The following is a 56327-nucleotide window of genomic DNA, read 5'->3' on the forward strand; positions in this document are numbered from 1 at the left end:
TTCCACCCCGCTCTGCTCGGAGCCGGCAATCGGATGGCCCGGCACAAAGCGCGGCGGCATTTCGCCAAATGCCAGCTGCGCAGCACGCACCACATTACCTTTGGCGCTACCGACGTCCGTGAGGATTGCCTGCCCCAGATCCATGCCAGCCAACACCGCCAGCAGCTTCTCCATGGCCAGGATCGGCACGGCGAGCTGGATCACATCTGCGCCCTGGCAGGCAATTGCCAGGTCCGCCTCACAGCGGTCCACTACGCCCAATTCCACCGCTAGCTTGCGCGACTGCGGGTCCAGGTCCACGCCCACCACTTCGCCGCATAATCCGCTTTCGCGCAGGCCCTTGGCGAAGGAGCCACCGATCAATCCCAGGCCGACCACCACCAGGCGACCGATCATAGGCATAGCAGGTTGCAATGCAGTGACATCAACCACGGGCCAGAACCTTGGCCAGCGCCTCAAGGAAGCGGCTGTTCTCAGCCGGCAAACCGATGGTGATACGCAGGTGGTTCGGCATGCCGTAGTTGGCCACCGGACGCACGATCACGCCTTCGCGCAACAGGCCCTGGAACACCGGGGCAGCCACCTGGCCGAGATCGACGCAGATGAAGTTGCCCTTGGACGGAATCCAACCCAGGCCCAACTCGCGAAAGCCTTGCTGCAACTGCAGCATGCCGCTTTCGTTGATGCGACGTCCTTCTTCCAGGTACTCGGCATCCTTTACCGCCGCACACGCAGCCGCCAGGGCCAGGCTGTTGACGTTGAACGGCTGGCGCACACGGTTCAGCACGTCGGCAACCACCGCCGTGGACAAACCGTAGCCGACCCGCAGCGACGCCAGACCATAAGCCTTGGAGAACGTGCGCGATACCAGCAGGTTCGGGTAGGTCGCCAGGAAGTCGAGGCCGTCCGGCAGGTCGCTGCCTTCGGCGTACTCGATGTAGGCTTCGTCCAGCACCACCAGCACGTGCTCCGGCACATCCTGCAGGAATTCGTTCAATGCCTGCTCGTCGAACCAGGTGCCGGTCGGATTGTTCGGGTTGGCGATAAATACCACGCGGGTTTGCGCATCGATGGCCGCCAACATCGCCGGCAGGTCGTGGCCCCAGTCCTTGGCAGGAATAACGCGGGCATCAGCCCCCACGGCCTGGGTCACAATCGGGTAGACCGCAAACGCGTGCTCGCTGAACACCGCATTCAAACCCGGCGCCAGGTAGGCACGGCCGACCAATTCAAGAATGTCGTTGGAGCCATTGCCCAAGGTCACCTGATTCAGCTCGACCCGGCACTTGTCCGCCAGCAGGGATTTGAGCGCAAAGCCGTTGCCATCGGGGTAACGGGTCAGCTCGGCGAGCTCTTCCCGAATCGCCGCAAGCACTTTAGGGCTCGGGCCCAGCGGGTTTTCGTTGCTCGCCAGCTTGACGATTCTGGAGGGGTCCAGATTCAACTCACGGGCCAACTCGTCCACAGGTTTGCCTGGAACATAAGGCGAGAGTTGTTGCACGCCCGGCTGAGCCAGGGCGAGGAAGTTGCCACTCATGTCAAAGCCTCACAAAACCGCTTTCGGGTACGAGCCCAGCACCTTGAGTGCTACAGCTTCCTGACTGATTTTCTCCAGCACGCCCTTGACCAGTGGGTCGCGGTGATGGCCGATGAAGTCGATAAAGAACACATAAGTCCATTTACCGCTGCGCGAAGGACGCGTTTCGATGCGCGTCAGGTCAATCCCGTTATCGTGGAATGGCACCAATAGCTCATGCAGCGCGCCGGGCTTGTTGCTCATGGAGACGATGATCGAGGTTTTGTCGTCGCCGGTTGGCGGCACTTCCTGGCTACCGATCATCAAGAAGCGCGTGGAGTTGTCCGGGCGGTCCTCGATCTTCTCGGCCAGGCGCGTCAGGCCGTACAGGCCCGCAGCCATATCGCCGGCAATCGCCGCCGAATTCCACTCACCCTTGACCCGCTTGGCCGCTTCGGCGTTGCTGGACACCGCCACACGCTCCACATTCGGGTAATGTGCATCCAGCCACTTGCGGCACTGGGCCAGGGACTGGGCGTGGGAGTAGATGCGGCTGATGCTGTCGGTCTTGGTGTTCTCACCCACCAGCAGGTGATGGTGGATACGCAGCTCGACTTCGCCGCAGATCACCATATCGTGCTCGAGGAAGCTGTCCAGGGTGTGATTGACCGCGCCTTCGGTGGAGTTTTCCACCGGCACCACGCCAAAATTCACCGCCCCGGCCGCCACTTCGCGGAACACTTCGTCGATGGCCGCCATCGGCTTGCTGATCACCGCGTGGCCGAAGTGCTTCATGGCTGCGGCCTGGGTGAAGGTGCCTTCCGGGCCGAGGTAAGCCACTTTCAGCGGCTGCTCCAGCGCCAGGCACGATGACATGATTTCGCGGAACAACCGCGCCATCTCTTCGTTGCCCAACGGGCCCCTGTTGCGCTCCATCACGCGCTTGAGCACCTGGGCTTCACGCTCAGGCCGGTAGAACACCGGCACTTCACCTTCCGCCAGGGACGCCATTTTCACCCGTGCCACTTCCTGGGCGCAGCGCGCACGCTCACTGATCAGCTCGAGGACTTTCTCGTCCAGGCTATCAATGCGTACACGCAGGGCCTTGAGTTCTTGCTCAGACATTAGCCGTGTTCCTTTTCGAACTCTGCCATGTAGGCCACCAACGCGTTGATCGCGTGGATGTCGACAGCGTTGTAGATGGAGGCGCGCATACCGCCGACCGAACGGTGGCCCTTGAGGTTCAGCAGGCCGCGCGCGTCGGCACCGGCCAGGAACGGCTTGTCCAGGCGATCATCGGCCAGGCGGAACGGCACGTTCATCCACGAGCGGTCAGTGAGGTTGATCGGGTTGCTGTACAGGCCGCTGGCGTCGATGAAGTCGTACAGGGTGCGCTTCTTCTCTTCGTTGCGCTTGCCCATGGCAGCCACACCGCCCTGCTCTTTCAGCCATTCGAACACCAGGCCCGACAGGTACCAGGCGAACGCTGGTGGGGTGTTGTACATCGAGCCGTTATCGGCCGCGACCTTGTAATTGAGCATGGTCGGGCACAGCGAGCGCGCGCGACCGAGCAGGTCTTCACGGATGATATTGACCAGGATGCCACTCGGGCCGATGTTCTTCTGTGCGCCGGCATAGATCATGCCGTATTTGGATACGTCGATCGGGCGAGAAAGGATGTCCGAAGACATGTCGCACACCAGCGGCACGTCACCCACTTCCGGCACCCAGTCGAATTCCAGGCCGCCAATGGTTTCGTTCGCTACGTAGTGGACGTAGGCCGCATCCTTGGACAGCTTCCACTCGTTCTGACCTGGAATGGCGAAGTAGTCGTAGGGCTTGGCGGTGCCTGCCACATTGACGTGACCGTAGCGCGAAGCCTCTTCAATGGCCTTCTGCCCCCAGATACCGGTGTCGATATAGTCGGCAGTGCCGTCTTCCGGCAGCAGGTTCAGCGGCAACTGGGCGAACTGCTGGCTCGCACCGCCTTGCAGGAACAGCACTTTGTAGTCGGATGGGATGTCCAGCAAGTCGCGCAAGTCCTGCTCGGCCTTGGTGGCGATGGACACGAACTCATCGCTGCGATGGCTCATTTCCATCACGGAGAGGCCTTTTCCATGCCAGTCGAGGAGTTCACCCTGCGCACGCTGCAGGACTGCTTCAGGAAGCGCCGCGGGACCGGCACAGAAGTTATAGGCTCTCTTGCTCACATCCAATCTCACTCTGATCTGGTGGTAGTCACGCAAACATATCAGGCGACACCCGATCCAATGTGGGAGCAGGCTTGCTCGCGAAAGCGGTGGGTCAGTCAGCTGATGCGCCGGTGACACTCCGCAATCGGGAGCAAGCCCCCTCCCACAGTTGGATTTTCATCGCTGTCGATATTTCCATCCGGACAAACAACAAGGGGGCGAATCTTCATCCGCCCCCTGTGTGTCCGCTTATTCCTGCGGTTCTTCTTCGTCTGCGGCAGCATCGAGGGTTGGCTCGTCGACGTTGTCATCGCCGGCTGCGATTACCTCGCCGTCGAATTCCTCGCCTTCCAGCTCTTCACCTTCAACTTCCGAAGGCTCCTGCACACGTTCAAGACCGACCAGCTTCTCGTCCTTGGCCAGCTTGATCAGCGTCACGCCCTGGGTGTTACGGCCCAGGCTCGAGACTTCAGCCACCCGGGTACGCACCAGGGTGCCCTGGTCGGAAATCAGCATGATCTCTTCGCCATCGAGCACTTGCACCGCGCCGACCAGACGGCCGTTGCGGTCGTTGCTGACCATGGCGATCACACCTTGGCCGCCACGCTTGTACTCCGGGAACTCGCTGATGGCGGTGCGCTTGCCATAACCACGCTCGGAAGCGGTAAGGATCTGGCTGCCTTCTTCCGGGATCAGCATCGAAATCAGCTTCTGCCCTTCTGGCAGGCGCATGCCGCGCACACCGCGGGCGGTACGACCCATGGCACGCACGTCGGATTCCTTGAAGCGGGTGACCTTGCCGCCGTCGGAGAACAGCATGACTTCACGCTCGCCATCGGTAATGGCGGCGGAAATCAGTACGTCACCTTCGTCCAGCTCCAGGGCGATCAGGCCCACGCTGCGTTGACGGCTGAAGGATTCCAGCGGGGTCTTCTTCACGGTGCCCTTGGCGGTCGCCATGAAGATGAAGTGACCTTCGGTGTACTCCTCGACCGGCAGCATGGTGGTGATGTATTCATCACTGTCCAGCGGCAGCAGGTTGACCAGTGGGCGACCACGGGCGGCGCGGGAGGCTTCCGGGATTTCGTAGGTTTTCAGCCAGTACACCTTGCCCTTGCTGGAGAACAGCAGCAGCGTAGTGTGGCTGTTGGCGACCAGCAGGTGAGCGATGTAGTCCTCATCCTTGACGCCGGTAGCCGATTTGCCTTTACCGCCACGGCGCTGGGCCTGGTACGCAGCCAGCGGTTGAGTCTTGGCATAGCCGCCGTGGGAGATGGTCACCACACGCTCTTCTTCCGGGATCATGTCACCCAGGGTCAGGTCGAGGCGTGCATCGAGGATTTCGGTGCGGCGCACGTCGCCGTATTCGGCGCGGATCACTTCCAGTTCTTCGCGGATCACTTCCATCAGGCGCACGGCGCTGCTGAGGATGCGGATCAGCTCGCCGATCTGGTTGAGAATCTCCTGGTACTCGGCCAGCAGCTTCTCGTGCTCAAGGCCCGTGAGACGGTGCAGACGCAGTTCCAGGATGGCCTGGGCCTGTTCCGGCGACAGGAAGTACTTGCCTTCGCGCAGGCCGTACTGTGGGTCCAGGGTCTCTGGACGGCACGAGTCGGCGCCGGCACGTTCAACCATGGCCACCACGGCGCTGGATTCCCAAGGCGTGCTGATCAGCGCTTCCTTGGCTTCCGACGGGGTTGGCGAGGCCTTGATCAAGGCGATGACCGGATCGATGTTCGACAGCGCAACGGCCTGGCCTTCCAGGATGTGCCCGCGTTCGCGAGCCTTGCGCAGTTCGAACACGGTACGACGGGTCACCACTTCGCGGCGGTGACGTACGAAGGCTTCCAGCAGGTCCTTGAGGTTCAGGATGCGTGGGCGGCCGTCGATCAGTGCAACCACGTTGATACCAAACACGCTTTGCAGCTGGGTCTGGGCGTAGAGGTTGTTGAGGATCACCTCAGGCACTTCGCCACGACGCAGCTCGATCACTACGCGCATGCCGTCCTTGTCGGACTCGTCGCGCAGCTCGGTGATGCCTTCGAGCTTCTTCTCTTTAACCAGCTCGGCGATCTTCTCGATCAGGCGCGCCTTGTTCAGCTGGTACGGGAGTTCGGTGATGACGATCTGTTGGCGGCCACCGACCTTGTCGATGTCTTCGATCATCGAGCGGGCGCGCATGTAAATGCGCCCGCGACCGGTGCGGTAGGCTTCGATGATGCCGGCGCGACCGTTGATGATCGCGGCGGTCGGGAAGTCCGGGCCCGGGATGTATTGCATCAGCTCATCGACGGTCAGCTCCGGATTGTCGATAAGGGCCAGGCAACCGTCGATGACTTCACCGAGGTTGTGCGGCGGGATGTTGGTGGCCATGCCCACAGCAATACCGCTGGAACCGTTGACCAGCAGGTTGGGGATGCGGGTGGGCATGACCGCCGGGATCATTTCGGTGCCGTCGTAGTTCGGCACCCAGTCCACGGTTTCTTTATGCAGGTCGGCCAGCAGCTCGTGCGCCAGCTTGGTCATGCGCACTTCGGTGTATCGCATGGCCGCGGCGTTGTCGCCGTCCACCGAACCGAAGTTGCCTTGGCCGTCTACCAGCAGGTAGCGCAGGGAAAACGGCTGGGCCATCCGAACGATGGTGTCGTACACCGCAGTGTCGCCGTGAGGGTGATACTTACCGATCACGTCACCGACAACACGGGCAGATTTCTTGTACGGCTTGTTCCAGTCGTTACCCAGCTCGCTCATCGCGAACAGCACACGCCGGTGCACGGGCTTCAAGCCATCGCGCGCATCAGGCAGTGCCCGACCGACAATTACGCTCATCGCGTAGTCGAGGTAGGACTGTTTCAGCTCGTCTTCGATATTGACCGGGAGGATTTCTTTGGCCAGTTCGCCCATGAGAAGCCTGATTCCTTTTTCGGGTGAAACTTCGTCGCATCCATATGGGACGAACGAAGCTCGCCGCTGCCGGCACAGTGCCTGACAACGACTTACGACAAATCAACGAGTTATGACACGGATCTGCACGTTATGGGCAACCCCTCGAGGTGGCCCTGGAAACCGCCGGATGTTATCACAATCGCCGCCACGCACCTATCCCCCTGATGCGCATGGAGACTAGTAATTTGACGGATGACAGGCTTGAGGGCGACGAGAGGGGCTCAGAGATGGGGTGGTGCTTTTTTTTGAGGCTGGATCGGAGGTTTTGTTGACTTTAAGGGCCAATCGGGGGCAAGCCCCCTCCCACATTTTGACTGTGTTCACAATCCAAGTGTGGGAGGGGGCTTGCCCCCGATAGCTATTTCACAGGCACCACAGCCCTCAATGCAGCCGCTTACGGCACATCAACCTGGCCAACTTGGCAGTATCCGGCCGCTCGACCACGCCCTTCTCAGTCACGATCACGTCAATCAGGTCAGCCGGGGTGACATCAAACACCGGATTAATAGCATCTACCTTCAAGCGCTGCCCCATCACCTCCAGCAACTCGCCGGGATCACGCGCCTCCAGCGCAACGTCATCGCCAGTAGCCATCATCAGGTCGAGGGTCGAGCTCGGAGCCACCACCATGAAGCGCACGCCGTGGTGCATGGCGCAGACGGCCAGCTGATAAGTGCCAATCTTGCTGACCACATCGCCATTGGCGGCAATGCAGTCGGCGCCGACAATTACCCAGGTCACGCCCTTGGTCTTGAGGATATGCGCCCCCGCCGAGTCGGCATTCACCGTCACCGGGATGCCGTCGCCCGCAAGTTCCCAGGCAGTCAGCCGCGAGCCTTGCAGCCAGGGCCGGGTCTCGTTGACATAGACTTGCTCGACCAACCCTTCAAGGAACGCTGCGCGAATGACCCCGAGGGCCGTGCCGACGCCGCCCGTGGCCAAAGCGCCGGTATTGCCATGAGTCAGGATCGCCTGGGCGTTGCCCTGGTGCTTGCGAATCCGCTCCACGCCTAGCTGGGCCATAACGAAATTGGCCTCCCGGTCGCTTTCATGGATCGCAATGGCTTCGGCTTCCAGCACCGCCAGCGGATCGGCGTGTTTCTTGAGGCGGTCCAGGCGGTCGCGCATGCGTTGCAAGGCCCAGAACAGGTTCGACGCAGTGGGTCGGGTATCGGCTAACAGTGCGTAGTCTTCTTCCCAGGCAGCCTGCCAGTCACCGCCTTGAGCGATGCGCTCACGGGCAGCCAGCACCAGGCCATACGCGGCGCAGATGCCAATGGCCGGCGCGCCCCGTACCAGCATCGAGCGGATGGCATCGGCCACTGCCTCTACGGTACGGCAGGCTACCCAGTTTTCCTGGGACGGCAAAACACGTTGATCGAGCAGATACAGCGCGCCATCACGCCAATCGATGGCCTTCACGTTCTCTGCAGCCAACAGTCGGTCGCGCATCCCTTACCCCGCACTCATGAACAAAAGCCGCGGATTATAGCGATCCGCCAGCCAGGACGCTCGGGTATACTTCGCCCTTCTTTTATAGCTGCCTGGGAAGAAGCCTGCGATGACCACCTCTGCCGCCCCGCTCGACTTGCTGCTGCTGCCGACCTGGCTGGTACCCGTCGAACCTGCTGGCGTGGTGCTCAAGGAGCATGGCCTGGGCATCCGCGATGGGTGCATTGCCTTTATCGGCCCGCGGGCGGCGGCGTTGAAGCTTGCGGCCAAGGAAGTGCGCGAGCTGCCCGGCATGCTGCTCAGCCCCGGTTTGATCAACGCCCACGGCCATGCAGCAATGAGCCTGTTCCGTGGCCTGGCCGACGACCTGCCGCTGATGACCTGGCTGGAAAAACACATCTGGCCCGCTGAAGCCAAGTGGGTCGATGAAGCCTTCGTGCGCGACGGTACCAACCTGGCCATCGCCGAGCAGCTCAAGGGCGGCATCACCTGCTTTTGCGACATGTACTTCTACCCCAAGGTCGCCAGCGACTGCGTGCACACCAGCGGCATGCGTGCACAGATCGCGATGCCGATCCTCGATTTCCCGATCCCCGGCGCCAGCAGCGCTGACGAGGCGCTTCGCCAGGCTATCGAGCTGTTCGGCGACCTCAAGCATCACCCGCGCATCAAGATCGCCTTTGGCCCTCACGCGCCCTACACCTTGAGCGATGCCAATTTGGAGAAAATCCGCGTGGTTGCCGAGGAGCTGGACGCCACGATCCATATGCATGTGCATGAAACCGCCTTCGAAGTGCAGCAAGCCGTGGAGCAGACCGGCGAGCGGCCATTGGCGCGCCTGGGTCGCCTCGGCTTGCTGGGGCCGCGCTTCCAGGCCGTTCATATGACCCAAATCAGCGAGGATGACCTGGCTTTACTGGTAGAAAGCAACACCAGTGTTATCCATTGCCCGGAATCGAACCTGAAACTGGCCAGCGGCTTTTGCCCGGTGGAGCGCTTGTGGCAGGCTGGGGTCAATGTGGCCATCGGCACCGACGGCGCCGCCAGCAACAATGACCTGGACCTGCTGGGCGAAACCCGCACCGCCGCGATGTTGGCCAAGGCCGTCGCCGGTTCGGCCACCGCCCTGGATGCGCACCGCGCCCTGCGTATGGCGACCCTCAACGGTGCGCGGGCCATGGGCCTGGAAAGCCAGATTGGCTCGCTGGAGGTGGGCAAGGCAGCAGACATGGTCGCCTTTGATTTGTCGGGGCTGGCGCAACAACCGATCTACGATCCGGTCTCACAGCTTATATATGCCACCGGGCGCGATTGCGTGAAACACCTTTGGGTCGCCGGCAAGCCATTGCTCGACGATCGGCAACTGACCCGCATGGATGAACAACAGTTGACCGCCACGGCCATTGCCTGGGGCCAACGCATCAGCGGGCACAGCGAATAAGGAAGGTGCTGGCCCCCTGCGTTCAGCACCGACATACCGATTTATCAGATTCTAGAGGATTCACCATGAGCAACGTCGACCACGCCGAAATCGCCAAGTTCGAAGCCCTGGCCCACCGCTGGTGGGACCGCGAAAGCGAGTTCAAGCCCCTGCACGACATCAACCCGCTGCGGGTCAACTGGATTGACGAACGCGTCAACCTGGCCGGCAAGAAGGTGCTGGACGTCGGTTGCGGCGGCGGCATCCTCAGCGAAGCCATGGCCCAGCGCGGCGCCACGGTGATGGGCATCGACATGGGCGAAGCGCCCCTGGCCGTGGCCCAGTTGCACCAGCTGGAATCCGGCGTGAGCGTGGAATACCGCCAGATCACCGCCGAAGCCCTGGCCGAGGAAATGCCCGAGCACTTCGACGTGGTCACCTGCCTGGAGATGCTGGAGCACGTACCCGACCCATCCTCGGTGATCCGTGCGTGTTTCCGCATGGTCAAGCCCGGCGGCCAGGTGTTTTTCTCCACCATCAACCGCAACCCCAAGGCTTACCTGTTCGCGATCATCGGCGCCGAATACATCATGAAGCTGCTGCCCCGCGGCACCCATGACTTCAAGAAATTCATCCGCCCCTCCGAGCTGGGCGCGTGGAGCCGACAGGCCGGGCTGACCGTCAAGGACATCATCGGCCTGACCTACAACCCGCTGACCAAGCACTACAAACTGGCCAGCGACGTTGACGTCAACTACATGATCCAGACCCTGCGCGAGGAGTAAGCCTGTGAAGTTGCGAGCGGTTCTCTTCGACATGGACGGTACCCTGCTGGATACCGCGCCGGACTTTATCGCCATCTGCCAGGCCATGCGCGCCGACCGGGGCTTGGAGCCGATCACCCCGCAGCACATCCGCGATGAGATCTCCGGCGGTGCGCGGGCGATGGTTGCCGTAACCTTTTCAATGGACCCTGAATCACCCGGCTTTGAAGCACTGCGCCTGGAATTCCTCGAGCGCTACCTCAAGGACTGTGCGGTTCACAGCAAACTGTTCGACGGCATGGCTGAGCTGCTGGAAGACATCGAGAAAGCCAAGCTGATCTGGGGCGTGGTCACCAACAAGCCCGTGCGCTTTGCCGAACCGATCATGCAGCGACTGGGTCTGGCCGAGCGCTCGGCTGTGCTGATCTGCCCAGACCACGTGAAAAACAGCAAGCCGGACCCCGAGCCGATGATCCTTGCGTGCGAAAGGCTCGGCCTGGACCCGGCCAGTGTGTTGTTCGTAGGTGATGACCTGCGCGATATCGAGTCTGGTCGCGGCGCCGGTACCCGCACGGCGGCGGTGACCTACGGCTATATCCACCCGGATGACAACCCACGTCACTGGGGTGCGGATGTGGTGGTGGACCACCCGCTGGAACTGCGTAAAGTGCTGGATAACGCGCTGTGCAGTTGCTGATGGCTTGCCGTTCTTACTGACCGATGACGATCCAAATGTGGGAGGGGGCTTGCCCCCGATAGCAGTGTGTCAGTCACTGCATTTACTGACTGATCCACAGCCATCGGGGGCAAGCCCCCTCCCACATTGGATCTTCACTGGGTTCAAGATTGGTGTTTGTGACCTACTGAATTTTGTCGAGGCTATTTATGTTTGATTACTCCGCACCTCCAGAACTGCTCAACGGCCGAGTCATCCTGGTCACCGGCGCCGGTCGCGGGATCGGCGCGGCAGCCGCCAAGACCTATGCCGCCCATGGCGCTACCGTGCTGTTGCTGGGCAAGACCGAAGCCAACCTGGCCCAGGTCTATGACGAGATCGAAGCCGCCGGTCACCCGCAACCGGTGGTGATCCCGTTCAACCTGGAGACCGCCCTGCCCCATCAGTACGATGAGTTGGCGGCGATGATCGAAAAGGAATTCGGCCACCTCGACGGCCTGCTGCACAACGCCTCGATCATTGGCCCGCGCACGCCCATCGAGCAGTTGTCCGGCGAGAATTTCATGCGGGTGATGCATGTGAACGTCAACGCGATGTTCATGCTGACCGCCACCTTGCTGCCGTTGCTCAAGCTGTCCCAGGATGCATCGGTGGTGTTCACATCCAGCAGCGTCGGGCGCAAGGGCCGCGCCTATTGGGGCGCCTATGGTGTGTCGAAATTCGCCACCGAAGGGCTGATGCAGACCCTGGCCGATGAGCTTGAGGATGTGGCGGCAGTACGCTCGAACAGCATCAACCCCGGCGGCACACGCACCAGCATGCGGGCCCAGGCGTATCCGGGGGAGAACCCGATGGAACGGCCGGCGCCGGAAGAGATCATGCCGGTGTACCTGTACCTGATGGGGCCGGACAGCGCAGGCATCAATGGGCAGGCGTTTGACGCGCAATAATAGACATACATAAGTATTAAATGTGGGAGGGGGCTTGCTCCCGATAGCGGTGGGTCAGCCAATAAATGCATTGACTGACACTCAGCTATCGGGAGCAAGCCCCCTCCCACATTTGTATTGTGGTGTTCTCTGGAACCTAGTTTTTCACGACCTCTTCAAGGGTGAAGCGGCCCAATGGATTCTGCAGAAAGTTGCTCACATTCTTGCGTGAGATGTTGATATACGGGCTGTAGTACAGGTCAATCCAGTTCACATCCTGTTTCGCCAGCTTCTGCAACTCCACATACATCTGCTCGCGCTTGGCCGGGTCAGCCTCCACCCGTGCAGCCGCGACCAACGCCTTGACCTTGTCGTTCTTGTAGCGGGTCATGTAGTTCTGGTTGGTGTCGTGGCCCAGGACGAAGGTGGTCTTCTGGTCCGGGTCGAGGATGTCGTTGGTCCAGTACATCACCGAAATATCGTACTCACCGTCCACCAGCATCTGCCAACTTTGGGTCGGGTCGACCTTTTGCAGGTTGGCGGTCACGCCGACCTTGGCCAGCTGGTCCTTGATGATCACCGCAATCTGCTCGTCAGCCTCGTTGCCGGCGTTGACCACGTAGTTGAGCTTCAAGTCCTTGGCGCCGGCCTCTTCCAGCAGCTTTTTGGCCGCAGCAGGGTCATACGGGCGTTGCAGGTTGTTGGCGTAGTGATACAGCGAGCCCTTTGGAATGTAGGAATAGGCCACAGTGCCTTGACCGTATGTGGCGGTCTTCACCAGCGATTGCTTGTCGATGGCCATGTCCAGGGCTTCGCGCACTTGCGGCTTGGCCAGCAGGCCGTGCTCGTGGTTGATCAACAGGTGATCTTCACGTGTGGACGGGTCGGAGTGGATCACCACATTTTTATCTTTCTTCAGCTCTTCAACCCGCGAGAACGGCACGAAGATCGCCGTGTCGAGTTCGTTGTTCTGCACCATGCGCATGCGCGTGTTGTCATCGGTTACCGACACCCACTCCACGCCGTCGAGGCTGACGTTGCTGGCCTGCCAGAAATTCGGGTTTTTCTTGAGGATGACCCGGTCGCCCTTGCGCCACTCTTCCACGGTAAACGCACCGGAAGTCACCGGGTTTTCCGAGTAGGCGTCTTCGCCCAGGGTGGTCATGGCTTTTTCCGACAGGATCGACACCGTCGGCGACGCCAATTGCGAGAGGAAAGCCACCGCCGGGGTTTTCAGGGTCACCACCAGGGTCTTCGGATCGCTGGCCTTGGCGGTGTTGATCAGGCTGAACGGGTCGCTCCACAACGACGCCTTGTTGTCGCGGATGCGCAGCAGGCTGAACGCCGCATCGGCGGCGGTGATCTTTGATCCATCGGAGAACTTCGCCTCGCGCAGTTTGAAGGTGTAGGTCAGGCCGTCCTTGGAAATCTCCCAGCTTTCGGCCAGGCCCGGTTCCATCTTGGTGCCCAGGTTATCCACGCGCACCAGGGTGTCGTAGACATTGGCAAACACCCAGGTGTCGCGGTTTTGCGCGCTTTTGATCGGGTCAAAGGTGGTGCTGTCTTCACGACAGCCGATGGTGAGGACGCCGGCGGCCTGGGCCAGGCCAGCGGTGAGCGACCAAGCGGTGAGCGTAGCGGCGGCGAGCAATTTCAAGTGGCGCGATTGCATATCACAACTCCTTGTTAATGAATGGCAGAGGGTCAAAGCAAAGGTTCTTCAAGCACGCAACTGTACCGATGCTCGTGCAGGAAATGGGTCGGCGGCAACACCACCGAACACATCGCTCGGGCATGCCGGCAACGTGGATGAAAGGCGCAGCCTGAAGGCAAATCCAGCGGGCTCGGCGGCTCGCCGGGCAACGGCTGCGCGGGCAACGGCCGATGCGGATCGATCTCGGGAATCGCCTCGATCAACGCCGCTGTATACGGATGACGCGGCGCGGTAAACACCGCTTCCACCGGCCCTTCTTCGACGATCTTGCCCAGGTACATCACCGCCACGCGGTCGCACAGGCGCCGCACGATGGCCAGGTCATGGGCGATAAACAGGATCGCCAGGTTCATGCGCTGTTGCAGTTCCAGCAGCAGGTTGATGATCTGGCCCTGGATCGATACATCCAGCGCCGCCACACATTCGTCGGCAATGATCAGGCGTGGCTCCACCGCCAGCGCCCGGGCGATGCCGACGCGCTGGCACTGGCCGCCACTGAGTGAGCCTGGTTTGCGCGTGGCCAACTCGGGGCGCAGGCCAACCAGTTCCAGTAGCTCATTGACCCGCGCCGGGATCTGCGCCACAGCCACCTTGCGCTGCACGCGTAGCACCTCGGCAATGATCTCGCCGATGCTCTGGCGTGGGTTCAGCGCAGCGTAGGGGTCCTGGAAAATCATCGCGGTTTCATGGCGCAGGCGGGCGATGTCGATGGCGCTGCCATGGGCCATGTCGACACCGTCAAACAGCACCTGCCCGGCGCTGATCGGGTTGAGGTGCAGAATCGCCCGGCCCAGGGTGCTCTTGCCACTGCCGGATTCGCCCACCAAACCCAGGGTTTCACCGGCGGCCAGATTCAGCGAGACGCCATTCACCGCCCTCACCCATTGCTTGTTGAGGCCGAACAGGCCAGTGCCGGACGCGGCAAAGCGCACCTCCAGGTCCTTGATCTGCAACAGGCTCATGGTCGCCCTCCCAACGGATAGTGACAGGCCACGCGTGCGCCCTGGGGCAACACCTCGGCACACAAGGCACCGGCCTGGGGGCAGCGCGGGTTGAAGCGGCAACCATCGGGCAATGCATCCAGCAACGGCGGCTGGCCGGGGATAGTGCGCAACAAGGCATGGCCGCTGCTATGGGCCGGCTGGCAATCGATCAGGCCAGCGGTATAAGGATGTTGCGGGTGCGCCAGCAGCTCGTATTTGCTGCCATGCTCGCACAGGCGCCCGGCGTACATCACCGCGATGGAGTCGCAAGTCTGCGCCACTACGCCAAGGTCATGGGTGATCATGATGATCGACAGGCCACGCTGGTCACGCAGGTCGAGCAACAGGCGCAGGATTTGCGCCTGCACCGTGACATCCAGGGCCGTGGTCGGCTCATCGGCGATCAGCACTTTGGGGTTGCAGCCCAGGGCCACGGCAATCATCGCGCGCTGGCGCATGCCACCGGAAAACTCATGGGGGTAGTTGTCGACCCGCGCCTGCGGGTCAGGGATCCCAACCTGGCGCAGCACCTCAATGGCCTGCAAGCGTGCGTTTTTTTTCGATGCGCCTTGATGCAGGCGGATGCCCTCGGCGATCTGCTCGCCGATGCGCATCAGCGGGTCCAGGTGACTGCCGGGGTTCTGGAAGATCATACCCAGTTGTCCGCCTCGCACGGCGCGCATGCCGGCATCGTCGAGCTGCAACAGATCCTGGCCGGCCAGGTGTACAGCGCTACCTTGCACGCGTAGATTCGCAGAGGGCAGCAGGCGTATCAGGGCACGACAGGCCATGGTCTTGCCGGACCCGCTCTCGCCAACCAAGCCGAGGATTTCACCTTCGGCCAGGTCGAAGGACACACGATCCACCAGGGTGACATCGCGCCCGGCGTTATTAGCGATCACGCTGAGGTCGCGTACTTGCAGCAGGCTCATGAGCGATCCCCCAACACTTGGGCGACGCCATCAGCCAACAGGCTGAAACCCATGGCCAGGGTCACGATGGCCAGGCCCGGGAACGTACAGATCCACCAGGCGGTGGTGATAAAGGCTTGCCCCTCGGCCACCATCGTCCCCCACTCGGCGGTAGGCGGTTGCACGCCCAGGCCCAGGTAACTCACGGCGGCACCGTTGAGCAGCACCAACACTGCGTCGGACATGGAAAATACGATGGAGCCAAACAGCGCGTTGGGCAGCAAATGCCGGAACAGAATGCGCCCATGGCCAAAGCCCAGGCTCTTGGCGGCCAAGGCAAACTCGCTTTCCTTGAGCACCAGGATCTGCGAGCGAATCAGCCGTGCATACGACACCCAGCCCACCAACGCCATGGCGATATAGAAACTCTTCAAGCCCGGCCCGAGGATGGCCATGATCGCCAGCATCAGCACCAGGAACGGAAACGCCAGGACCACATCGATCACACGCATGCAGATGCTGTCGAAACGCCCGCCGACATAACCGGACACCGCACCGATGAAGGTGCCAATGATGAACGGGAAGATCACCCCGACAACCGCCAGTTGCAGATCGATGCGTGCGCCCCAGATCACCCTCGAAAGGATATCCCTGCCGTAGTTATCGGTGCCAAACGGATGTGCAAGGCTGGGGGCCAGCAAACTCATGTCGGTGTTCTGCGCGATAGGATCAAAAGGTGCGATCCACGGCGCAAACAGCGCCAGGGCCAGCCATGCGAACAGGATCAATAGGCCCCACGCGGCGGTCAGTCGCCCGTTGCGAAAGCCAAAGCGCAGGCGCAAGCGCCATGGGGCAATCAGAGGGCGGCTGCTCATTGCATCTTCACCCGCGGGTCGAGGGCCACCGTCACCACGTCGGCGATGAAATTGACCACCACCGTGGCACACGCCAGCACCATCGCCACGCCCTGCACCACCATGTAGTCACGGGTGAAGATGCCGCGCACCAGCAACTGGCCGATGCCCGGGATAGCGAACAGACTTTCGATGACCACCGTGCCGCTGATCAGCCAGCCAATGTTGACCGCCAGCAGGTTGACCGCCGGCACCAGGGAATTGGGCAGCACATGTCGACGAAACACCGCAGCCTCCGACAGGCCCCGCGCTCGGGCGGCGGTAACAGGATCGGCCTGCAACTCCATCAGCATGCTCGCGCGCAGGTTGCGCACCAGCACCGCCGCCAGCGCCAGGGCGATGGTCAGGCAGGGCAAAACCATATGGTGCGCCTTGTCCAGCCAGGTGCGACCGTAGCCGGACACCGGGAACAAACCCCATTGCACGCTGAGCAGCAGGATCAGCATCAGCCCCAGCCAGAACGCCGGCATGCCCAGGCCGACCGTGGTAAAGACGCGGATCAGGTTATCCGCCCAACCGCCTTTGTTGCGTGCCGCCACTGTCGCCAACGGTACCGCGATCAGCAACGCCAGGACCACGCTGCCCAGCACCAGCACCAGCGTCGGCTCGATGCGGGTCACAATCAGTTTCAAGGCATCGACCTTGTACAGCAGCGATTGACCGAGATCGCCCTTGAGCAAGTTTTTCAGGAAGTAGAAATATTGCAGCCACAAGGGCTGGTCGAGGCCGAACTGGGCGCGGATTTTCAGCAGGGCATCCGGCGTGCTGCGTGAGCCCAGCAGCGCCCGCGCCGGGTCGCCAGGAATCGAGCGCACCAGCACAAAGGTAATCAGGCTGATGCCAAACAGCACCGGCAGCAGTTGCAGCGGCCGGGACAGGACAAAACGGTAACGCGCCAGGTTCATTCTTCAGCCTCGGTGGCGAGCGAGAAAGTCCAGCAGCACCGGAAAGTACGCCTGGGGCTCCTCGTAAAACGGCATATGGCTGCTGTTGGGGAATACATGCAATTGGGCATGCCGGGCCGCCAGCTTCATGCGCATGGCACAGGCGGGAGTGAGTTCGTCGTGCTGGCCGGTGGTGATCAGGATCGGCATCTTGAACCCGGCCATTTCCTCGAGGCGGTTCCAGTCCTTGAGGTTGCCGATATAGAGGAACTCGTTGGGGCCTTGCATGGTTTCGTAGGGGCCCATGTTCCAGTCGTCCAGGGAGCGCTTGAGCGGCTCCGGCCATTGGTCGAGGCGGCACACGTGACGATAGTTGAGCAAGGTGATGGCAGCCTGGTATTGCGGGTGATCGAGGGTGCCCATGGCTTCGTGGCGTTGCATCATGGCCACGGTTTCGCTGCCCAGGGCGCCGCGCAGGCGTTCAAGTTCCTGGGACAAATGCGGGATGTCGCCGACAGTGTTTTCCAGGATCAGGCTTTTCAGGGCATCGGGGTAATGGATGGCATATTCGATACCCAGCCAACCGCCCCAGGAGTGCCCGAGCAAATGCACGCGGCCCAGACCCAGCGCTTGGCGCACGGTCTCGACTTCTTCGACATAACGGCGGATTTCCCACAGGGCGGCATCGGTCGGTCTGGCTGATGCGCCTGTGCCAAGCTGGTCGAATGCAACCACTCGCAGGTTATGCACTTTGAGCCAGCCATGGGCGTCGCGCAGATAGTCACACGGCAGGCCCGGCCCGCCGTTGAGACACAGCAGCACCTCATCGCCTTCGCCGAAGCTGTAGACCACGAGGTTGTGGCCGTCGACTTGCACGTTGTACTGCTGGTCGGGGGCAATTTCACGCCACATGCATACATTCCTTGTGTTGTATCGGCCTGGCGGGTAGCGGCCGTTTATCAGGTAAACACTACCGAGGATGCCGTGCGTCCATAACCTAGTATTTCTTATAGGTTTGGCCTGGCAGTCCTTCGCCGGGGCGTGGCATTCTACTTGCCGCAAGTCGAGATTCAAATGAATTCGGGAGCAGAACGGATGCTGGCCAAGCTGACCGCCTTCAATAATCGCCTCATGCCAGGCAGGAGCCTGGATGAACAAATGGACAATACGTTTATCCTGGCCCAACAACTGGGCTTCGATGCATTGGTGTATGACTACACGCCGGTGCCCATCGACCTCAATGGCACGCTGATCACGCCCTCGGTGTTGCAGCTGCGCAACACACCGCCGGACTGGCATGCCTTGTGGTGCAGCGAAGGGTTCTACCAGATCGACCCGGTGCAGCACCTGGCGTTGAGCACGGTATCGCCGTTTGTCTGGTCCTATGAGGAGAAGACAGAGACGGCGCTGCAGAAGATCATCGACCCGTGCCACGCGCCCGTATCCTCTTACTTGCACGAACGTGAGTTGACCTGTGGCGTCAGCGTCCCTATTCACCTGCCCCGGGGCGGCTTCGCGTCGCTGACCGGGTTGCGCACCGGCAAGGCGCGCACGGTATTGAAGGACGCACAACATACGTTGGCCGATTTCAGCCTGATTACCCATGCCTTGCAGGAAGCGGCCTACCCGTTGTTCAGCAAGGAGCTAAGGGCCTACCCGCATATCCACCTGACCAAGCGCGAACGCGAATGCCTCAAATGGGCCGCCGACGGCCTGACCGCTGCCGAAATTGCCACGCAATTGAGTCGTTCCCTGGCGGTGGTCACCCTGCACCTGGCCTCGGCCATGCACAAACTGGGGGCCAAGAACCGCGTACAGGCGGTGGTGCGAGCCACCCATTACCGTCTGCTGGAAGGTTGACCCACCGGAAAAACCTAGCTGTTTTGCTAGTTACCTAAACTTTTTGTTCAGACTATCGTAGCCCTGATCCTTTTTTCAGAGCGGGGCACGAAATGGAATTCATCGAAAAAGTTCGCGAAGGCTACGCGCCCTTTGGCGCCTATCAGACCTGGTATCGCGTCACGGGCGACCTGACCACAGGCCGTACGCCGTTGGTGATCATCCATGGCGGCCCGGGCTGCACCCACGATTACGTCGATGCCTTCAAGGACGTCGCCGCCAGCGGCCACGCGGTGATTCACTACGATCAGTTGGGCAATGGCCGCTCCACGCACTTGCCGGATAAAGACCCATCGTTCTGGACCATCAGCCTGTTCCTCGACGAGTTGAATAACCTGCTGGACCACCTGCAGATCAGCGATAACTACGCGATCCTCGGCCAATCCTGGGGCGGCATGCTGGGCAGCGAACACGCGATCCTGCAGCCCAAGGGCCTGCGCGCGTTTATTCCCGCCAACTCACCGACCTGCATGCGCACCTGGGTCAGCGAAGCCAACCGCCTGCGCAAGTTGTTGCCTGAGGGCGTGCATGAAACCCTGCTCAAGCACGAACAGGCCGGCACCTATCAAGATCCGGAATACCTGGCCGCCTCGCGGGTTTTCTATGATCAGCACGTGTGCCGCGTCAAACCCTGGCCGGAAGAAGTGGCGCGCACCTTCGCCCAGGTCGATGCAGACCCGACGGTGTACCACGCCATGAGCGGTCCGACCGAATTCCACGTGATCGGTAGCTTGAAGGACTGGAACGTGAACGGTCGCCTCGCGGCAATCAAGGTGCCGACCCTGGTGATTTCCGGCCGACATGACGAGGCCACGCCGCTGGTGGTCAAACCGTTCCTGGATGAAATCGCAGACGTGCGCTGGGCATTGTTTGAAGACTCCAGCCACATGCCCCATGTGGAAGAACGCCAGGCGTGCATGGGGACGGTGGTGAAGTTTCTGGATGAGGTGTGTTCAGTCCCGCACACAGCCCGCAAGGCCGGCTAGATTCCAATGTGGGAAGGGGCTTGCTCCCGATGACGGTGTATCAGTCAATATCTTCAGTGGCTGACACACTGCTATCGGGAGCAAGCCCCCTCCCACATTTTTAGACCTCTGTAGTTTCGGGTTTTGCGGTTTTCTTTGAGGTATCCGCTACCAGGGGAATCTCCTTGCCCTCTGCATCAAACAACTTCCCGCCCCTGTAGTAATCCCCGTCACGCAACGCGGCCACATCGCGGAAGCACAAACTGCGCTCAGTCCCCGCCACAAACACTGACTGCTGGTCCGAGTTACCCGCGGTGAAGTGGTTGAAGGCCAGGTTCAGCAGGATCGCCATGATCGCCGACGAACTGATGCCCGAATGGAAGATGGTCGCGAACCAGCTTGGAAAGTGATCATAGAAGCTCGGCGCGGCAATTGGGATCATGCCGAAGCCAATGGACGTGGCCACGATGATCAGGTTCATGTTGTTGCGGTAATCCACCTTGGACAGCGTGCGGATACCACTGGCCGCCACCGTGCCAAACAACACAATGCCTGCACCGCCAAGCACCGAGGTTGGCACTGCGGCGATCACCCGGCCCATGAACGGCAACAGGCCGAGCACCACCAGGAATACCCCGCCGGTAGCCACCACAAATCGGCTCTTCACTCCAGTCACCGCCACCAGGCCAACGTTCTGGGCGAACGCGCTTTGGGTGAAGGAACCGAAGATCGGTGCAAACATACTCGACAACATATCCGCACGCAGGCCATTGCCCAGGCGCTTGGAATCCACCTTGGTGTCGATAATCTCACCCACCGCCAGGATATCCGCCGAGGTTTCCACCAGGGTCACCATCACCACGATGCACATGGAAATGATCGCTGCCACATGAAAGGTCGGCATGCCGAAATGGAAAGGTGTGGGGAAGCCGAACATCGGCCCCTGGGTCACGCCGGAGAAGTCAGCCATGCCGAGCAGCACCGCGATCACCGTGCCAATCACCATCGCCAGCAGGATCGACAAGCGCGAGATGGTTGCGCTGCCGATTTTGCTCAACAACAGCACCAACACCAGGGTCAATGCGGCCAGGCCGATATTCGACATGCTGCCGAAATCCGCCGCACGGCTATTGCCACCCATGGCCCAACGCGCCGCCACGGGCATCAGGGTCAGGCCGATGGTGGTGATCACAATGCCGGTCACCAGCGGCGGGAAAAACTTGGTAATTCGCGAGAACACCGGGGTGATCAACAGGCCGATCAACGAAGCGGCCATGACTGCGCCAAGAATCGCCGGGATCCCTCCCGCACCGTCACTGCCGACAATCGCCACCATGGTGGCCACGCCCGCGAACGACACGCCCTGCACCAGCGGCAACTGACAGCCGAAGAACGGCAGGCCAAGGGTTTGCAACAAGGTGGCCAGGCCACCGGCAAACAGCGATGCCGCGATCAACAGGCCGATATCCGCTGGCGACAACCCGGCGGCCTGGCCGACGATCAACGGTACGGCGACGATGCCGCCATACATGGTGAGCACATGCTGCAGGCCGTAAGCCATGTTGGCGGCGACGCCCAGATTCTCGTCTTCGGGCCGCTGCGGTGACGCCTTCGGGATAGTCATGGTGAGAGGTTCTCTGTTTTTGTTGTGCGCTCACTGTATGCAATATTAAGACTGTATGTCCATAGAGTTGTATACAATCAATCGAACAAGATACCCTCCCGCGGCGTTACAAAAATAATCCGGCCGTCATGAGCCAGAACGCCAAAGGACCAACAATAATGAAAAAGGCACTACAGGGCGCCACCGTTGCATTGACCCTTCTCGGCGGCGGCGAGGCTGTCGCGGTGGAATGGATGAACAACAGCGTAGGTTTTCGCTACGGCCAGCACTTCACCAACCCAAACAACCCCGACGATTTCAGCAAGCGCATCTACAGCTTTACCCACGCCAGCGGCTACCGCTATGGCAGTAACTTCCTCAACCTGGATGTGTTCCTGTCCGACAGCCGCGACCCACGCAAGGGCACCGACCACGGCGGCAGCGAGGTGTACGCCGTGTACCGGCACCAGTTGTATGCCTCGCGGGTGTTCGATCTGCCGCCGGGCACTGGCCTGGTCAAGGATTACGCGCTGACCCTGGGTTTTGACGCCAACCGCAACAACAACTTCGCCTCAGCCAAAAAGCGCGCCCTGGTGATCGGCCCGACCTTGAAGTTCAACACCGTCGGCGTACTGGACCTGAGCCTGATGTACTACAAGGAAAGGAACCACACCGGCATCCCCGGCGCGCGAGAGTCAAACCATACGTTCGACGACAGCTACATGCTCAACCTGACCTGGATGCGCTCTTTCGAGGTCGGCAACCATGCGGCGAAGCTCCAGGGGTTTATCAATTATGTCGGGGAGAAAGGCGAGGACTACCATGGCCGCGATACCGCGCCAGAAGCGCTGATGCGTACGGCTCTGATGATGGCGGTACGGCCGGGGAAAAGCGTCAAGCCGAACCTGTACCTGGGGGTGGGCTATGAATACTGGCATAACAAATTCGGTGTGGACGGGGGGCGGGGAACCCGCACCTCAACACCCACCCTGAACATGGAAGTGACGTTCTAACTGAGTAAATTCAGCACCAATGTGGGAGGGGGCTTGTTCCCTCCCACATTTTGACCACATTGTCACTTCAGATCAGTTGCCAGCTCGGAGCAATCTGCTTTCGGCCGCGCCAGCCAATACCCCAACACCGCCAACGGCGCCGTCGCCAACATAACAATCACCGTAATCATCAGCGGTTGCTCGATCATCGACGACACCAACAAGCTGGCCAGGAAGCACAGTCCCAGTTGCAGGGTGTTTTGCAGTGCCGCTGCCTTGCCGGAGTTTTCTGCAAACGGCATCAGCGCATTCGCCACCACAATCGGGTAGCTGGCGCCGTTGCACAGCGCCATCAGGCAGAACGGGATCAGCAAGGTGGTCAAGGTCGGCACGCTCAGGGTGGCGACCAGGTACAACGCCACCATGCTCAAGCAATACGCAGCCAGCAGCCACGGCAACAGGGCTTTGCCCGACAGGTGTTGCAGGGCGCTACGGCAACTATAGCCACCAACGAGAAACGCCAGGGTCGGCAACACGTAGCTGAGGCCGATGTCATTCGGGCTGTAGCCCATGCCCCCCAGGATGAACGGCGAGGCCGTAAGCCAGGCGAAGAAGCTGGCTGAGCAGGCAGCGAAGATCATCACATTGCCGGTAAACACTTTAGAGGTGAGCAACTGCCCATAACCGAGGCGCGTGGGGGCACCCTCCTGCTCAAGACGCTTGGGCAGGCTGCGCAGGAACAGCGTCGGCAACAGCAGCAACAGCGACACCACCAGCAACACGCCGAAGATCGCCTGCCAGCCAAAGTGATTCAACACCAAGGCGCCTAACAGGGGCGCCAGGGCCGGTGACAGCGACATCAATGGCATGATGCTGGCGAATACGCGGTGGGCCTTGTCGGCCGGGTAGCGATCGATCACCAAGGCCTGCCAGCTTACGGCGGCAGCACATACGCCAATCGCCTGGATAAAGCGCAGGGCCAGCAGTTGCGGCGCGGTCTCGACCCAGAACATACCCAGGCACCCGAGCACAAACAGGCTCAGGCCAGTGAGCAGGATCGGCTTGCGCCCAAGGCGGTCCGACAACGGCCCCCACACCAACTGCCCCACCGCAAAGCCGGCGAGGAAAATGCTCAAGCTGGCACCCACCGCGCCGGCGCCAATCTGTAACTGCTCGCCCATGGCGCCAAACGCCGGCAAGTACATGTCCATGGCGAGATAGCCGAGCATGCTCAGCCCCGCCAGATACCAGGTAAAACCAAAAGAATTTTTCATCGAAGCCTTGTAGATACTGCCATCAAACTATTTGCTGACTGGCGCCTATTATGAAGCTGACAATGTGTGTGTGAAGCGATAATAATTGGATACTCTTATCAATAATTTTGAAGGCAATCGCCATGTGGTCCGAATATTCTCTGGATGTGGTCGATGCGGTGGCCCGCCACGGCAGCTTCAGTGCCGCTGCCCAGGAACTGCACCGCGTGCCGTCGGCCATCAGCTACACGGTACGTCAGCTTGAGGAATGGCTGGCCGTGCCCTTGTTTGTGCGCAGGCATCGTGACGTAGAGCTGACTCCCGCCGGCCGTCTGTTTATCGACGAGGCCCGCGGCGTGATGAAAAAAATGCTTGGCACCCGCCGCTTGTGCCAACAGGTGGCCAATGGCTGGAGTGGCCAGTTGAAGGTGGCCGTGGACTCCATCGTCAAACCCCAGCGTTGCCGACAACTGGTGCTGGACTTCTATCGGCAGTTTCCCGAAGTGGAACTGCTGCTTGAATACGAGGTGTACAACGGCGTGTGGGATGCACTAGCCGACGAGCGCACCGACATCGTGATCGGCGCCACCAGCGCGGTACCGGTGTCCAGCCACTTTAGCTTCCGCGACATGGGCCTGTTGAACTGGTTGTGCGTGGTCAGTACGCGGCACCCGTTGGCGGCGGTGGAAGGTTTGCTCAGTGATGACCAACTGCGCCCCTTCGCCTCACTGTGCATGACCGACACCTCGCGCAACCTGCCCAAGCGCGACACCTGGACCCTGGATAACCAGCGCCGCCTGGTGGTGCCCAATTGGGCTTCGGCGCTGGATTGCCTGCGCGATGGCCTGTGTGTGGGCATGGCCCCGGCCCATCAGGTGTTGCCGTGGATCGAAAAGGGCGAGTTGGTGGCGCTGCAATTAAGTCGACCGTTCCCGGCCAGCCCATCATGTGTCGCCTGGGCGCAGAGCAAGCTTTCGCCGGCCATGGCGTGGTTGCTGGAGTATCTGGGGGATACACAGACCATGAATCAGGAATGGCTGAATGGCCCACCCTCTGAACCCTACACAGAACCACTGTGGGAGGGGGCTTGCTCCCGATAGCGGTGTAGTCGATATCTTCAGTGGCTGAACCACTGCTATCGGGAGCAAGCCCCCTCCCACACTTTGATCGTATTTCAACCCAATAAGCGGGTGATGGCCCGCACAATCATTTCTACTTCCTGGCGCTGCAAAGTCAGCGGCGGCAACAGGCGAATAATCTTGCCCCGCGTGACGTTAATCAACAACCCATGCTCCTGGGCGGCACGTTGCGCCAGGTCGCGGTAAGGGCCGGCCAGTTCGATCCCGATCATCAAGCCCTTGCCGCGAATCGCCCGTACCTGCGGGTGCTCGTCCAATTCCATGTGCAACCGCGCCAGCAGGTATTCACCCTGGTGTGCCGCGTTCTGTAGCAAACCTTGCTGTTCAATAATCTCCAGCACGGTACAGCCCACGCGACAGGCCAGTGGGTTGCCGCCAAAGGTACTGCCATGGCTGCCTGGCGTGAACAGCTCGGCAACGGCGGCCCGAGCCAGGCAGGCGCCGATGGGCACGCCATTGCCGAGGCCTTTGGCCAGGGTCATCACATCCGGCACGATGCCTTCGTGCTGGAAGGCAAACCAGGCGCCGGTGCGCCCGATGCCGGTCTGGATTTCGTCGAGCATCATCAACCAGCCGTTGCGCGTGCAGTGGTCGCGCAGGGCTTTGAGGTAACCCGGTGGGGCCACCAGCACACCACTTTCACCCTGGATCGGCTCGAGCAGCACCGCCGCGATGCGCGTGCCGTATTGCCGGGTAACCGCCTCCAAGGCGGCCATATCGCCAAAGCCAACCTTAATGAAGTCTCCGGGCAGGCGCTGAAACCCCAGGCGCACCGACGGCCCGTCGCTGGCGGCCATGGTGCCAAGCGTGCGGCCGTGAAAGGCGTTCTCCATCACCACCACCAGCGGCTGTTCAATGCCTTTTTTCCAGCCATGCAAGCGCGCCAGCTTCAGCGCCGTCTCGTTGGCCTCGGCGCCGGAGTTGTTGAAAAACGCACGGTCCAGCCCGGACAGTTGGGCCAGGCGCAGGGCAAGCCGTTGTTGCCAGTCGATGCTGTAGAGGTTGGACGTGTGCAGCAGCAGGCCGGCCTGTTCACTGATGGCCGCTACCAGCCTGGGATGGGAATGACCGACATTGGTCACTGCCACGCCGGCAACTGCATCCAGGTATTCACGGCCTTGCTGGTCCCACAAGCGCGTGCCCAGGCCACGACTGAAGCTCAGGGCCAAGGGTTGATAGGTGCTCATCAGGCAGGCGGCGGTCATGGGGGTGGCTCCAGTGCATCGTTGGGATGGTTTCAGTATCGTTAACCACCCTTGCTGGATAAACTCTGAATTCCTGCAATGACTTTAAACCAGGGGTTGATAATGGACTTGTTCCAGGCAATGTCGGTGTACGTGAAAGTCGTCGAGACTGGCAGCATGACCGCCGCCGCCCACGAATGCGGGATGTCGACCACCATGGTGGGCAACCATTTGCGTGCCCTGGAGCAACGGCTGGGCGTCAGCCTGCTCAAACGCACTACGCGTAAACAGAACCTTACGGAATTTGGCGCGCAGTATTATCAGCGCTGCCTGGAGGTATTGGGGCTGGTGGCCGATTCCGAGCTAATGGCCGAACAGATCCACAGCGACACCCCCAAAGGCAGCCTGCGTATCACTGCGCCGCCCGTGTTCGGCACCGAACGCCTGGTGCCGGCCCTAAGCGAGTTTTCCCAGCGCTACCCGCTTATCGACCTGTACGTGGTGCTGAGCAATGAGCGGATGGACCTCGTAGACAGCGGCTTCGACGTGGCGATCCGCCTGGGCGAACTGGCAACATCCAGCGTGATCGCCAGGCCCATGCAGCCCTACACCCTCACGCTGTGCGCGTCACCTGCGTACCTGGCGCGACGGGGTACGCCGCAGACGCCAGATGACCTGCAGCAGCACGATTGCCTCGCGTTCGCCTACCCCGCGAATGACAACTGGCGCGACACCGATAAACTCTGGCGCATGACCGGGGATGAAGGCCAGGTGGAAGTCCCGGTTGGCGGCTCATTGACCATCAACAGCTCGCAAGGCTTGCGCCAGGCGGCCATCAACGGCATGGGCATCATCATGCTGGCCGATGCCCTGGTGCAACCGGACCTGGAGAACGGCAAGCTGGTGGCCTTGCTAACCACCTATAAACTACCCAGCCGCCCCATGCACCTGCTGTATCGCCAGGACCGCTATCGCCTGCCCAAGCTGCGGGCGTTCGTCGACTTCGCCATGGAGAAATGGGCGCCCTAGAAGGCCACGCCCAACTCCCGCAAACGCGCAGCGGTACGATCGGCCGACACATGGTGGATACCCTGCCAGCCCAAGGCGACAGCCGCGTCGATATTGCCTTCGACATCGTCGATAAACACCACTTCACTCGGCTGGATATCCGGCAGATGGGCACGAACCTGCTCAAGGCTGGCGTGGTAGATCGCCGGGTCAGGCTTGATCAACTTCAATTCGCCGGACACGACGATGTTGCGAAAACGCTGCAGGAACGGGTAATTGGCCCGGGCATAAGGGAAAGTTTCAGCCGACCAGTTGGTGAGGCCGAACAACGGCACATTGGCTTGGTGCAACGCCTCGAGCATCGCCACGCCTTCGGGCAACTCACCGCGCAGCATCTCGTGCCAGCGCTCGTAATAAGCCTGGATCAAGGTGTGGTGATCGGGGTGTTGGTCAATCAGGATGCGGGTGGCTTCAGCCAGGGTACGACCAGCATCTTGCTCGGTGTTCCAGGCCTGGGTGCAGATGTTGTCGAGGAACCACTGCCGTTCTGCATCGTCGGCAATCAGCTTGCGGTACAGGTGCTGCGGGCTCCAGTCGAACAGGACACCGCCGAAATCAAAAACTACTGCACGAATCGTCATCAGATCCTCCGTTAGTGTGACTTGATAGCAGCTGGAGTCTGGCAGATCTGGAAGAGAGAGGCGCGCGTCGGGGCGTAAGAAGTGTCTGAAAAGATTCGGATCAAATGTGGGAGGGGGCTTGCTCCCGATAGCAGGGTGTCAGCCACTGAAGATAGTGACTGATGCACCGCCATCGGGAGCAAGCCCCCTCCCACATTTTGGTCTGGATCAGACCTTAAGCTTGGATCAGGCCGTTGATCTTGACGGTCGGGTTCACGTCCGCATCGTAATCCACACCATCGACTTCAAAGCCGAACAAGCGCAGGAACTCAGCCTTGTACCCAGCAAAATCGCTGATCTCGTTGACGTTGTCGTCGGTAACCTGGTTCCACAGCGCAGCCACGGCGTCCTGCACCTTCGGTTCCAGCTCAGCGAGGTCGGCGCGCAGGCGGCCATCGGCGTCGAGCTTAGGCTCTTTACCGTACAGGCTGTCCTTGAACAGGCCGTAGACCTGCTCGATGCAGCCTTCGTGGGTGCCCTGCTCTTTCATCACCTTGAACAGCAGCGACAGGTACAGCGGCATGATCGGGATCGCCGAGCTGGCCTGGGTGACCACGGCCTTGAGCACCGAGACGCGGGCATCGCCCTTGAGCGCAGCAAGGTTTTCGCGCAGGGTCAGGACTTTCTTGTCCAGGTCTTTCTTGGCTTCGCCGATGGAACCGTTCCAGTAGATATCCTGGGTCAGCTTCTCACCGAGGTAGGTGAACGCAGTGGTCTTGGCGCCTTCGGCCAGTACGTCGGCGTCACGCAGGGCGTCAATCCACAGCTGCCAGTCTTCGCCGCCCATGACCTTCACGGTGCCGTCGATTTCTTCCTGGGTTGCAGGCTCAAGAGTGGTGTCTACCACTACGCCCTTGTCGGTGTTGATACCGCGCAGGGTCACGGCCTTGCCGATTGGCTTGAGGGTGGAGTTGTGCACCACGCCTTGCGGGTCGGTACGGCGTGGCGCGGCCAGGCTGTAGACCACCAGGTCGATCTTGCCCAGGTCTTTCTTGATGGTGTCGATGGTCAGGCGCTTGATCTCGTCCGAGAACGCGTCGCCGTTGATGCTCTTGGCGTACAGGCCTTTTTCCACGGCAAACTTCTCGAACGCCGCGCTGTTGTACCAGCCGGCGGAGCTCAGCTTGCCTTCTTCGCCTTCTTTTTCAAAAAACACGCCCAGGGTATCGGCGCCGCAGCCAAACGCGGCACTGATGCGCGCGGCCAGGCCGTAACCGGTGGAAGCGCCGAGCACCAGCACTTTCTTGGGGCCGCCTTCGATTACGCCATTCTTGGTTACGTAGTCGATCTGCTCTTTGACGTTCGCTTCACAGCCAACAGGGTGGGCGGTCACACAGATAAAGCCACGAACCCGCGGTTTGATGATCATAAAAATTTCTGCCTCTTCCAAGGTGCCGAAGGCCAATGGTGGCCATTCAACTTCAATCGTACCGGTCTATGACGTCCAAAAAACCGAAGCGTCACGATAGTCGCAAATCTTCTGTTCTCAAAATTCAATCCACAAACCTTAGGAGGGTGCGCGGCAACGGTTACAAATTGTGCAAGGGCTTCACAATTTCGCCCTATTTAATAACCCCTCGCGGCTCTATAAACCCTTATGATGACGATATTGTTTCATTATGTTTCAAGGTTGGAGCCGTGTTCCATGAGCAAAAGTGCTGTCGGCAAAAAGCTGGTGTCCCTGGCCTGGGTACTCGGCGTTCTGCTGTTGATCGACTGTTTCCCGCGTACCTGCCTGGTATTCCTGCTGCTGGTGGTGCTGTGCGGTATTTATGATTTCCTGCGCAACGGCCTCTATGACCGCGCCACCCTCAAGAAATACTTCATCGGCAACGGCCGCAATACCTGGGTGCTCGCCCCCTTCAACACCCTGCTCGACCTGCTGAGCAGCCGCAACCGCCATGTCTACACGATGCACGACCTGCCACCCGCCTGGCGCGAAGACCTGCAACACGTGATCGACGATGCCATGGCTCACAAGGATGAAATCATCGGCTACCTGGACGAGCGCATGGCCGAGAAGAAACGCGGCATGTTGTTTTTCCAGTGGTACGGCCGCCCGATCGAGACCACCCTGGATATTCCGCAGTTGCGCAAGAAATTGCCCTTCGTGAAGACCATCGGTGTCTCGGTGTTCAACGAAAACCGGTCCACCTCCTTCCACTTCGGCCCCCTGCGCATGATGTTCCGCGTGCTCTACAACATGGCGCCGGCGCTGCATCACGAGGGGGTGTATATCCAGGTGGGCAAGCACAAGCACTACTGGCACGACGACCCTTTGTTTATCTTCGATGACACCTTGATGCACGCATCCTTCAACAAGAACGACGCCAAACGCTACTGCCTGTTCATCGACATCGTGCGGCCGACCCCGCTGCCCTCGGTGCTCAACGCCGTGATCGCGGGCTTTGCCGGCCTGGTCTTTACCCTGCGTCGGGTTTTCTACAAAAACTGGAAGCTGATTGAGTAAGTTCTGCGGCATGATGGTGCTGGACGGTGTTTGCGCTTGGCCTCTGGCCTGAGGTAAATAACCGTCTCGTGCGACCGTAAACGGCGCCCACCATTCTCAGGCCATCGCAACTCAGTGAGCGCGGTGGCTATGCTTTCAAGGAATCAGAATGCCCCAACGTCAAGTCATCAACGCCTCCGTCAGCCCCAAGGGCAGCCTCGAAACCCTGTCACAACGTGAAGTCCAGCAACTGAGTGAAGCCGGCAGCGGCAGCATCTACACCCTGTTCCGCCAGTGCGCCCTGGCCATTCTCAACACCGGCGCCCACATCGATAACGCCAAGACCATCCTCGACGCCTACAAAGACTTCGAAGTGCGCATTCACCAACAGGACCGCGGCGTGCGCCTGGAACTGCTCAACGCGCCGGCCGATGCCTTCGTCGATGGCGAAATGATCGCCAGCACCCGCGAGATGTTGTTCAGCGCCCTGCGCGACATCGTCTACACCGAGAATGAGCTGGACAGCCAGCGCATCGACCTGAGCAACTCCCAGGGCATCACCGACTACGTGTTCCACCTGCTGCGCAACGCCCGCACGCTGCGCCCGGGTGTGGAGCCTAAGATCGTGGTGTGCTGGGGCGGGCACTCGATCAACACCGAAGAATACAAATACACCAAGAAAGTCGGGCACGAACTGGGCCTGCGCAGCCTTGACGTATGCACCGGCTGCGGCCCCGGCGTAATGAAAGGCCCGATGAAGGGCGCGACCATTTCCCACGCCAAACAACGCATCACCAATGGCCGTTACCTGGGCTTGACCGAGCCGGGCATCATCGCCGCCGAAGCGCCGAACCCCATCGTCAATGAGCTGGTGATCCTGCCGGACATCGAGAAACGCCTGGAAGCCTTCGTACGCGTCGGCCACGGCATCATCATCTTCCCGGGCGGCGCCGGCACCGCCGAAGAGTTCCTGTACCTGCTGGGCATCCTGATGCACCCGGACAATCGCGACCTGCCGTTTCCGGTGGTTCTCACCGGGCCGAAACACGCCGCACCCTACCTGGAACAATTGCATGCGTTCGTCGGCGCCACCCTGGGCGAAGCGGCGCAGCAGCACTACCAGATCATCATCGACGACCCGGCCGAAGTGGCTCGCCAGATGACCACCGGGCTCAAGGACGTGAAGCAATTCCGCCGCGAGCGTAACGACGCGTTTCACTTCAACTGGCTGCTGAAGATCGACGAAGGCTTCCAGCGCCCGTTCGACCCCACCCACGAAAACATGGCCAGCCTGCAACTGAACCACAGCCTGCCCCCCCACGAACTGGCGGCCAACCTGCGCCGGGCGTTTTCGGGGATCGTGGCGGGTAACGTCAAGGACAAGGGCATTCGCCTGATCGAGGAGAACGGCCCGTATGAGATCCACGGCGACCCGGCGATCATGAAACCGCTGGATGAGCTATTGAAGGCATTCGTGGCCCAGCACCGCATGAAACTGCCGGGCGGCGCAGCGTATGTGCCGTGTTATCGCGTGGTGCAGTGAGGTAGCGGCGGTCGGACATAGTTTGTATCTGTTTGAGCCGTGATCAAGGATGTGAAGAGCAAGCGTTCGGACTAGGGTTTTTCATGAGCGCGACGCCCCCCACACCTCAGAGAGCGACCTATGGACCAACGGATATTGTCCTCCATCATTCCTTACCCTATGGTAAGGAATATCACGATGGAGATCTTTACTATGGCGACCGCCACGCTGACCTCGAAAGGTCAAATCACCATTCCTGTCCAAGTCAGGACAGCCCTGGGCCTGGAAACAGGCGACCGGGTTGAATTCGTAGAAACGGAAGATGGAAAGTTTTCCATCATAGCCGCGAGCAAAACGGTGCACGACCTAAAGGGCTTGATCCGCAAGCCAGTCAAGGCGGTGTCCATCGACGAGATGAACCAGGCTATCGCCGCGCAGGGGGCCAAAGCCCGATGATTGGCCTGGATACCAATGTGCTGGTGCGCTACGTCACCCAGGATGACCCGATTCAATCAGCCAAGGCATCCGAACTGATCGAATCATTGACCACTGCTTCGCCGGGCTTTATCAGCCTGGTGTCAGTCGTCGAGTTGGTATGGGTGCTGCAGAGCTGCTACCAGTCGGCCAAGAGTGATGTAGTGACGGTGCTGGAAACCCTGCTGCGCACCCGCGAATTGACCGTAGAACATGCCGAGGTGATCTGGCAGGCGCTACGCAGGTTTGTGGCGAACAAGGCTGACTTCGCCGACTGCCTGATCGAACGCTGCGCCCATGCGGCCGGCTGCGAGTACACCGCCACCTTCGACCTGGACGCGGCCAAGGCAGCGGGTATGAAACGGATCGGCTAGGCCCTCTTTCGTTGTAGGAGCGAGCAAGCTCGCTCCTACAACGAAAGAGGGCGATGGGTCAGCGAACCCAGCCACCTATCTGCCAGTGGTAGCCATCGTTACGCTGCACCCAATGCGGATGCACATAGCGGTAGCCCTCGCGCACCGGTTCCCAGTGACCATGCACCGCGACGTATCGCCCGCCTTGCCAGCGCCAGTAACCACGAGACCAGATATAACCTTCACGTACCGGCGGCTCGACTTCGATCACCTGTACGGGCGGCGGTTGCGGCGCTACAACCTCTACATACTCACGTTGCATCGGCCTGCGCTCATGCACAACACGCTCTTGCACACACCCGGAAGCGGCGACCACCATGGCGGCCAATGCTGCATAACGTAGCAACATACAAAACCCTCGGGCGCGAACGCCCAATACCTGCACTGGTAAAAGTCCCCCCTTGTTTCAGCCGCGCTCCTGCTTAGGCATGGGTACTTTTTAACAGGTGGTGTCTGTCAGCTTGCTGAACCCGCCAGCCTCAGGAAGTACAGGCGACAGTCGGTCGCTTCAGACGCACCAGCACCAACCCGGCCACGACCACGGCTATGCCCGCGTAGGTCGATGCATGGATCACGTCGCCAAACATCAACGCCGCCCACACCAATGTCACCGGCGGTTCCAGATACACCAGCGTCGCCACATGGGTGGCGGTCATCACCCGCAGCAGCATCCACAGGCTCAAATAGGCGACGAAGGTGGAGAACAGAGTCAACCAGACAATCGAGATCAGTACGTTGGTGTCATGGGGAATACTCAGGGTGTCGGTGTAGATCACGGCCGCGGTAAAACCTATCAAGGTCAACAGCGACTGGATAAACAGAGGCAACACCAACCCGCAGTCCTGGGCCTGCACCGAGCGACGCTCGTACAAGGTCGCCAGTGTCAGTCCCAGTGCCGATACCAGGGGCAACAGGTACATGACCAGCCCGACATCCTGCCCGCCACCACCGTACTGCCCGGCAATCACAATCGACACACCGACAAAGCCGATCACCAACCCCACCCATTGCCAGCCGCCACTGCGCTCGGAGGCCATGCCCGTCGACAATGCCGCCGTCATCAATGGCTGCAACGCCGCAATAATCGCCGCGATCCCGGGTGGTAGGCCGTTCTGGATGGCGACGTAGACGCAGCTCAAATAGAGAAACTGCGACAGGAACCCGACAACCGCGTGATGGCGGAGTTGCTGCCAGGTCACCTCCAGCAACCGCCTATTCAGGAACAGCGCCAGGCACAGCGAGACCAGCAGGAAACGCCAGAACAGCAGATTGAACGCTCCACCACCCTGGGTGCCGAGCTTGGCGCCGATAAAGCCTGAACTCCACGACAAAACGAAAACCGCCTGCAACAGCAGCAGCCCCAAGGTAGATCGCTTCATATCGCCTCCCATCGCTGTGATTTGACTCAAAGGCTAAAGGCTGCACATGCTTGCGTATATTTGAATTACACGAACAATAAATCCGAAAAAACCGAATCATGACTAAACAACTGAATATCGAGCTGTTGCGCACCTTTCACGCCGTAGCGCGCTTTAAGCGCTTTAACGAGGCGGCCGAGCATGTGCACCGCAGCGCGTCCACCGTCACCACGCAAATCCAGAAGCTGGAGGATCAGGTCGGTCAGCGTCTGTTCAGCCGCAGTAACCAAGGCGTGGAGTTGACCCTGTACGGCCAGAAATTGCTGGGCGAAACCACCGAGTTTCTCAAGAGTCATGACCGCCTGCTGATTTCGCTGATGCCCCAGCGCATGCAGGGCAAGATCCGCCTGGGGGTGCCGGATACCTACGCGCCCGCCTTCATCCAGGAATTTTTACCGCGACTGATCGCTGACAACCCCCTGCTGGAACTGGAGATCGAAGCGCGCACCAGCGGTGAGTTACTGGACTTATTCATGGCCAACCAACTGGACCTGGCGATCACCGTCAGCGCGCACCCACTCGCACAAGGTGAACGCCTGGGGGCCGTGCAGCCGCTGTGGGTGGCGACCGAAGGCTTCAACTCGCCGCCGAACGTGCCATTACCCATCACTGTGCCCATCACTGGCTGCCCCTATCGCGCCGCAGCGCTGCAGTCGTTGAAGGATCATGGGGTCTACCACCGGCTACTGCTGGAAAGCCCCAACTCGTCTGCGGTCGAAGCCTGTGTACGCAGTGGCGTGGCGGTTGGCCTGATGGAGCAAAGCCGTATGGGCGAAGGGCTGATCCACATGTCAGAACTGCCACCTCTACCCGCGCAGCATCTGTACCTGATGTGCGATACCGGCAATGCGCTGGCGCTGCATGTGCATGAGCAAATCCGCCACTTCAAGGTCTGAACTGCGCCCACAAAAAAGCCCGCTGACCGTCACCGGTTCAGCGGGCTTTTTCGTGGGTGTTGCTTACAGCGCCAGGTCAGACGCCGGCTTGCTCGGCTCAGCCGCAGGCTTGGCAGCCTCGGTAGCCTGTGGAGCAGCCAGTTGCGGGATCGCTGGCGGTGGGGTCAGTTGCAGCACACCGGCGGTATAGGCCCATTCCTTGGCAACAGCCTCAGGGCTGTCGTTCAGCTTGGTACCGTAGCTTGGCACGATCTGGTGCAGTTTTTCCTGCCAGGCCGGGCTGGCTACCTTGTCCTTGAAGACCTTTTGCAGCACGGTCAGCATGATCGGAGCCGCGGTGGAAGCGCCTGGCGATGCACCCAACAGGCCGGCAATGGAGTTGTCGGCAGAGCTGACCACTTCGGTACCGAGTTTCAGCACGCCGCCCTGCTCTTCGTCACGCTTGATGATCTGCACGCGCTGGCCGGCTTGCCACAGGCGCCAGTCGGATTGCTTGGCGTTCGGGAAGTACTCTTGCAGCGCCTTGAAGCGGTCGTCATCCGACAGCATCAGTTGGCCGGCGAGGTACTCGACCAGTGGGTATTCACGAATACCGACTTTGGTCATGGGCCAGATGTTGTGGGTGGTGGTGCTGGTCAGCAGGTCCAGGTACGAGCCTTCTTTCAGGAACTTGGTCGAGAAGGTTGCGAATGGGCCAAACAGGATCACGCGCTTGCCATCCAGCACGCGGGTGTCCAGGTGCGGAACCGACATCGGTGGCGAACCGACCGAGGCTTTACCGTAGGCCTTGGCCAGGTGCTGCTCGGCGATAGTTGGGTTATCGGTTACCAGGAACGAACCGCCTACAGGGAAACCGGCGTATTCCTTGGCTTCAGGAATGCCCGACTTCTGCAGCAGGTGCAGGGCACCGCCGCCGGCGCCGATGAACACGAACTTGGCGTCGGTTTCAGTCTTGGTGCCGTCTTTCAGGTTTTTGTAGCTCACACGCCACGAACCGTCGTCGTTGCGGGTGATGTCCTGCACTTCGCTCGACAGTTTCAGATCGAACTTCGGCGTGGTTTGCAGGTGAGCGACGAACTGGCGGGTGATCTCGCCGAAGTTCACGTCGGTGCCGATTGGGCTCCAGGTGGCCGCGATCTTCTGCTTCGGATCACGCCCTTCCATCATCAGCGGAACCCACTTGGCGATCTGCGCCGGGTCTTCGGAGTACTGCATACCGGCGAACAGCGGGCTCGCTTGCAGGGCTTCGTAGCGTTTTTTCAGGAACTTGATGTTGTCATCGCCCCACACAAAGCTCATGTGCGGCGTGGAGTTGATGAACGAACGCGGGTTCTTCAACACGCCCTGCTGAACCTGCCAGGACCAGAACTGACGGGAGATCTGGAACGCTTCGTTGATCTCGACCGCTTTCGGGATCTCAACGTTGCCGTTCTTGTCTTCCGGGGTGTAGTTCAGCTCAGCCAGGGCCGAGTGACCGGTACCTGCGTTGTTCCAGCCGTTGGAGCTTTCTTCGGCCACGCCATCGAGGCGCTCGACCATTTCCATCGACCAATCCGGTTCCAGCTCATTGAGCCAGACACCCAGGGTTGCACTCATGATGCCGCCGCCGATCAGCAGCACATCGACTTTCTTTGCCTCTTCCGCTTGCGCGGACGTGATCCCCATCGACAAAGCCAGCCCCAGCAGGGCAGTGTTTACTTTTTTAAACATCAGTAGCACCTATGATAAAACGCCATCCGCCCTACCGCCCCCCGTCATGGGCGACCCTCGATCACGCTACGTCAGGCAACGTCGCGCGGGGTCTGCACATGCACATGAGGACTGCAGGGTGGGCACACAAGGCCGGTTGAGCGACCTCACTGTTATGTCCCTTCTGCGCTGACTTCTTATCATTATTGGCTCAGCTACCTGGGCAACAGCCAACCGCTGGGACGTATACGGGTGTACGCACCAGGGAAAGCCTAGACCAAGACGGCGCGCAGAATATCACGCTAAACAGCGTTTATGCGCCGTTTGGCCAATTGACAGGCCCAAATCGCGGCTTTTAATGCGCCGGTGTCAAGCCTGACAGCCGCGACCTGCGGTCACAGGCCTGGAACTCTGGCGCAAATGGCGGTTCTAGACACCTTCGCCGTTGCCTGCGTAGCATCGGCGGCTGTCCTTCGTGCACACCTTCCACATAGAGTTACCCATGACTACCCAGCAAACACCCGGGCACGTACTGCCCGCGCGCAGCGCCGCGAAAATGGAAGCGGCCATGGCCGTAGGCGCCTTCGCGATCGGCACCGGCGAATTCGCCATCATGGGCCTGATGCCCGACATCGCCCAGAACCTGGGGTTAAGCGAACCCCAGGTCGGCCACGCCATCAGCGCCTATGCCCTCGGCGTGATGGTCGGCGCCCCACTGCTGGCCATCCTCGGCGCCAAGCTGCTGCGCAAACACATGCTGCTGTTGCTGATGGGCCTGTACGCCCTGGGCAACTTCGCCACCGCCTTCACCCCCACCTTCGGCTCGCTGGTGGCCTTCCGCTTTATCAGCGGCCTGCCCCACGACGCCTACTTCGGCATCGCCGCCGTGGTTGCCTCCAGCATGGTGCCCACCGACAAACGCGCCGGCGCCGTAGCCCGCGTGATGATGGGCCTGACCCTGGCCATGCTGCTCGGCAACCCCATCGCCACCTTCCTCGGCCAACACCTGGGCTGGCGCTCGGCGTTCGCCCTGGTCAGCGTGATCGCCCTGCTCACCATCGCCCTGGTGTGGCAATTCGTGCCCCACCGCCACGACGAACAACGCAGCGACCCACGCAAAGAACTGCGCGCCTTCACCAAACCCCAGGTATGGATGGCCCTGTCCATCGGCGCGATTGGCTTTGCCGGGATGTTCTGCGTATTCAGCTATCTCGCGCCGACCATGCTGGAAGTGACCAAGGTCTCGCCGCAGTGGATTCCGTTTGGCCTTGCCGCGTTCGGCGTCGGCGGCATCATCGGCAACATTGCCGGTGGCAAGCTGTTTGATCGCATGCAGTTCCGGGCGGTGGGCTTGATATTGGTGTGGTCGATGGCCGTGCTGCTGTTCTTCCCCTTCGCCGCGGCGTCGCTGTGGGGCGTGCTGCTGAGCATGGGACTGGTTGGCACCATGGTTGCGCTGGCAGCACCGTTGCAGATTCGCCTGATGGACATAGCACACGAAGCGCCGAGCTTGGCGGCAGCGTCTAACCATGCCGCGTTCAACCTGGCAAATGCCCTGGGCCCGTGGTTTGGCGGCATGGCCATAACTGCCGGCCTTGGCTGGACCAGCACCGGCTACATCGGCGCCGCAACAGCCCTGGTCGGCCTGGGCCTCTACCTGATTGCCCGGCGTATGAAAGGCGGCCACTAGGCTCTCTGTAGGAGCGAGCTTGCTCGCGAAAATCGCCAACGATAACGCGGGCATCCTGATTCACCACCGCGCCCTCAAGTTTTCCGCGAGCAAGCTCGCTCCTACACGTCATCACTCAAGCGGGCTGCACAGCAGCCCAGCGCGGCATCAATCATCACGCAACAACCCCGAACCATACTCCCCGCCCACTGCCAACAAAATTCATCTTGGCAGCTTCGCTGGAGCTACGGTCGCCAAACGCCTGACCACTGAAGATCAAACTGTGGGAGGGGGCTTGCTCCCGATTGCCATGTGTCAGTCAACACACCACTGACTGCCTCACCACCCTCATCAATCATCATGCAACAACCCCGCCCCATACTCCCCATAACTACTCCCCAACCCACTGCCACCAAAATTCATCTTGGCGGCTTTGCTGGGGCTGTGGTCCCCAAACGACTGGCATCCGCCTGAAAAGCACGGGTCACTGCTCACGGCTGGTGAAGATGAACAAGCACTCAACAGCAACGTGCCGGCGATCATCACAACTTTGACGAGGTTCGAGATCATGGTTTCAACTCCCTATGGGCTGGAGGCGCTGGGGTCCTCTCTTGCAGGCAATCGTAGGCCTCAAAGGCGCAGGGAATTATGAAACTTTGCGGGGGGACAGCATGAGTTCAGGTTGCCGCCTTGGGGTAAGGCGGCGGGGTTGGTTGTCAGGCTTTGACTGGAGCGGTCACAGGCGCAACTTGCTCCTGGGCTCGGTCAACAAGCAGCGAACTCAACTCGATTAACTGCTGAATGCCCAAGGCGATGGCGCGCTGGGAGTCGTCGAGGTCGAACGCCAGGGTGGCGGCCATTTCGTTAGCGGATGCCAGGTTTTCGGTGGCATTGGCCAGGAGGGTTTCAGGGTCGAGGGTTGGGTTTACGAGGAATAGGTTGTTGCTTGGGCGTTCGACGGGCGCAGCTTCGTCGGATGGGGGCAAGTGATGATGGATTGCTCGGTGAGCTGCGGCTTGAAGCTTGGGAACAGAAAATGCAGCGTTTGAAGCATAAGGCGGATTAGGTGTGACCTTGTACATGGCGAAGCTCCTTTAGCGTTTAAGGAACTGCCTATCTCACTTCCACATGAGGGGTGGCAGCTGTACGCAGGTGTGGAAGACCAGGGCTAAAGGACCCGGCGCACCGAAGTGCCCCGCGCACAGCCGCCATAAGCAATCATACAGACGTAAAAAAACGCCGGTAGGTGTTTATGCGCGATTGAGCGCCTTCAGCTTGGTCGGACTTCCACATCCGGCCGCTGGATTGCCAGCGGCTTGAGGAGGTTAGCTAGGGGAGGTCTGAGGGGCAAGCTGAGAAAATCGTAGGAAATCTCTTATGCATTATAGTGAGCTGCACTCGTCTTGTTTTACCGAATTAACCTTAGATACTGAACGTCTCTGTCTTAAGAGCGATAGTTACTGAGTCTACCCAAGCACTTTCACGCACAATTACAAACATCACAAACAAAACGCCTTTCCAAATAGCTCTTGCGCGACAACCATTATGTTACGCCAAGAGGCATCAAGTTCGTTTATATAAATGAACGAGTGTAGAGATACAGCTGCGATAGCAGGAACCCAAGCCAAAAATCTAAGCGCCCAAAGAGATCGCCCCAACATCCTTTCATTCTTTTTTAGTCCCCAAATAGCTGATCGCAAATACAGCCTAAGATCTTCAGGATAAATTTCGATCTTTTTTTCATGAGAGGAAAACAATAGCATTCTAGAGTGACAGATCCGTTTATACTGCAGTCTCTGTGCTGCAATAGTCTCAGCCATTATAAAAGAAGTGAGTGTAACACCCAGCACTAAAACAGTACTCTCAAACACATTTTCAGCTTTCACAATGGCAATCAAGACAATTAGCGAAATAGGAATACTCAAAACCTTACCACTAATATCGCTTATTAGCTTTGACAATTGATCCGCAATACTCAACTCAGCAGAACCAACTTCCTGCTTAGCCTTATGAAAAGAAAATCCACTTAAATAAGTATCCAGATTATTATTATAAAGCCTTAAAAACTCATCCCACTTTAAAACTAAAAGCTTAAATCTTTCTCTCGCATCAATTGACTCTTTAGAAAACTCCACAAGCGAAGCTCGGAAAATAGACCTTTCCTTAACAAGATGCGGATTCTTATCAAAATTCGACTCTAAAAGGGCAGTAATTAAATTTGAGTTTACGCTACACTTCAACAATTCTAAATCTATATTTGGTTGCAAAGCTATAGTTTTTGCGCCTTTAGCCCCATCATCCTCAACAAAAATGAGCTTATACTCTTCACCCCTCAACTTTTCATCATGATAATGAGCAAGATCTGCAAGACACATGATCAGTTGACAGATGGAATTAAGATTCCCTAAACGGGAATCTAAAAACTCTTCACCTTGAGAACAAACATCTTCATCAATTAGATATATTTCTTTTGGAAGTTTACCGCGCGCAATTGCCTTGCACTCAAGCAACAACTGCTGGAAGCCTTGATAAACATCAGCCTCGCCAGCGCCACTTAGCTTATAAGTAAATTCAAATCTTGACCAAACGTCTGGAATCTCGATTGTAGCGGCATCAATTTCTTTTCCATCAATCAAAATCTCATCAAACCGACCAGTTTGTGACGCCACAAGCTCCAATACTGCAGGTCCTACCTCCGCATTGAACTGCTCCGCAAGAAAACAGAACGAGCTTTTCGTTTGTAGCTTTGGTTTACCCAAAGCACGATAGGCCTTTGCAAACCTCACGGAGGAAGCCATTTTACTTATTCACCCCTTCATCTTTCTTTTCATTGATGGCAGCACGTATGACTGCTACAGCCTCCTCTGACAAATTATTAAGTATCAATTTACGATCCTTTTCTAAAAAAAGAATCTCAGAATTGACATCCTCACCTAACGCATCTCGATCAAACTTTAACTGCCAATTTTCGGCCTTAAAAGAAACATGGGTATATTTTTGCAGCGTTGCTTTGCTGAGCGGAAACTCAACTGGAACCCCTACAGCTTCGCTATTTAAATGTGCTACAAACTCACCAGCCAAATCATCTGCTTGCCCTTCGTAAGTCGCGGGAAAAAACTGCCTGGCTATAGCTTCAACTTCAGTTAGCTTGACAGAATCACCCGACTCCCTTTTCTTCTCCAGGTAATGTAACACTTGGTCCTTCATCTCCAATCGACGCGGATAAAGATCCGGCCTTTCTCTAAAAAACTGTGTACTTTCCAAAATTAAGTTTTTAGTCGCTTGGGAGGAAGCGCTACCGACCATACACCCTAAAGAATTAACAAAATAACCCGCTGCCGAACGACCCGATGTCTGACTTAAGAAACTTAGGTAGTTCAACTCAAGACGCTCACCTTCATCAGCCGCCACATACTTACCATAACGTTCGAAATTTATTCGCGCAGCTTGATAAAGGCTGTTCAAATCAAGCTCAATCAATTCCTCCGGCTCTAAATTCTCATTTAGGCGCAGACCGTCTCGCTTTTTAAGCATAGCTATCAAAAAAAACCGACCTTGAGCACTTTCATAGTCTACAAACAAAATATATCCGCCAGAAGCAGCTGGCAGTGGTTTTGCAGTCGCGTGCAATTCCCCCATTGCAGATTGCGTCAGCTCCATGAATGACTTTTCTGCAAGATCGGGCTGAGAAAAATATGCATGAAAATCTTTCGGATACTCGCTTGCAGTTTTTTTTGCAAAAGTACCATAGTGAGCGTTGTTATTTTTCTTGCCGTATATACCTACTGCACCTTCTATCAACTTTAATACCGCTGGGACAGCTAAATCAAAGACAACATTCCGAATATTAGAATCAAGAATATCTTTATATTGCTCTTTAACCAGTTCGTGTACTACAGCAAAATTTACTTTCGTTTCCATACGTGCTCCTGGCGAATGAGATAATCACGTTTTATTTTGAAAGCACGTGATAGCAAAAAGACTTCATCATACGAGCGTTAGTAAATTCTGCATAGCCAGCGGAACCGAGTGTCACTTGGCACTGCATACCGCGACAACTGACGCATCCAGCATAGCCTAAAAGACAAAGAACTGTATGCATAAACAGTAAAAATCACAAGCCCGATTGAGCCTCCCGAATCCCGGGAGCTCAGTCCTTCTCAACACCTTCTTTGCACATGAATTCTAGCGGCTGTAGAGGTCAGATCACGTTATCCAGTCTTTCAAACTAGAGAAACAGCGCACATATCACTTCCGGATACACCTCTCGACGACCAGCTGATTCGAGCCAACGCACCACGGTGTAAGATGAGCACAAGCGTTCACCATCGAGGCCATCATGACTGGATTATCCCTAAACCTGCCAGAAGACCTATCCAACTCTTTCGCCGACCTGGACAAAACCAACGGTCAGACAGCGAGCTACCTTGCGATGGACGTTCTTCGCGACTACATCGAACACGAGAAAACGCTGACCGCCCAAATCGAGCTGGCAGTAAAGGAAGCCAACGAAGGCAAATTCGCCACCGATGACCAAGTGGCGTCCATGCGCGCTAGGTGCTGGAGCCGGAATGCAGGTTGAGTGGCTTGAAAAAGCACTCAAAAATCTGGAAGACGAAGTGAACTATGTCGCTCTCAAAAATCCAAAAGCCGCTGACGACTTCTCGGATGCCATTTTCGCCAGCGTCGACAGGCTGGCTCAGCTTCCTTCCATGGGACGTGAAGGTCGGGTGAAACACACCCACGATGGACAGCTCCCAACTGGTCCTATCTGATCCCGTACAGAGCTCGGGGTGATCGACTGCAGATCCTTGGCGTATTCCACACACGGCAACGGCCTCGTTCGAAGCGGTAATGCGCGCAAAACTTGCCTCTCCGACCCCCAAGATCCATTCGTGATAAGTGGAGGCCAGCCGGGAGAAGTCCTGAAAACAAACCTATCTCATGAAACAGGATTCCGATAAGCTTCACGCAGTAGAATCGAAACAGTTAATGGCGACGCAGGAAGCAAAGCGACGAGCGCTCAGAACAACAAAGCGTTTGGTGATTATTGATAAACAATGGCGGATTTTAACTCTATAAACGGGCTAAAAAACCTCAATAAAATATTCAAGGATGAAAAAATCATGGCAATTCGAACGATACCCAGCAATGGCGCTTGGGATTTAGCAGTAAGCCTCGACAAACACATTATTCGTTCCGTACCAATTGGCTACAATGATTATGGACACATGCAATTTGACACCGAAAGAACAGACATTGGTGAAGCCGTATTCCAACTAAAATATCGCTTTGACTTTACAAAAGTAGAATACATAGCCAATCAAATAATAGCAGCATTAAATAGTCAACCATTCCCGAAAATCGAAGTTGTAATTCCAATGCCTGCAAGCAAAGTTCGCGCAAAACAACCAGTAACTGAAATCGCCAAAAAAGTGGCCGAATTACTGGGAATTTACTGTAGCGAAGACACTTTAGAAAAAATAAAACCTACGGGTGCAATGAAGGACCTGGAAACATATGCTGAGCGTTCCGCAGCCCTAGATGGATGCTTCGAAATTCGTGATAAGATCAGCAGAGGGCCATGGAATGCACTTCTAATAGATGACCTATATGATACTGGCGCATCATTAGAAGCCGCGTGCAATAAACTTAGACAAAACACCAACATCAAAAACATATCTGTCGTCGCCATAACCCGGAGACATTAAATGTCAAAAGTATTTATTTCTGGCTCCATAAACATCAAAAGCCTTGATGAAAAAGTAAAATCAAGGCTAAACAATGTTATTGCGTCCGGACTAGACGTTCTAATCGGCGATGCTGGTGGTGTTGACAAATCCGTTCAGCAATACTTCAAGCAACATAATTTTGCTGAGGTAACTGTATACTGTACTGGTAGTGTCCCAAGAAACAACGACGGTCAATGGCCTGTCGTGAATGTTGAACCACCTGTTAAAACAAAATCCAGAGCCTATTTTACGGCCAAAGATTTGAAAATGGCTGACGACTCTGATTTTGGACTTATGATCTGGGATTGCAAGAGCCCCGGAACTTTGAGCAACGTAATAGAATTACTTAAGAAAAAGAAGAAGTCTGTTGTTTACGTATCTTCAGAAAAATCGTTCTTCAACATAACCAACACATCAGATCTTAAAAAACTGGTTATGCTGATGGATGAAGACGCCCTACTAGAAGCAAACAAAAAAGTATCCCTCGATAAAAAACTCGCGTCACTCGACGAAAACTACCCGGTATCACGTGAAAATGAAAAGCAGATAATTTACGACAAAATAAAAGAGCATAGAGATATCATCGCAAAACACGAGTTAGAAATTTTATCCCTGCAGGAAAAACTTGACAAAACTCTTGAACCAACTGATGACATGTTCACAAGTTAGAAATCATTCAAAACCGCATGCAAATCGCAGCCACTAACTAACATACTCATGCGATTACGAAGTAGAGCGAATCAAGAACGCAAACTTCCACGAATTCGCTCTCTTCATTCAAAAAAAGTATCTTTTATTGAGTTAATTATTCTCTGCGCTCGGGTTGATCGAGATGGTGACGGCGAAAAGGGATTACGCCCCCACAGGAATATCATAGGGTTTGAACCGCACAACCTCCTCACCATGCCAGTCATTCACCTGCACCATACGCGCCTGTGGACGGGCAAAAAACGGGGACAGATTATTTAATATTTAGGTCTCGCATCGCACGATCAACACCCAGCCTCCTCCGATCCATTCCTGATAAACTGCCCACCCTTCGCATTCTCCATCCAAGACTCCAATGCCTTCAGCCATAGCTCCACCGCAAGCCCTCTCCCGCCGCTTCTCCGTCGCCCCCATGATGGACTGGACTGACCGCCACTGCCGGTTCTTCCTACGCCTGCTCTCCAAACACGCCCTGCTCTACACCGAGATGGTCACCACCGGCGCTATCCTCCACGGCGACCACGAGCGCTTCCTGCGCCACAACGAAGCCGAGCACCCGCTGGCACTGCAATTGGGCGGCAGTGTTCCGGCTGATCTGGCCGCCTGTGCCCGTATGGCCGAGGCCGCAGGCTACGACGAAGTGAACCTGAACGTCGGCTGCCCCAGCGACCGGGTGCAGAACAACATGATCGGCGCGATCCTCATGGCGCACCCTGCCCTGGTGGCGGACTGTGTGAAGGCCATGCGCGATGCGGTGTCGATTCCGGTGACGGTAAAGCACCGTATCGGCATCAATGGCCGGGACAGTTATGCCGAGCTGTGTGATTTCGTCGGGACAGTGAAGGATGCCGGTTGCACCAGTTTTACCGTGCATGCGCGGATTGCGATTCTGGAGGGGCTGTCGCCCAAGGAGAACCGGGACATTCCGCCGTTGCGTTATGACGTGGCGGAGCAGTTGAAGCGGGATTTTCCGGGGTTGGAGATTAATCTCAATGGTGGGATCAAGACGTTGGAGCAGTGCCAGGAGCATTTGCAGACGTTCGATGGGGTGATGCTGGGGCGGGAGGCTTATCACAATCCGTATCTGTTGGCGGAGGTGGATCAGCGGTTGTTTGGCAGTGAGGCGCCGGTGATTAGTCGGGCGCAGGTGTTGGTGCAGTTGCGGCCTTATATTGCTGAGCATTTGGCCAGTGGTGGGACGATGCACCATATTACTCGGCATGTGTTGGGGTTGGGTACTGGGTTTCCGGGGGCTCGTAAGTTCAGGCAGTTGTTGTCCGTGGATATTCATAAAGCGGCGGATCCGTTGGCGTTGCTGGATCAGGCTGGGGAATTGTTGGAAGGGCGGTGACTGGGTAGCTTGCAGCGGGTCAGTTCGTTATGGGTTGACTGACATACTGCAATCGGGGGCAAGCCCCCTCCCACATTTGGTGCGGCGTGTGGCGATGAAGGCGCTATCGGGCAGTTGGGTTGAACCTGCCAGCGATTTTGCCCTCCTATTGAACACCACTGCCGGTAATTCAAACGGCCGTTTCCAGGTTATTGCCCCCGCAAACGACCTAACGCATTTGCGCCCTTGAGCGCCTGCCAGCGCTCGGGTAATGTCATCAGACCCACAGGACAGAGCACGCCCATGACTTCCAAGCTGGAACAACTCAAGCAATTCACCACCGTCGTAGCCGATACCGGCGATTTTTCTACCCTCGCCAAGCTCAAGCCGCAGGACGCTACCACCAACCCTTCCCTGCTGCTCAAGGCTGCGTCGATCCCTGGCTATGCCAAGCTGCTGGATGAGTGTGTACAGGACTGCAACGGCGATGTGGGCCTGGCCAGTGACCGTTTTGCCGTGGCGGTCGGCCAGGAGATCCTTAAAGTAGTGCCGGGCCGTATTTCCACTGAGGTGGATGCGCGCCTGTCGTTCGACGAGGCGGCCATTCTCAAGCGTGCGCACCGTCTGATCGACCTGTACGACAAAGCCGGGGTCAGCCGCGATCGCGTGCTGATCAAAATCGCCTCCACCTGGGAAGGCATCCGCGCCGCGGAGAAGCTGGAAAAAGAAGGCATCCAGACCAACCTGACGCTGCTGTTCTCTTTCGCCCAGGCCGTGGCCTGCGCTGAAGCCGGTGTGTTCCTGATTTCGCCGTTCGTGGGCCGTATCTACGATTGGTACAAGAAGGCCAACGGCAACGACTACACCGGTTCCGATGACCCAGGCGTGCAGTCGGTGACGCGCATCTACAACTACTACAAGGCCAATGGCTACAAGACTGTGGTGATGGGCGCGAGCTTCCGTAACCTGAGCCAGATTGAAGAGCTGGCCGGGTGTGACCGCCTGACCATCAGCCCGGACCTGCTGGAGAAGCTGGCGGCGGATGAAGGCAAGCTGGAGCGCAAGCTGGCGCCAGGCCATGCCGGTGAGGCCCGCGTGCATATGACTGAAGCGCAGTTCCGTTGGGAGTCTAACGAGGATGCGATGGCGACTGAAAAGCTGGCCGAGGGCATTCGCCAGTTTGCTCGGGATCAGGAGAAGCTGGAGGCGTTGTTGTCGGCCAAGCTGTAAGGGCAGATAGCAGCAAAAAGGGCGGCACCTGTGAGGGTGCCGCCCTTTTTTGTGTGCGCCAGCCTCAAGCCAGTCGCAGATCAACTGCGGGAGGGGGCTTGCTCCCGATTGCGGACTGTCAGCTGGATATGTGCCGACTGATACACCGCTATCGGGAGCAAGCCCCCTCCCACATGGGTATGTGTTTGGTCAGAGAAGCCGTCAGTGGCGCTCGAGGGCGTTGACCAGGTCGTGGAAGGCTTCGCGGTTGGACTCGTTGAGGCCCATGAGGATCTTGTGCGCTTCCAGCACCTTGACCCGTACGATCTCTTCGGACTGGTCTTGCGACGGCAGGTCGGTGAGGCATTCCGGGCAAGGGATTGGGCGGTCAACGATGTTGAACACCTGGTCGAAGCCCATGGACTGCAACAGACGGGTGATGTCTTCGTGGGTGGTGACGACCGTCGGCAACAGGCCGACCTTCTGTCGCGACAGAATGGACAGCTTGGCCAACAGCCCCAGGGTGGTGCTGTCGATGCTGCGGGTTTCGGTCAGATCGATCACGATCGCCGAGAAGTTCAGCGCTGTGAAGATCCGCTCAATCGTCGCATCCAGCGCCGAACACAAGGTCAGGCGCACTTCGCCGACAAACTTGAGGACGAAGGTCCCGTCTTGCTCGGCGAATTGGATTCTTCCGGTACTCATCAAAGATTCCTGCTCAACACCAATAGGGCGATATCATCCGGCATCTCCCCTAGCGTGGCCAATCCAAAAACCTGCCGCAGGCCATCCAGGCTGCCGCCCGCCGACTTGACCTTTTGGGGCAAGGCGGCTTCTTTCTCTTTGAGTGTAGGCTCTGGCAAAAGGTCCAGGATGCCGTCGGACATCAGCGTCAGGCTGAAGGTCGGCGGCAGTTCCAGGATGTGGTCTTCGTAGGTGGCTTCATTGAACAAGCCTACGGGCAGGCCACGCCCTTCCAGGTAGCGCACACTGTCAGGAGTGTACAAAACAGGCATCGGCAGGTGGCCGCCAATGCTGTAGGTCAAAAGACCGGTTTCTTCATCGATCACGCCGCCAACCATCGTCACGTGCTTGCCCAGCTTACAGCTGATCAGGCCCCGGTTGATGTGGCCCAGCACCTCGGAGGGGGTGAACTCCGGCAAGGTGCCATTGCGCTTGGACTCGAACAACAGCCGTGTGGTCATGAACTTCAACAACACGGTCACAAAGGCAGAAGAGGCGCCATGGCCGGAAACGTCGGCCAGGTAGAACGCCACGCGTCGCTCATCGACGCGGAAGTAGTCGACAAAATCACCCGACAGGTACAACGACGGGATGATCTGGTGGGCAAACTTGAACTCATCGATGCTCCAGGGGCTCACCGGCAGCATGTTCATCTGTACCTGGCGACCGGCGTTCTGGTCTTCCTGGAGCAGATTCAGGCTGGCTTCGAGCTCGCGGTTGGCGGTCTCGAGCTTTTCGCGGTAGCGCTGGTTTTCCAGGAGCAGGCGGGCACGGTCCAGGGCGCGGCGCACCGAGTGCTCCAGCACGGCCAGGTCTTCCAGGGGCTTGATCAGGTAATCGGCAGCGCCCAGGCGCAGGGCTTCCACGGCATCGTTCATGACCCCGGCACCGGACACGACAATCACCGGCGTCTGCGGGGCAAGCTCGGTCACCTGGCGAATCAGCTCCAGGCCGCCCATCTGGGGCATGCGCAGGTCGCAGATCACAAGGTCGGGCTTGTCGCGCTCGAATACCTGGAGACCCTGTTGGCCATTACTGGCCTGCAGGACGCTGAAGCCACTGTCTTCCAAATAGGCCGCGAGGCTCGCGCGCACTACTTCGTCGTCATCGATTATCAGCAGCGTGGCACTGGTTTTTTGCATGTGGGCAAACGGCGCCAGAATTAGGTTGGCGTAGGCGGCTCGGCAATGGCCGGACTCGCGTACTGGATTCGCTTTCTAGCCTCTCTGTCCTACAAAGCATTGGGATTTCGCCCATGCACAACGGTAAAGCAGAGGTGCCCTTCTAAGGCGCAGACGGTACTCCCATCCGTGAGGGGTTTCAAGCTCATGCCGATGGTCGCCGGGCGTCTTTACATCGCAAATCACCGGGAGTTATAAGAACTGCCACTACCCCAACGTAAAGTAAGGATGGATGCTGTGAGCGAACACGAGCGCGACTACGCCGAAAAACGCGATTTCATCCGCATGCGGGTGGACGCCAATGTGTCCCTGATCCACGCCGGGCAGGAGATTGAAGGTGTATGCCTGGACCTTTCCAGCTCCGGCATGCAGGTGCAGGCGCCGCGCCAGTTCAACGTGGGCGACCCACTGACCGTACGCATCGATTCAGAGCACGCAGCACTCAAGGGCCTGGAGGCAGACACTGAAGTCGTGTGGACCAAGGCTGCGGGCGATGAACAGCACTTGGGTCTCAGGATCTTGAAGATGCGCTGAAATGCGCGCACAAAAAAGGCGACCTTTCAAAAGGTCGCCTTTTTCATTTCAAAACGTCACGGCCTAGAAGTCGTCAACGACCTTGCCATCCTTGACCTTGAACTCACGGTTCTGCAGGTAGGCGTTACGAATGAAGGTGTACTTGTCGCCGCTGATCAGCTTTTCGCTGTCGAGCAAGCTGGCGCGCACGTCGACGACGTTCAGGCCGAAGGTGCTGTTACGCCAGCCGATGTCGTTCATGTAGCGGTAGGGTTGGGTGTAGCTGTCGACGTATTTGGACGGCGCATCACGCAAGGTGCTTGGGCCGAGCAACGGGATCATCACGTATGGACCGCTGCCGACGCCCCAGTAGCCGAGGGTCTGGCCGAAGTCTTCATCGCTGCGATGCAGCCCCATTTTGGTGCCGACGTCGATAAAGCCCAGCACGCCAAACGTGGTGTTGACCAGCAGGCGAGCCGTGTCGACGCCAGCATTGTAGGGCTTGAGTTGCAGGACGTTGTTGGCCAGGTTGCCGACATCACCGATGTTGCGGAAGAAGTTGTGAACGCCGTCCTGCACAAATTGCGGGGTCACGAACTGATAGCCCTGGGCGATTGGCTTGAGGGCGTAGGTATCAACGGTGTCGTTGAAGGTGAAGATCGGGCGGTTGACGCTTTCCCATGGGTCATCTTCCGACGCGGCTTGTACGGCGAAAGGTGCCAACAGCACGGTGGCACACACCGACAGCTGAGCGAAGTAATGGCTCCAGCGCATAGCTTTTGCTCCTTGAATGGTCTGTCATGGGCGCTATGCCCTGAATAAGGCCGTCAGTATATGACGGAAGTGCGTGTTTAGGCAGCTACTAGGATCGGTCTTACTGAAAATGCACAAAATTCCTACAATTACCGCCAGTGTCATGCCCTTGTCATCCCGCCCCGATAGTGTTGCTGCTATTTCAGGGACGTTCAGATGCCACACGCCGAGATTGCCATCGCCACAGCCCCCTCTTTGACCGCCGTGTTATTTGGCCTGAGTGGCTGCCTGGTGGATTTTGGTTCCCTGGCGCGTACCGATTCGCCCTGCCCCGGGTCCGTGGCCACACCCGGTGCTTTAAAAAGCCTGCGTAGCCTGAAAGAACTAGGCGTGCCCTGCGCCTGGCTGGATGAACTGCCGCCCTCGGTTACCACGCCCCTGTCCACCAGCCTGCCGGACTGGGTCAAGGCCGCCTCACCCTCCTCCATCCGCTGGCCCGCGCCCCACGCCTGCTGGCAAGCCTTGATGGAGTTGAACATCGAACGCCTGGAAGGTTGCGTACTGGTCAGTGGCGAGCCGCGCCTGCTGCAATCGGGCCTCAATGCCGGGTTGTGGACCATCGGCCTGGCCTCCTGTGGCTCGCTCTGCGGCCTGTCACCCGAGCAATGGCAGGCGCTGACCGCGCAGCAACGCGAATACAAACGCGGCAAGGCGACGGTGGCGCTCTATGGCCTGGGCGTGCACTCTGTGATCGACCACCTCGGCGAGCTCGGCAGCTGCCTGGCAGACATCAGCCTGCGCCGGCTCAAAGGCGAGAAGCCCTGATCAAGATCATGCACGGTTGGCCCCAGTGGATTAATCTACAGGTCAGCCCGTAGACCTTTCGCGGCGTGCCGTGGTCTATGCCAGTGACTATCGATAAAAGGAAAGAACGTCATGCCTGATCGCAAAAAGCTGGAAGAACAGGTCGAGATCCTGCGCGGGCAGTTGGAACAGGAGCCACCGCTGTCACCGGAAAAACGTGAAGCGTTGGAGGAACTGATTGCCAAGTTCGAAGTGCAACTTGAATTGGAACCGGCCACTCAGACGCCGAGCATCTCCGACGATGTGAATCAGGCTGCCATAGAGTTCGACGCTGAGCACCCGGTCATTTCCGGGACATTGCGCAATATCATGATCACCCTGGGCAATATCGGCATCTAACCTGCCCGCCAGCCAAGCAAAGACCCGCATGTGGGAGGGGGCTTGCTCCCGATAGCAGAAGTTCAGACACAGATGCTGTGACTGACACGCCGCTATCGGGAGCAAGCCCCCTCCCACATTTGCTTGTGTGTGCAGGCTTACTGACGCGCCAGGCGCACGTTCAGGAACTGCGTATTTTCAGTGCTGCGGTACGGGTTGATATCTAAACCGCCCCGGCGCACATAGCGCGCATACACAGTCAACTTCTGCGGCTTGAGCAAGCGCTGCAGGTCCAGGAAGATCCGCTCCACGCACTGCTCATGGAAGTCCGAGTGCTGGCGAAAACTCACGATATATTCCAGCAGGCTGGCGTGATCCAGCGCCGCGCCACGGTACTCCACCACCACACTGCCCCAATCGGGCTGGCTGGTCACCGGGCAGTTGGATTTGAGCAAGTGGCTGTGCACGCTCTCCTCAACAACACGCGAGTCATCACAGCGCAGCAGCTCCGGGCGCGGGTGCTCGTAGCTGCTGACATTGATATCCAGGCCGTCAATGCACGCACCCGGCAACGCCATCACACCTTCGGCCTCGATGTCGGCCAGGCTGCGGATGCGCACAGTCACCGGCTTGCCGGCAGCAGCGCTGAGGTCGGTGCGCAAGGTAGCTTCAAGGCTTGGCGTATCGGCAAACGCAGTCTGGTTCAGCGAGTTGAGGTACAGCTTGAACGACTTGGACTCGATGATGTTCGGCGAGTCCGCCGGAATGCTGAACTCACCGATGGCCACCACCGGTTTGCCCGACGGCAGCAACCAGGACAGTTCGAAGCAATTCCAGAAATCCACGCCCTTGTACGGCAGGGTCTCGGCGCTCAGGCCCAGTTCGGCCCACTTGGCGGCACGCGGGATCGGGAACAGCAACGAAGGCGTATAGGTAGAGATGTATTCACTGGACTTGCCCAGCGGCGAATGTTCGGCTGCGGGATGCATGGCGGAAACCTGGCTAAATAAACCGCGCCAGTCTACCAGCCTTTGCCCCCGCCCTTAACAAACGCCTCACTCAACGGTCAGTTTGCCGACCATGCCCGCTTGATAATGGCCGGGAAGGTTGCAAGCGAACTCCAGGCCCGTGGACTTGGTGAAGGTCCAGGTCAGTTCGGCCGTCTTGCCCGGCTCCACCAACACACTGTTGGGATCGTCATGTTTCATGCCGCCCATATCGCCGTGGCCCATGGCGCTGTGGTCCATCTTGCCCATGCCGGTGGCGGTGAGCATACCGCTGGCTTGCATCTGCAACATCTCCTTCTGGTGGGCGGCATGCATCGCCGCGTCGCCCAGGTTGAATTCGTGAAGCAGCTGGCCTTTGTTGACCAGTACAAACCGCACGGTTTCACCGGCCTTTACGTCCAGGGCCTTGGGCTCGAAGGCAATGTCCTGCAGCGTGACTTGCACAGTACGCGTGGCTTTATCCGCCGGTGCCGGCTGGCCGAACGCGTAGGTGTGAGCAGCGTCCGCCAGCGCATTGAAGCTCATCGCCAACAAGCAGCTCGCCAATAACAGGGGTGTGCGCAACGCCATCTTTCACTCTCCAAAAAATAGGTGACCCGCTTGGGGCGCACTTTAAGATAGCCTCGCTGCCAGCCAGCTGACTGCTAGATTACAACTTTGTCAGCTTGCGCCCATCGCCTTGCGCCCAGGGTATAAAGGCCGGCTGCCATCCTTTACCAAGAGCCCGATATGAAACTGCTGATCGTCGAAGACCAACCCAAAACCGGCCACTACCTGCGTCAGGGCCTGGCCGAGGCTGGCTTTACCACCGAACTGGTGGCCGACGGCACGACCGGCCAGCACCTGGCGCTGACCGGTGACTATGACTTGTTGATCCTCGATGTGATGCTGCCGGGCCGCGACGGCTGGCAGATCCTGCAGGCGGTGCGCAGTGCCGGCCTGGATATGCCGGTGCTGTTCCTCACCGCCCGCGATGCCGTGGAAGACCGTGTGCATGGCCTGGAACTGGGCGCCGACGATTACCTGGTCAAGCCCTTCGCCTTTTCCGAACTGCTGGCGCGGGTGCGCACCTTGTTGCGCCGTGGCAGCAGCACACCGCAGGAAACCACCCTGCAACTGGCCGACCTGAGCCTGGACCTGATCCGCCGCCGGGTCGAGCGCGACGGCCAGCGCATCGACCTCACCGCCAAGGAATTTGCCCTGCTGGAAATGCTGCTACGCCGCCAGGGCGAAGTGCTGCCCAAGACCCTGATCGCTTCCCAGGTCTGGGACATGAACTTCGACAGCGACACCAACATCATCGAAGTGGCGATCCGTCGCCTGCGCCTTAAAGTCGATGACAACTTCCCCAACAAACTGATCCACACCGTGCGCGGCATGGGTTATGTGCTGGAGGAGCGGTTCACGTGATCAAGCGCCTGTCCCTGGCCAGCCGCCTGGCGCTGCTGTTTGCCGCCTGCACGGCGGTGGTCTCGTTGATTGCCGGGGTGCTGTTCAACCGCGCCAGCGAGGCGCACTTTATCGAACTGGACCAGCAACTGCTCGACAGCAAGCTGGTGGCCCTGCGCAGCGCCTTGCAGGGTGTCGACTCGCGGGAAGCCTTTGCCCTGCGAGGCCCACAATTACGCGCAGAACTTGATCACCAGCCCGACTTCACCTTGCGCATCACGGCGGCCGACCAGCGCTGGGTGGACGGTGCGCCGTACCTCAGCGTGCCCGCAGCACCCGGCCTGCACAGCCTGCAAAATGCCGGCACCGACTACCGTGTGTACAACGCGCCGTTGACGCCCGGCCAACCCGGCTCGCCACAGCTGAGCCTGATCCTCGATATCACCCACCATCAGCACTTTCTGGAGCGTATGCAGCGTTTGATCTGGCTGACCGTCGGCCTCTCGGCCCTGGCCACTGCCCTGCTCGGCGCCTGGGCTGCGCGCAGTGGGTTGCGACCGTTGCGACGCATGGGCGAAGTGGCCGCCAGCGTTTCCGCCCACTCCCTGACCCAACGCCTGCCCCAGGCGCAAATGCCGGTGGAGCTGGCGGAATTGGCCCAGGCCTTCAATGCCATGCTGGAGCGCCTGGACGACGCGTTCCAGCGCCTGTCGGCGTTCTCCGCCGATATCGCCCACGAACTGCGCACACCGCTCTCCAATCTGCTGACCCAGACCCAGGTGATCCTCACCCAGCCGCGCCCATTGGAGGATTACCGCGAAGCGCTGCACAGCAATCTGGAGGAATTGCAATGGATGGCGCAACTGGTCAACGACATGCTGTACCTGGCCAAGGCCGACCACGGCTTGCTGGTACCGACACGTGAACCTTTGGCCCTGGCCGATGAAGTCGACGCGTTGCTGGAGTTCTTTGCGTTACTGGCAGATGAAGCACAGGTCAGCCTGGTACGCGAAGGCACCGCCCATACGCTGGGCGATCGCGGCATGTTGCGCCGGGCCTTGTCGAACTTGCTGGATAACGCGCTGCGGTTTACCCCACCAGGCGGTGAAATACGGGTGCGGATGGACGAAGGCGTGACACTTGCGGTTGAGAACACCGGGGATGGCATTCCAGCGCAGTTATTGCCGCGGTTGTTTGACCGTTTCTACCGGGCCGACCCGTCAAGGCGTGCAGGCAGTAGTGAGCATGCAGGGCTGGGGTTGGCGATTACCCAATCGATTGTGCGGGCCCATGGGGGGAGGATTTATTGTGAGTCGCAGGCGGGATGGACAAGGTTTGTGATCGAGTTGCCCAAGGGAGATTGATGCAGGCTGGGCCGGCCCCATCGGGGGCAAGCCCCCTCCCACATTTTGACCTCATTGTTCCTGAATAAACGCGGTCCAGTGTGGGAGGGGGCTTGCCCCCGATAGCGGTCTGAGGCCTTACGAGTACCTCAGCGCATGCGCCGGCTCAATCTTCGCCGCCCGATACGCCGGGTAAATCGTCGCCAAAAAGCTCAATACAAACCCCGCCGAACAAATCAGCAATACGTCCCCACCTTGCAACTCCGAAGGCAGGTTGCTGACGAAGTACACGTCCGAGCTGAAGATATGCTGCCCGCTGACCCGCTCCAGCCAGCCCACCAACTCACTGACATTCAGCGCTGCGATCACCCCCAGCACCCCGCCAATCAGGGTACCGACCACACCAATCACCGTGCCCTGCACCATGAAGATCGCCATGATCTGCCGGGGCGTGGCGCCGATGGTGCGCAGGATCGCGATGTCCGCGCCCTTGTCGTTCACCACCATGATCAAGGTAGCGATGATATTGAACGCGGCCACGGCGACGATCATCAGCAACAGCAGGCCGATCATGGTCTTTTCCATTTTCATCGCGCTGAACAGGCTGCCCTGGGTGTGGGTCCAGTCATCGGGCTTGTAGGCTGCGCCCAGGCTGGTGGCGATATCCGCCGAGACCTTGGGT

55 protein-coding genes and 1 pseudogene (2 of these 56 running past the window's edge) are annotated in these 56327 nt (G+C 58.7%); 26 read left to right on the forward strand and 30 right to left on the reverse strand.

The features are described from left to right. The 6 genes from BLU48_RS17155 to mtnA all read right to left on the reverse strand — a co-directional run. Positions 1-396, reverse strand: partial view of a bifunctional prephenate dehydrogenase/3-phosphoshikimate 1-carboxyvinyltransferase gene (locus tag BLU48_RS17155; protein WP_057022238.1) — the 5' portion only. The gene continues 1815 nt to the left of window position 1, outside the view; 396 of the gene's 2211 nt are visible here — the first part of the coding sequence; it begins with the start codon at positions 394-396; its stop codon lies off the left edge, out of view. A gap of 28 nt (positions 397-424) precedes the next feature. Further along, entirely contained in the window at positions 425-1537 is a 1113-nt protein-coding gene (gene hisC / locus BLU48_RS17160) for a histidinol-phosphate transaminase (RefSeq protein ID WP_057022134.1), read from the reverse strand. Between the two features lie 9 nt (positions 1538-1546). Then, positions 1547-2641: a prephenate dehydratase gene (gene pheA, locus BLU48_RS17165; protein WP_043047445.1), complete on the reverse strand. Its 1095-nt coding sequence runs from the start codon at positions 2639-2641 to the stop codon at positions 1547-1549. Further along, positions 2641-3726 (reverse strand): 3-phosphoserine/phosphohydroxythreonine transaminase, encoded by a 1086-nt coding sequence (gene serC, locus BLU48_RS17170; RefSeq protein WP_043047446.1) that lies wholly within the window; start codon positions 3724-3726, stop codon positions 2641-2643. The genes pheA and serC overlap by 1 nt, the downstream gene beginning before the upstream one ends. A gap of 231 nt (positions 3727-3957) precedes the next feature. Beyond that, positions 3958-6612: a DNA gyrase subunit A gene (gene gyrA / locus BLU48_RS17175; protein WP_057022133.1), complete on the reverse strand. Its 2655-nt coding sequence runs from the start codon at positions 6610-6612 to the stop codon at positions 3958-3960. A 423-nt stretch (positions 6613-7035) separates the two neighbouring features. Next, a complete protein-coding gene (mtnA, locus tag BLU48_RS17180; protein ID WP_057022132.1) occupies positions 7036-8106 on the reverse strand; it encodes an S-methyl-5-thioribose-1-phosphate isomerase in 1071 nt (356 codons plus the stop codon). A gap of 109 nt (positions 8107-8215) precedes the next feature. On the opposite strand from mtnA, the gene BLU48_RS17185 reads away from it, so the two are divergent. From BLU48_RS17185 to BLU48_RS17200, 4 genes are all read left to right on the forward strand, one after another. Beyond that, entirely contained in the window at positions 8216-9547 is a 1332-nt protein-coding gene (locus tag BLU48_RS17185) for a TRZ/ATZ family hydrolase (protein ID WP_057022131.1), read from the forward strand. Positions 9548-9612: 65 nt separating this feature from the next. Then, positions 9613-10311 carry a bifunctional 2-polyprenyl-6-hydroxyphenol methylase/3-demethylubiquinol 3-O-methyltransferase UbiG gene (gene ubiG / locus BLU48_RS17190; RefSeq protein ID WP_046071540.1) on the forward strand — a complete coding sequence of 233 codons (699 nt, stop codon included), beginning with the start codon at positions 9613-9615 and terminating at the stop codon, positions 10309-10311. Between the two features lie 4 nt (positions 10312-10315). Next, the gene (mupP, locus tag BLU48_RS17195; protein ID WP_057022130.1) at positions 10316-10987 is read left to right on the forward strand and encodes an N-acetylmuramic acid 6-phosphate phosphatase MupP; all 672 of its coding nucleotides are present in this window, start codon (positions 10316-10318) and stop codon (positions 10985-10987) included. A 188-nt stretch (positions 10988-11175) separates the two neighbouring features. Next, on the forward strand, positions 11176-11916 hold the full coding sequence (locus tag BLU48_RS17200) for a YciK family oxidoreductase (protein WP_046071538.1): 741 nt from the start codon (positions 11176-11178) through the stop codon (positions 11914-11916). 136 nt (positions 11917-12052) lie between these two features. Here the strand turns inward: BLU48_RS17200 and BLU48_RS17205 are convergent, their stop codons facing one another. The 6 genes from BLU48_RS17205 to BLU48_RS17230 are packed head-to-tail and all read right to left on the reverse strand — an operon-like array spanning position 12053 to position 18213. Continuing rightward, the gene (locus BLU48_RS17205; RefSeq protein WP_057022129.1) at positions 12053-13567 is read right to left on the reverse strand and encodes an ABC transporter substrate-binding protein; all 1515 of its coding nucleotides are present in this window, start codon (positions 13565-13567) and stop codon (positions 12053-12055) included. A gap of 32 nt (positions 13568-13599) precedes the next feature. Then, on the reverse strand, positions 13600-14571 hold the full coding sequence (locus tag BLU48_RS17210; protein WP_057022128.1) for an ABC transporter ATP-binding protein: 972 nt from the start codon (positions 14569-14571) through the stop codon (positions 13600-13602). Beyond that, the gene (locus BLU48_RS17215) at positions 14568-15524 is read right to left on the reverse strand and encodes an ABC transporter ATP-binding protein (RefSeq protein WP_057022127.1); all 957 of its coding nucleotides are present in this window, start codon (positions 15522-15524) and stop codon (positions 14568-14570) included. Before BLU48_RS17215 ends, BLU48_RS17210 begins: the two co-directional genes overlap by 4 nt. Next, positions 15521-16378 carry an ABC transporter permease gene (locus BLU48_RS17220; protein WP_057013375.1) on the reverse strand — a complete coding sequence of 286 codons (858 nt, stop codon included), beginning with the start codon at positions 16376-16378 and terminating at the stop codon, positions 15521-15523. Before BLU48_RS17220 ends, BLU48_RS17215 begins: the two co-directional genes overlap by 4 nt. After that, positions 16375-17322, reverse strand: coding sequence for an ABC transporter permease (locus tag BLU48_RS17225; RefSeq protein WP_043047456.1), 948 nt, complete (start codon positions 17320-17322; stop codon positions 16375-16377). Before BLU48_RS17225 ends, BLU48_RS17220 begins: the two co-directional genes overlap by 4 nt. A gap of 3 nt (positions 17323-17325) precedes the next feature. Further along, positions 17326-18213 carry a proline iminopeptidase-family hydrolase gene (locus tag BLU48_RS17230; protein WP_057022126.1) on the reverse strand — a complete coding sequence of 296 codons (888 nt, stop codon included), beginning with the start codon at positions 18211-18213 and terminating at the stop codon, positions 17326-17328. A 183-nt stretch (positions 18214-18396) separates the two neighbouring features. Between BLU48_RS17230 and BLU48_RS17235 the strand changes: the two genes are divergently transcribed. Further along, positions 18397-19161 (forward strand): LuxR family transcriptional regulator, encoded by a 765-nt coding sequence (locus BLU48_RS17235; RefSeq protein WP_057022125.1) that lies wholly within the window; start codon positions 18397-18399, stop codon positions 19159-19161. A gap of 92 nt (positions 19162-19253) precedes the next feature. Then, positions 19254-20186: a proline iminopeptidase-family hydrolase gene (locus BLU48_RS17240; RefSeq protein ID WP_057022124.1), complete on the forward strand. Its 933-nt coding sequence runs from the start codon at positions 19254-19256 to the stop codon at positions 20184-20186. 100 nt (positions 20187-20286) lie between these two features. Here the strand turns inward: BLU48_RS17240 and BLU48_RS17245 are convergent, their stop codons facing one another. Then, on the reverse strand, positions 20287-21789 hold the full coding sequence (locus BLU48_RS17245) for a nucleobase:cation symporter-2 family protein (protein ID WP_046071529.1): 1503 nt from the start codon (positions 21787-21789) through the stop codon (positions 20287-20289). A 158-nt stretch (positions 21790-21947) separates the two neighbouring features. Between BLU48_RS17245 and BLU48_RS17250 the strand changes: the two genes are divergently transcribed. Continuing rightward, entirely contained in the window at positions 21948-22781 is an 834-nt protein-coding gene (locus tag BLU48_RS17250) for a hypothetical protein (protein WP_057022123.1), read from the forward strand. A gap of 62 nt (positions 22782-22843) precedes the next feature. Here BLU48_RS17250 and punC read toward each other — a convergent pair whose 3' ends face one another. After that, the gene (gene punC, locus BLU48_RS17255) at positions 22844-24034 is read right to left on the reverse strand and encodes a purine nucleoside transporter PunC (protein ID WP_057022122.1); all 1191 of its coding nucleotides are present in this window, start codon (positions 24032-24034) and stop codon (positions 22844-22846) included. Positions 24035-24156: 122 nt separating this feature from the next. On the opposite strand from punC, the gene punR reads away from it, so the two are divergent. Continuing rightward, a complete protein-coding gene (gene punR, locus BLU48_RS17260; protein WP_057022121.1) occupies positions 24157-25113 on the forward strand; it encodes a DNA-binding transcriptional activator PunR in 957 nt (318 codons plus the stop codon). 74 nt (positions 25114-25187) lie between these two features. Here the strand turns inward: punR and BLU48_RS17265 are convergent, their stop codons facing one another. Then, positions 25188-26357 carry an aspartate aminotransferase family protein gene (locus BLU48_RS17265; protein WP_057022120.1) on the reverse strand — a complete coding sequence of 390 codons (1170 nt, stop codon included), beginning with the start codon at positions 26355-26357 and terminating at the stop codon, positions 25188-25190. Between the two features lie 102 nt (positions 26358-26459). Here BLU48_RS17265 and BLU48_RS17270 point away from each other — a divergent pair, with 102 nt between their 5' ends. Further along, entirely contained in the window at positions 26460-27365 is a 906-nt protein-coding gene (locus tag BLU48_RS17270) for a LysR family transcriptional regulator (RefSeq protein WP_057022119.1), read from the forward strand. Here BLU48_RS17270 and BLU48_RS17275 read toward each other — a convergent pair. Together BLU48_RS17275 and fabV are read right to left on the reverse strand one after the other, a co-directional pair. Further along, positions 27362-27985 carry an HAD family hydrolase gene (locus tag BLU48_RS17275; RefSeq protein ID WP_057022118.1) on the reverse strand — a complete coding sequence of 208 codons (624 nt, stop codon included), beginning with the start codon at positions 27983-27985 and terminating at the stop codon, positions 27362-27364. The genes BLU48_RS17270 and BLU48_RS17275 overlap by 4 nt on opposite strands. 214 nt (positions 27986-28199) lie before the next feature. Then, positions 28200-29393 (reverse strand): enoyl-ACP reductase FabV, encoded by a 1194-nt coding sequence (gene fabV, locus BLU48_RS17280; protein ID WP_032881058.1) that lies wholly within the window; start codon positions 29391-29393, stop codon positions 28200-28202. A gap of 276 nt (positions 29394-29669) precedes the next feature. Between fabV and BLU48_RS17285 the strand changes: the two genes are divergently transcribed. From BLU48_RS17285 to BLU48_RS17300, 4 genes are all read left to right on the forward strand, one after another. Beyond that, positions 29670-30494 carry an aspartyl/asparaginyl beta-hydroxylase domain-containing protein gene (locus BLU48_RS17285; protein ID WP_057022117.1) on the forward strand — a complete coding sequence of 275 codons (825 nt, stop codon included), beginning with the start codon at positions 29670-29672 and terminating at the stop codon, positions 30492-30494. A 148-nt stretch (positions 30495-30642) separates the two neighbouring features. Further along, positions 30643-32016: a nucleotide 5'-monophosphate nucleosidase PpnN gene (gene ppnN, locus BLU48_RS17290; protein ID WP_056846390.1), complete on the forward strand. Its 1374-nt coding sequence runs from the start codon at positions 30643-30645 to the stop codon at positions 32014-32016. Positions 32017-32193: 177 nt separating this feature from the next. After that, positions 32194-32451 (forward strand): AbrB/MazE/SpoVT family DNA-binding domain-containing protein, encoded by a 258-nt coding sequence (locus BLU48_RS17295; protein ID WP_057013363.1) that lies wholly within the window; start codon positions 32194-32196, stop codon positions 32449-32451. After that, positions 32448-32843, forward strand: a complete 396-nt coding sequence (locus BLU48_RS17300) for a PIN domain-containing protein (RefSeq protein WP_057022116.1) — start codon at positions 32448-32450, stop codon at positions 32841-32843. The genes BLU48_RS17295 and BLU48_RS17300 overlap by 4 nt, the downstream gene beginning before the upstream one ends. Before the next feature lie 58 nt (positions 32844-32901). Here the strand turns inward: BLU48_RS17300 and BLU48_RS17305 are convergent, their stop codons facing one another. Both BLU48_RS17305 and BLU48_RS17310 read right to left on the reverse strand, forming a co-directional pair. Further along, on the reverse strand, positions 32902-33231 hold the full coding sequence (locus BLU48_RS17305; protein WP_057013360.1) for a YXWGXW repeat-containing protein: 330 nt from the start codon (positions 33229-33231) through the stop codon (positions 32902-32904). 130 nt (positions 33232-33361) lie between these two features. Further along, positions 33362-34261 (reverse strand): DMT family transporter, encoded by a 900-nt coding sequence (locus tag BLU48_RS17310; RefSeq protein WP_057022115.1) that lies wholly within the window; start codon positions 34259-34261, stop codon positions 33362-33364. A gap of 98 nt (positions 34262-34359) precedes the next feature. On the opposite strand from BLU48_RS17310, the gene BLU48_RS17315 reads away from it, so the two are divergent. Further along, positions 34360-35196, forward strand: a complete 837-nt coding sequence (locus tag BLU48_RS17315; RefSeq protein ID WP_057022114.1) for a LysR family transcriptional regulator — start codon at positions 34360-34362, stop codon at positions 35194-35196. Positions 35197-35259: 63 nt separating this feature from the next. Here BLU48_RS17315 and mqo read toward each other — a convergent pair whose 3' ends face one another. Then, a complete protein-coding gene (mqo, locus tag BLU48_RS17320) occupies positions 35260-36906 on the reverse strand; it encodes a malate dehydrogenase (quinone) (RefSeq protein WP_057013357.1) in 1647 nt (548 codons plus the stop codon). Positions 36907-37387: 481 nt separating this feature from the next. On the opposite strand from mqo, the gene BLU48_RS17325 reads away from it, so the two are divergent. After that, positions 37388-38575 (forward strand): MFS transporter, encoded by a 1188-nt coding sequence (locus BLU48_RS17325; protein ID WP_057022113.1) that lies wholly within the window; start codon positions 37388-37390, stop codon positions 38573-38575. Between the two features lie 330 nt (positions 38576-38905). On the opposite strand, the gene BLU48_RS17330 is transcribed toward BLU48_RS17325, so the two are convergent. The 4 genes from BLU48_RS17330 to BLU48_RS17345 all read right to left on the reverse strand — a co-directional run bounded on the left by BLU48_RS17330 (position 38906) and on the right by BLU48_RS17345 (position 42475). Next, positions 38906-39124, reverse strand: a complete 219-nt coding sequence (locus tag BLU48_RS17330; RefSeq protein ID WP_082636618.1) for a hypothetical protein — start codon at positions 39122-39124, stop codon at positions 38906-38908. A gap of 146 nt (positions 39125-39270) precedes the next feature. Continuing rightward, complete coding sequence (locus tag BLU48_RS17335; protein ID WP_057022112.1) at positions 39271-39636, reverse strand: DUF6124 family protein; 366 nt, start codon at positions 39634-39636, stop codon at positions 39271-39273. A 417-nt stretch (positions 39637-40053) separates the two neighbouring features. After that, positions 40054-41352 carry a hypothetical protein gene (locus BLU48_RS17340; protein WP_057022111.1) on the reverse strand — a complete coding sequence of 433 codons (1299 nt, stop codon included), beginning with the start codon at positions 41350-41352 and terminating at the stop codon, positions 40054-40056. A 1-nt stretch (position 41353) separates the two neighbouring features. Next, entirely contained in the window at positions 41354-42475 is a 1122-nt protein-coding gene (locus BLU48_RS17345; RefSeq protein WP_057022110.1) for a nucleoid-associated protein, read from the reverse strand. A 418-nt stretch (positions 42476-42893) separates the two neighbouring features. Between BLU48_RS17345 and BLU48_RS17350 the strand changes: the two genes are divergently transcribed. The 6 genes and pseudogenes from BLU48_RS17350 (at position 42894) to tal (ending at position 47554) form a co-directional block, all read left to right on the forward strand. Further along, the gene (locus BLU48_RS17350) at positions 42894-43136 is read left to right on the forward strand and encodes a hypothetical protein (RefSeq protein ID WP_057022109.1); all 243 of its coding nucleotides are present in this window, start codon (positions 42894-42896) and stop codon (positions 43134-43136) included. Continuing rightward, positions 43126-43409, forward strand: a pseudogene (locus tag BLU48_RS17355) (type II toxin-antitoxin system RelE/ParE family toxin). The gene BLU48_RS17350 and the pseudogene BLU48_RS17355 overlap by 11 nt, the downstream one beginning before the upstream one ends. Positions 43410-43614: 205 nt before the next feature. Then, positions 43615-44265 carry a ComF family protein gene (locus tag BLU48_RS17360; protein ID WP_057022108.1) on the forward strand — a complete coding sequence of 217 codons (651 nt, stop codon included), beginning with the start codon at positions 43615-43617 and terminating at the stop codon, positions 44263-44265. Beyond that, the gene (locus BLU48_RS17365; protein WP_197678337.1) at positions 44266-44955 is read left to right on the forward strand and encodes a hypothetical protein; all 690 of its coding nucleotides are present in this window, start codon (positions 44266-44268) and stop codon (positions 44953-44955) included. 394 nt (positions 44956-45349) lie between these two features. After that, complete coding sequence (gene dusA / locus BLU48_RS17370; protein ID WP_057022107.1) at positions 45350-46345, forward strand: tRNA dihydrouridine(20/20a) synthase DusA; 996 nt, start codon at positions 45350-45352, stop codon at positions 46343-46345. A gap of 282 nt (positions 46346-46627) precedes the next feature. Further along, a complete protein-coding gene (gene tal, locus BLU48_RS17375) occupies positions 46628-47554 on the forward strand; it encodes a transaldolase (RefSeq protein ID WP_003189693.1) in 927 nt (308 codons plus the stop codon). A 201-nt stretch (positions 47555-47755) separates the two neighbouring features. Here the strand turns inward: tal and rssC are convergent, their stop codons facing one another. Together rssC and rssB are read right to left on the reverse strand one after the other, a co-directional pair. Then, positions 47756-48238 (reverse strand): anti-sigma factor antagonist RssC, encoded by a 483-nt coding sequence (gene rssC, locus BLU48_RS17380; protein WP_010212025.1) that lies wholly within the window; start codon positions 48236-48238, stop codon positions 47756-47758. Then, on the reverse strand, positions 48238-49419 hold the full coding sequence (gene rssB, locus BLU48_RS17385; RefSeq protein ID WP_005786210.1) for a two-component system response regulator RssB: 1182 nt from the start codon (positions 49417-49419) through the stop codon (positions 48238-48240). The genes rssC and rssB overlap by 1 nt, the downstream gene beginning before the upstream one ends. A 276-nt stretch (positions 49420-49695) precedes the next feature. Here rssB and BLU48_RS17395 point away from each other — a divergent pair, with 276 nt between their 5' ends. Continuing rightward, on the forward strand, positions 49696-49992 hold the full coding sequence (locus tag BLU48_RS17395) for a PilZ domain-containing protein (RefSeq protein ID WP_057022106.1): 297 nt from the start codon (positions 49696-49698) through the stop codon (positions 49990-49992). A 63-nt stretch (positions 49993-50055) separates the two neighbouring features. Here the strand turns inward: BLU48_RS17395 and BLU48_RS17400 are convergent, their stop codons facing one another. Then, positions 50056-50745 (reverse strand): MlaA family lipoprotein, encoded by a 690-nt coding sequence (locus BLU48_RS17400; protein ID WP_043047479.1) that lies wholly within the window; start codon positions 50743-50745, stop codon positions 50056-50058. A 195-nt stretch (positions 50746-50940) separates the two neighbouring features. Here BLU48_RS17400 and BLU48_RS17405 point away from each other — a divergent pair, with 195 nt between their 5' ends. Further along, a complete protein-coding gene (locus BLU48_RS17405; RefSeq protein ID WP_057022105.1) occupies positions 50941-51549 on the forward strand; it encodes a hypothetical protein in 609 nt (202 codons plus the stop codon). A 111-nt stretch (positions 51550-51660) separates the two neighbouring features. Continuing rightward, on the forward strand, positions 51661-51927 hold the full coding sequence (locus BLU48_RS17410) for a DUF4404 family protein (protein ID WP_043047481.1): 267 nt from the start codon (positions 51661-51663) through the stop codon (positions 51925-51927). A gap of 137 nt (positions 51928-52064) precedes the next feature. On the opposite strand, the gene queF is transcribed toward BLU48_RS17410, so the two are convergent. Both queF and copI read right to left on the reverse strand, forming a co-directional pair. Then, a complete protein-coding gene (gene queF / locus BLU48_RS17415) occupies positions 52065-52895 on the reverse strand; it encodes an NADPH-dependent 7-cyano-7-deazaguanine reductase QueF (protein WP_057022104.1) in 831 nt (276 codons plus the stop codon). Between the two features lie 66 nt (positions 52896-52961). Next, positions 52962-53483: a copper-resistant cuproprotein CopI gene (gene copI, locus BLU48_RS17420; protein ID WP_057022103.1), complete on the reverse strand. Its 522-nt coding sequence runs from the start codon at positions 53481-53483 to the stop codon at positions 52962-52964. Between the two features lie 159 nt (positions 53484-53642). Here copI and BLU48_RS17425 point away from each other — a divergent pair, with 159 nt between their 5' ends. Continuing rightward, a complete protein-coding gene (locus BLU48_RS17425; RefSeq protein ID WP_057022102.1) occupies positions 53643-54323 on the forward strand; it encodes a heavy metal response regulator transcription factor in 681 nt (226 codons plus the stop codon). After that, positions 54320-55666 (forward strand): heavy metal sensor histidine kinase, encoded by a 1347-nt coding sequence (locus BLU48_RS17430; protein ID WP_057022101.1) that lies wholly within the window; start codon positions 54320-54322, stop codon positions 55664-55666. Before BLU48_RS17425 ends, BLU48_RS17430 begins: the two co-directional genes overlap by 4 nt. 117 nt (positions 55667-55783) lie before the next feature. Here BLU48_RS17430 and BLU48_RS17435 read toward each other — a convergent pair whose 3' ends face one another. Continuing rightward, positions 55784-56327, reverse strand: partial view of a lipoprotein-releasing ABC transporter permease subunit gene (locus tag BLU48_RS17435; RefSeq protein WP_057022100.1) — the 3' end only. It continues 701 nt past the right edge of the window; 544 of the gene's 1245 nt are visible here — the last part of the coding sequence; the start codon falls outside the window, past its right edge; it ends in the stop codon at positions 55784-55786.

The organism is Pseudomonas synxantha (assembly GCF_900105675.1).
In the GTDB taxonomy this organism is placed as follows: domain Bacteria; phylum Pseudomonadota; class Gammaproteobacteria; order Pseudomonadales; family Pseudomonadaceae; genus Aquipseudomonas; species Aquipseudomonas synxantha.

What these genes read in the sequence shown, in the direction of transcription:
- hisC (WP_057022134.1), bottom strand. Translation starts at nt 1,537, where the DNA reads ATGAGTGGCAACTTCCTCGCCCTGGCTCAGCCGGGCGTGCAACAACTC.
- pheA (WP_043047445.1), bottom strand. Translation starts at nt 2,641, where the DNA reads ATGTCTGAGCAAGAACTCAAGGCCCTGCGTGTACGCATTGATAGCCTG.
- gyrA (WP_057022133.1), bottom strand. Translation starts at nt 6,612, where the DNA reads ATGGGCGAACTGGCCAAAGAAATCCTCCCGGTCAATATCGAAGACGAG.
- mtnA (WP_057022132.1), bottom strand. Translation starts at nt 8,106, where the DNA reads ATGCGCGACCGACTGTTGGCTGCAGAGAACGTGAAGGCCATCGATTGG.
- BLU48_RS17185 (WP_057022131.1), top strand. Translation starts at nt 8,216, where the DNA reads ATGACCACCTCTGCCGCCCCGCTCGACTTGCTGCTGCTGCCGACCTGG.
- ubiG (WP_046071540.1), top strand. Translation starts at nt 9,613, where the DNA reads ATGAGCAACGTCGACCACGCCGAAATCGCCAAGTTCGAAGCCCTGGCC.
- BLU48_RS17200 (WP_046071538.1), top strand. Translation starts at nt 11,176, where the DNA reads ATGTTTGATTACTCCGCACCTCCAGAACTGCTCAACGGCCGAGTCATC.
- BLU48_RS17205 (WP_057022129.1), bottom strand. Translation starts at nt 13,567, where the DNA reads ATGCAATCGCGCCACTTGAAATTGCTCGCCGCCGCTACGCTCACCGCT.
- BLU48_RS17210 (WP_057022128.1), bottom strand. Translation starts at nt 14,571, where the DNA reads ATGAGCCTGTTGCAGATCAAGGACCTGGAGGTGCGCTTTGCCGCGTCC.
- BLU48_RS17215 (WP_057022127.1), bottom strand. Translation starts at nt 15,524, where the DNA reads ATGAGCCTGCTGCAAGTACGCGACCTCAGCGTGATCGCTAATAACGCC.
- BLU48_RS17220 (WP_057013375.1), bottom strand. Translation starts at nt 16,378, where the DNA reads ATGAGCAGCCGCCCTCTGATTGCCCCATGGCGCTTGCGCCTGCGCTTT.
- BLU48_RS17225 (WP_043047456.1), bottom strand. Translation starts at nt 17,322, where the DNA reads ATGAACCTGGCGCGTTACCGTTTTGTCCTGTCCCGGCCGCTGCAACTG.
- BLU48_RS17230 (WP_057022126.1), bottom strand. Translation starts at nt 18,213, where the DNA reads ATGTGGCGTGAAATTGCCCCCGACCAGCAGTACAACGTGCAAGTCGAC.
- BLU48_RS17235 (WP_057022125.1), top strand. Translation starts at nt 18,397, where the DNA reads ATGCTGGCCAAGCTGACCGCCTTCAATAATCGCCTCATGCCAGGCAGG.
- BLU48_RS17240 (WP_057022124.1), top strand. Translation starts at nt 19,254, where the DNA reads ATGGAATTCATCGAAAAAGTTCGCGAAGGCTACGCGCCCTTTGGCGCC.
- BLU48_RS17245 (WP_046071529.1), bottom strand. Translation starts at nt 21,789, where the DNA reads ATGACTATCCCGAAGGCGTCACCGCAGCGGCCCGAAGACGAGAATCTG.
- BLU48_RS17250 (WP_057022123.1), top strand. Translation starts at nt 21,948, where the DNA reads ATGAAAAAGGCACTACAGGGCGCCACCGTTGCATTGACCCTTCTCGGC.
- punC (WP_057022122.1), bottom strand. Translation starts at nt 24,034, where the DNA reads ATGAAAAATTCTTTTGGTTTTACCTGGTATCTGGCGGGGCTGAGCATG.
- punR (WP_057022121.1), top strand. Translation starts at nt 24,157, where the DNA reads ATGTGGTCCGAATATTCTCTGGATGTGGTCGATGCGGTGGCCCGCCAC.
- BLU48_RS17265 (WP_057022120.1), bottom strand. Translation starts at nt 26,357, where the DNA reads ATGACCGCCGCCTGCCTGATGAGCACCTATCAACCCTTGGCCCTGAGC.
- BLU48_RS17270 (WP_057022119.1), top strand. Translation starts at nt 26,460, where the DNA reads ATGGACTTGTTCCAGGCAATGTCGGTGTACGTGAAAGTCGTCGAGACT.
- BLU48_RS17275 (WP_057022118.1), bottom strand. Translation starts at nt 27,985, where the DNA reads ATGACGATTCGTGCAGTAGTTTTTGATTTCGGCGGTGTCCTGTTCGAC.
- fabV (WP_032881058.1), bottom strand. Translation starts at nt 29,393, where the DNA reads ATGATCATCAAACCGCGGGTTCGTGGCTTTATCTGTGTGACCGCCCAC.
- BLU48_RS17285 (WP_057022117.1), top strand. Translation starts at nt 29,670, where the DNA reads ATGAGCAAAAGTGCTGTCGGCAAAAAGCTGGTGTCCCTGGCCTGGGTA.
- ppnN (WP_056846390.1), top strand. Translation starts at nt 30,643, where the DNA reads ATGCCCCAACGTCAAGTCATCAACGCCTCCGTCAGCCCCAAGGGCAGC.
- BLU48_RS17295 (WP_057013363.1), top strand. Translation starts at nt 32,194, where the DNA reads ATGGAGATCTTTACTATGGCGACCGCCACGCTGACCTCGAAAGGTCAA.
- BLU48_RS17300 (WP_057022116.1), top strand. Translation starts at nt 32,448, where the DNA reads ATGATTGGCCTGGATACCAATGTGCTGGTGCGCTACGTCACCCAGGAT.
- BLU48_RS17305 (WP_057013360.1), bottom strand. Translation starts at nt 33,231, where the DNA reads ATGTTGCTACGTTATGCAGCATTGGCCGCCATGGTGGTCGCCGCTTCC.
- BLU48_RS17310 (WP_057022115.1), bottom strand. Translation starts at nt 34,261, where the DNA reads ATGAAGCGATCTACCTTGGGGCTGCTGCTGTTGCAGGCGGTTTTCGTT.
- BLU48_RS17315 (WP_057022114.1), top strand. Translation starts at nt 34,360, where the DNA reads ATGACTAAACAACTGAATATCGAGCTGTTGCGCACCTTTCACGCCGTA.
- mqo (WP_057013357.1), bottom strand. Translation starts at nt 36,906, where the DNA reads ATGTTTAAAAAAGTAAACACTGCCCTGCTGGGGCTGGCTTTGTCGATG.
- BLU48_RS17325 (WP_057022113.1), top strand. Translation starts at nt 37,388, where the DNA reads ATGACTACCCAGCAAACACCCGGGCACGTACTGCCCGCGCGCAGCGCC.
- BLU48_RS17330 (WP_082636618.1), bottom strand. Translation starts at nt 39,124, where the DNA reads ATGATCTCGAACCTCGTCAAAGTTGTGATGATCGCCGGCACGTTGCTG.
- BLU48_RS17335 (WP_057022112.1), bottom strand. Translation starts at nt 39,636, where the DNA reads ATGTACAAGGTCACACCTAATCCGCCTTATGCTTCAAACGCTGCATTT.
- BLU48_RS17340 (WP_057022111.1), bottom strand. Translation starts at nt 41,352, where the DNA reads ATGGCTTCCTCCGTGAGGTTTGCAAAGGCCTATCGTGCTTTGGGTAAA.
- BLU48_RS17345 (WP_057022110.1), bottom strand. Translation starts at nt 42,475, where the DNA reads ATGGAAACGAAAGTAAATTTTGCTGTAGTACACGAACTGGTTAAAGAG.
- BLU48_RS17350 (WP_057022109.1), top strand. Translation starts at nt 42,894, where the DNA reads ATGACTGGATTATCCCTAAACCTGCCAGAAGACCTATCCAACTCTTTC.
- BLU48_RS17360 (WP_057022108.1), top strand. Translation starts at nt 43,615, where the DNA reads ATGGCGGATTTTAACTCTATAAACGGGCTAAAAAACCTCAATAAAATA.
- BLU48_RS17365 (WP_197678337.1), top strand. Translation starts at nt 44,266, where the DNA reads ATGTCAAAAGTATTTATTTCTGGCTCCATAAACATCAAAAGCCTTGAT.
- dusA (WP_057022107.1), top strand. Translation starts at nt 45,350, where the DNA reads ATGCCTTCAGCCATAGCTCCACCGCAAGCCCTCTCCCGCCGCTTCTCC.
- tal (WP_003189693.1), top strand. Translation starts at nt 46,628, where the DNA reads ATGACTTCCAAGCTGGAACAACTCAAGCAATTCACCACCGTCGTAGCC.
- rssC (WP_010212025.1), bottom strand. Translation starts at nt 48,238, where the DNA reads ATGAGTACCGGAAGAATCCAATTCGCCGAGCAAGACGGGACCTTCGTC.
- rssB (WP_005786210.1), bottom strand. Translation starts at nt 49,419, where the DNA reads ATGCAAAAAACCAGTGCCACGCTGCTGATAATCGATGACGACGAAGTA.
- BLU48_RS17400 (WP_043047479.1), bottom strand. Translation starts at nt 50,745, where the DNA reads ATGCGCTGGAGCCATTACTTCGCTCAGCTGTCGGTGTGTGCCACCGTG.
- BLU48_RS17405 (WP_057022105.1), top strand. Translation starts at nt 50,941, where the DNA reads ATGCCACACGCCGAGATTGCCATCGCCACAGCCCCCTCTTTGACCGCC.
- BLU48_RS17410 (WP_043047481.1), top strand. Translation starts at nt 51,661, where the DNA reads ATGCCTGATCGCAAAAAGCTGGAAGAACAGGTCGAGATCCTGCGCGGG.
- queF (WP_057022104.1), bottom strand. Translation starts at nt 52,895, where the DNA reads ATGCATCCCGCAGCCGAACATTCGCCGCTGGGCAAGTCCAGTGAATAC.
- copI (WP_057022103.1), bottom strand. Translation starts at nt 53,483, where the DNA reads ATGGCGTTGCGCACACCCCTGTTATTGGCGAGCTGCTTGTTGGCGATG.
- BLU48_RS17425 (WP_057022102.1), top strand. Translation starts at nt 53,643, where the DNA reads ATGAAACTGCTGATCGTCGAAGACCAACCCAAAACCGGCCACTACCTG.